Raw genomic sequence first — 57,671 nt, 5'->3', positions numbered from 1 at the left:
AGGAAAAGCCTTCATACGCTCTTTTTCAGCTCTGTCAGTTATAGTTGTTTTTTTCTCCTATCGGTGTACTTCGGAAGTGCTCCTGCTGATACCGTTTGGGTGTCATGCCTGTCTTCTTTCGGAAAACATCTGTAAAATAACTCTGATTTGGAAAGCAGAGGATCGTGGCAATTTCTGCCGGGGAGTATTCCGAATATATCAGCATGTTGCAGGCAGTTTCCACCTTCTTGTCTGAGATATAGGCACTGATCGTCTGTCCGGTTTCCGCTTTGAAAAGACGTGACAGATAGGAAGGGTTTAAACCGACATGATCTGCCAGTGTATCCAGTGTAATACGTGTATGCAGACTTTCGCAGATATAATCAATGCATTTTGCCACAGGCTGTGAACAGATCTTCTTTTTTCGCAGATTTTTCATTCTGATCGTATAATCCACACACATTAAAAAATGCAGATCCGAAATATCCTGCCTGCTCTTGCTGGCGTCCACTTTCTGGATATAAAAATCACTGATGCTGTATGCTTTGGAAAGGGACATACCGCCTTCAATGCAGTAACGGGCTGCCAGTGCTGCTGTAATGGCAAAGTGGTATTTAAAATGCTGTAACTCATTTTCGGATAACTTTCCAAGCCCTTTTTTTTCTGTCAACGGCTCGGCACATAGCTGTTTGATCTTTTCTACATTGCCTTCCTTGATACAGGAATAAAATTCCAGCTCCGGGTTGTAAGGAGCATGGATCAGATTTTCTTCCCGCTGGACAAATTCCCGGTAAAGCTGTTCTTTTTGTAAACTATCTTTGGATTTCATAATGTCTCCCTGATATAATCGGTGCTGCCACATGTATTTGATCCTAGTATAGCATATATCATAGAAACATAAAACAGGTAAATAAAACGATATATATTGTCTCGTATACTTGCTATAAATACAGAAAAGACATTGATCTATGCGCTCACAATGTCTCGAAACAGCAAAAATACAAATGGGAGGAAGTTATGAAGCAATTAAAACGGGGACTTGCATTTTTACTTGTTTTAGTCATGATCATGGGTTCTATGGGAACAGGTGTTATGGCTGCGCCGACGGCGAAGACAGGTAAAAAAGCGACAGTAAAAACAGTAGCAATCACAAAACCGGATACCAAAACGCTGGTGATGAAGAAAGGGCAGAGTTTTACGCTGAAAACGAAAGTCACAACGAGTGGAAAGAAAGTATCCAAAGCAGTCAGCTACAAATCTTCAAATAAAAAGGTTGTAACGGTAACAAAAAAGGGTAAGCTGAAAGCACTGAAAAACGGCAAAGCAACCATTACAGTGACAAGCAAGGCTGACAAAAAGAAAAAAGTGGCGATCAAGGTTGTCGTAAAAACACCGGTAACAAAGGTAAAGCTTAACCAAAAGGAAATCAGCCTGACAGAAGGGGAAACAGCAGTATTAACGGCAACAGTTTCTCCGAAGAAAGCAACAATCAAGAAGGTTTCCTACAAGAGCAGTAATAAAGCAGTAGCAAAGGTAAACAGTAAGGGAAAAGTCACAGCGGTATCAGAAGGAACAGCAGTGATCACAGTTACTTCCAAAGATGGCAATGCAAAGAAAGCAACCTGTAAGGTGACAGTGAAGAAGGCTGAGCAGGCGCCAAGTGCAGCACCATCCGCAGCGCCGAGCCAGGCACCTGCACCAAGCGAAAAACCTTCAGAAACACCAAAGCCGGAACCAGGTGAGGACCCGAAACCATCTGAAGACCCGGATCCATATGATCCAAACCAGAAACTGAATCTGCAATTAGATAATTCAGATTCCGATTCCGAGACATATGCAAAGCCATCTATTCCAACAGTATCAGACAATGAATATACATTGATGTGGTCAGATAATTTTGAAGGTACAGAGCTTAACCGTAATGACTGGAATGTAGAAACACACGATGCAGGCTGGGTAAATGCAGAGTCACAGGCTTATGTTGATGATGAGAAGAATATTTATGTAGAAGACGGAAATCTGATCTTAAGACCGATCCGTCAGAAAAATGCAGATGGCACCGAAACGATCACATCCGGTCGTGTCAATACACAGGGCAAGCATGATTTTACATATGGTTTATTTGAAGTAAGAGCAAAGGTTCCGACAGGCAAAGGCTTCCTGCCGGCGTTCTGGATGATGCCAACAGACGAAAACTTATATGGACAGTGGCCAAGATGCGGTGAAATTGATGCCATGGAAGTCATGGGACAGGAAAATAATAAACTATACGGAACAATCCACTATGGTAATCCACATAGCGAAAAACAGGGCACTTACACACTGGAAAACGGAAACTTTACAGATGAATATCATACATTTGCATGTGACTGGGAACCGGGTAAGATTACCTGGTATGTGGACGGTGTGAAATATCATGAGGCAGATGACTGGTATTCTACAACAGAAGGACAGGGAACTGTTGCATATCCGGCTCCGTTTGATCAGCCGTTCTATGCAATTTTAAATCTGGCAGTTGGTGGCTCATGGGTTGGATATCCTGATGAAGATACGAAGATCAACTCTTCCGCATATATGATAGATTATGTAAAGATATTCCAGAAAGACAGTTATGATGAAGATGTACAGGCACCTGAAAAAGAGCCGGTTGTATTCAAAGAACCTGATGCAAACGGAAATTATATCACAAATGGTGATTTTGCAAAGGACGAAGCACTGGACGGAACGGAAAACTGGCAGTTTTTAACAGCACTTGGCGGAGATGCAACAGCTGCGATCAAAAATGGTGAAATGGTGATCACAACAAAGGATCAGGGAACAGTTGACTATTCAGTACAGCTGGTACAGCCGAAGCTTCCGGCAAAACAGGGATACACCTATGAGGTAACATTTGATGCATATGCATCTGCCGACAGATCGGTTGGTATTGCAGTAAAAGCACCTGACCGCAGTTATAAGGCTTATCTGGAAGATAGTGTAAATATCACAACAGAAAAACAGACATATACGCTTACCTACAAAATGGATGACGCAGATGATGCAAACAGTCGTCTGGAATTCAATATGGGTGCGAAGAACTCAACTGCAACGCTGTATCTGAGCAATGTAAAAGTAAAAGTGAAAAAAGCACCGACACAGGAAGAACTGGATCAGTATGCTGCAAAGAAGGTGCTGACAGACGGTAACTGTATTTATAACGGCAAATTCCAGGAAGGTACAGATCGTCTTGCATATTGGGAAGTTAAAAAGTCAGATGGTGCACAGGTTTCTGTTACAAAGCTGGCAGATGGAAGACGTTTAAAGGTGGTTGGCGCAGAAGGCGGACAGCCTGAAGATGTTACGATCAGTCAGAATGCACTTCCGATTGCAGAAGGAACAGATTACATTCTCAGTTTTGAGGCGCAGGCTGATAAAGCAACCACAATTCAGTATACGATCGGTGGTATGACAAAGTCTGTTGATGTTACAGCAGAAAAGGTAAAATATACACAGAAATTCAGCAAAGAGGAAGTAAGCAGTTTTGCAGATAAGGATTTTGCTTTCCTCTTAGGAAACGCCGGAGAAATTTACATTGACAATGTACGCTTTGAAGAAGATGCTCTCATCATGAATGGTAAATTTAATGCGGGAACATCAGGCTTTGAGGTCTATGTAGACGGTTCCGCTTTCGCATCTTATGTAGTAGACAGTCAGTCGGAAGATAATGCCCTTGACCTGGATATTAAAAATACAGGTGATGCAGAGTGGAAGATCCAGGTCAAACAGGGAAGTGTTACTCTGGAAGAAGATCAGTGGTACACCTTATCCTTTGATATCCGTTCCAGCATGGCACGTTCTATCCAGTATGCTATCCAGAGAGACGGCTCTGTACATAAAGATGTCAATGGCAATGAAGACTGGACACCATATGTACAGGAAACTGTTAAGCTGGATGCATCTGCAAAGGATTATACAACGGTAACAAAGACATTCCGGATGATGCAGGGAACAGATACAGGCAGTATTTTCAATATTGCACTCGGCGGAAATAATATTACAACACAGCACAGAGTATGTATTGACAATATCTCTCTTGTAAAAACAGAAGCTCCAAAGGAAGAGGAAGAACCGGAAGGAACAAACCTGTTAAAGAACGGTGATTTTTCGGATGGAGAGGAAGGCTGGTCAGGTGAGGTTATCAGTCCTGCAGAGGGAAAATGGGATTTTACAGAGAAAAATGCAACGGTGACAACTACAAATGCAGGAACCGCAGCGTGGAATGTAAACCTGAAACAGAAAAATGTAACCTTGAAAAAAGGTGCTGTATATGAAGTGAAGGCAACGATCACTTCTGATGTTGACAGAACTGCAGAGTTTGCGTGTATGGACAGTAGCAGCTTAAACTGGTATGTACAGGATGAGGTTAATAAAATTACTTTAAAGGCAGATGAGCCAACAGAAGTTACTTTTAAGGTTGGTGTTGGTGATAGAAAAACGGATAATGGCGCATATATTGGGTTTAACTTAGGTAAGATTTCTGAAGATACACCGGATGCATCGGTTATTACGATTGATGATGTCAGCATGATTAAGATCAGCGGGGATGCTTCCGGAGATGTTGAAGAACCGGAAGAACCGGGAAAACCAAGTGTTTCAGGCAATAATATCCTTAGAGATTCCGAATTTGAAAATGGAAACTGGAATGGTGATTGGGGATTATATGCTACGGATGATGAGGAAGTGAAGATCGAAAACGGTTCCGCAGTCGCAGACCTCAAGAGTGTAGGAACAGATCCGTGGTCAGCACAGCTGAAACAGGAGAACATTGCATTTGAAGCAGGCGCAAAATATATTTTAAAGATGACTGTAAATGCAGAAGTATCAAGAATCATTAATGTGCAGTTCAATACAAGCACAGATGGTTATATTGCAGGTACAGATATTGAACTGGCTGAAGGCGATAATGTAATTGAACAAGAGATTACAGTAGAAGTTGATAAAGAGACTGTCGAAAACGGCATTTTCAAGATCAACCTTGGAAAAATAAATAATCAGGATACTCCTGTAGGAAAACTTGTGTTTCATAATGTGACTTTAGTGAAAGTAAATAATGAAGAAAATTAAATAAGGCTACTTCCATTTCACTTATACATTACATAGAATAAGCCTCCGGCAATTGCCGGGGGCTTATTCCGCGTAATATCACAGGATTCCGATGTTAAAATTGTGAAATATGGCATTTTATGAAAAATGACCAAAAAATATCATAAAAAACCAGATAATTAACCAAAGAAAATACTGTTTCAAACCTTTATTTTTCGGGTGAAAATATGATAATATATAAGATACGAAAAAAGTTATGTAAAGCAGCCAACGGCTGACATGGAAATAAAGGAGTAAGGGAAGATGGGAAAGAAAAAGAGAGGATTTTCATTATTTATGGCGCTTGTGCTTTCTGCAAGCATGTTCATGAGCGATCTGCCCGGCATGATAGTAAACGCTACAGGAACTGTCAGCCAGAATGCAACAGTGCAGGAGCAGGGCGACGTGACGGAGATTGATGTTGATCAGGCACAATCCTTAGAGATGGGGGAAAATGAAGATATAGATGCGGATCAGAGTAATTCCGATTTGAATGTTTCTTCCATGAAAATTCAATATAAGGATAAAAACGGAAACTGGCAGAATCTGACAACAGGAACTTTGTTGGAAGAAGATACACAGCTGCAGATGGAGGTAAGCTGGAACCTGAAAAACGGCTCTTCCGATAATCAATATATAGTTGACTTAAAAGATATTACGGAAAATATTAATTTCCCCAATGTAGGTATACAGGATTATATTCTTGACGGAAAAAAGGTAGCTGAATACCGGATTGAAGGGAATAAGTTTATCTTGGACATTACGGATCCAGATTACCGCAATCAGTCATCAGGCAGATATGGTACATTTGGTTTAAATGGTACGGTTTCTTTAGGCGGCAAAACATATAAATACAATGAGCCATATGAGATTGGATTAAAGAATAATACAATTCAGGTAAAGTATGATGATGGCTCAGAGGCAGGTGCCCTTTCTGCTACAAAGACTTTGGATGGAGCCATGGCGGATGATGGAACGCAAAAATATAAAGTCACCATCAAAGCAACTAAGGGAGATATCACAGGCATTACAATAGCGGATACGCCCGGAAACGGATTGTCAAATGCGTCTGCTATCACGGTTATTAATAATGGCGGGACAGGTCTTGGGGCGTCATATAGCAGTATATCGGATTTAAATAACGCTCTTAGTGGGAAAAAACTGGAAAAAGATCAGACAATAGAACTGACTTATACCATGAAAGCAGATATTTCTGATATATATAAGCAGAACAATGCGCTTAACTATGAAAATAAAATGGAGATAAGTGGTAAGGACAGCCATGGCGGAACCCAGAAACAGTGGCCGACAGCTGAGATAAGTGTCAATAAACCATCTGTCGGTAAAAACGGAAAAGTAAGTGAAGACGGAACAAAGATTACATGGGAAATAGAAATCAGTCTGGGAAAATTTGATCAGCATGATGCTGCAAATACGACAAGCGATCAGCTCAGAAATGAGTTAAGTGGTTTGATCACTCATTTTAAGGATCAGATCCCGGCGGGCTGTACGCAGACAGATCTCACATTAGATGATGCTGAAATTACATATAATGGTGGTAAATATAAGCTGACTTATACAACTGATATTACATCAGATTATCAGAATAAGACAGATAAAACAGATATTGAAAATAATGTTTCTTTCGATGTACAGGGAAATACTTATAAAACAACAGGAAAAGCACAGACGCTTGGAAAAAGCTGGTTAAAAAAGGAACTGATTGCAGACTCATATGATCCGAAAACACAGACAGTTCAGTGGAAGGTTACTTTAACAGATATTCCGCAAAATATTACGAATGTAAAATTGCAGGATTACAGAATTTATAATGGCGGACCGTCCGGATACACAAATAAGGGTCATGCGGTAAAGGATATTTCTGTTGAAGGAGTAAAGGTAGTAGAAAACGGAAATCTGGTGCCGAAAAACGGTATTGTTTCCGGATTTACAGGCTGGAATGGAGAAATATCATTTATAGATGATTATATTACGGCTAAAAAGGGACAGGATATTGTAGTAGAGGTTACTTCTGCATTAACAGATGCACCGGCAGGAAAAAGTGTATATGTAAATGAGGCAAAACTGACTTATACGCCGGCTTCGGGCAGTAATGTAAGTTATACATCAGATGCGTATTTTTTATATGATACATTGTTGACTAAAAAAGGAGAAGCGATTGATAATTCTAAGATTGCGTACACGGTGAAAGCAGATCTGCAATCTTTTTGCTCAGCTGCCGGAGGAGACGGACTTACTGTAGGCAAGTCATTCACGGTGACGGATACATATGATAGTGGCTTAAAGATTGATCCATCAACATCAGAAATCAAAGCTGTGTTAAAGGTGGATTCAACCATTATCACAGCAACAGGTATCAATTATGCCCTTGACAGTGCCAAGCATACAATTACTTTCACTTATACAGTAACAGATGCGGATAATACAAAGATCAAAAATGCAATCCAGTATCATTATGGGGCTATTGGGGTAGAATTCACTTATACGGCAGAGCCGGCAGACAAAACAGCATTTATCAGGGATGGTGTGGAAAAAACCTATACCAATACAGTAAGCGGAAAATATGATACAACGAGTCTGGGAACGGCGACTGTCAATACGAAATTACAGCCCAAGAAAATCCTGACAAAGAGTGCATCTCATGATAATGTTACAGAGGATGAAAATGTAAGAAAGACAGTTGAATATACGATTGTAGCAAATCCTGACAAAATAGATCTGGTGGATGGATCGGATACAGTAGAAATTGTTGATAAATTGATAACAGATAAGTTGTATTATGATCTGGATTCTATCTCTATCAAAAAAGATGGAATTGTATTGCCGAGGGATGCATATACGGTAAAATACGGAGAAAATGATCATGAGATTGTTTTTACGGTTCCGGATGAAGCAAAAATAGAAATTACATATAAAGCGATGCTGACACATCAGGCATACCTGAAAAATGAATCTGTTTCTGTAGAAAATGAGGTTTCAATCCGTCAGATTGGTACATTATCAGGTGGTGCTTCCAACAAATATGATTTAAGCAATTATAAGCTTTTGAATTCAATTGGTAAGTCAAACTATTCTTTGAATTTATACAAATGTTCGGCAGATAATATTTTGCGGGGCTTGCAGGGAGCGGAATTTGAACTGGTACGTATGAGTTATATCGGTGGTAAAATAGTCGAAAACACCGTAAATCCATACAAAAAAACGGATATTAAAATCACAAATGCAGACGGTACTTATTTAGTTAACAATTTAACGGCAGATGAGATTTACATGTTGCGTGAGACAAAAGCGCCGGATGGATTTGCAAAAGAAGAGGAGCCATATTACTTTATCTATTATAGTGCTTCTATACCGCAGAGTTATGGATCTTATACTGTGCATGAGTTTGAAGCGGATGGAAAAATGACCTATGCAGATGAAGATGCTGCTTCATTAAAGATTACGAAAATTGTAAAGGGTGGTTCTGCATTTCAGGATGTGAAAGACTATCTGACATTCCATGTGAAGGATAAGAATGGTACTATAGTCAGAACAGTGGCCGGAAACGAATTGGTGGCAGATGGTAGTGGTTACAGCTATACGATTGCTGATCTGAAGGCTGGTACATATACGGTAGAGGAGATAATTAATACAGGAGCACCAACAAATGCACAGCCGGAGAAGGTCATTTATCAGGTAAATACAGAAACTGCGGTAGACGGTCAGACAGTATCTAACCTGACATTGGAGGAAAAAAAGACCACAACGGTTACTTACACAAATAAGTATCCGGGAGAGGCAAAGTTTCCACTCACCATCAGCAAAAAAGCAGTTGGTGCACCAGCAGAACTTGCAGGGGCAAACTTAGCAGTATATGCAGCAGATACAGATGGAAATCCAACGGGAACTGCAATCGACAGCTGGACGACAACAAATACTGCAAAAGCGTTAGAACTGACACCGGGAAGCTATGTTCTGGTAGAGGAGTCAGTACCGGAAGGTTATGTGAAGGCTGCTAATATAAGATTCACAGTGGCAGCAGATGGAACGATAACGAAAACATCAGCTACCGGAGAACTGGATGCAGCAAATAAGACGATCACCATGCGCGATGAACCGCAGACGGGATCTATAGCGATCACCAAGAAATTTGCAGGTGTATTTCCTGTGGGTGTGACAAACGAAGAATTTGCTCTTTCAAAGCTGAGCTTTACTATAACCAGAAAAGGAGACAGCACACCATATCAGACAGTTACGCTTGGAACTGCTGATCTGCAAAGTGGAGTTTATACCAAAACCATTACAGGAATTCCTGTGGGAACATATATTGTAGAAGAAGAAATTACAGATATTGCGGGTGTAGTGACGACAGCATCTTATCAGGTAAATGCTGAGACTGAAAAAACAGGCAATAAAACAGGAGATATTGCGGTTACGAAAGACAGCACAAATAAAGTTACTTTTACGAATCGTTACAGTAGTGGTGCATCCATTCGAATCAGCAAAAAAGCAGTTAATGAAACGGCTGAACTTGCCGGGGCAACACTGACTCTTTATAAGGGAAGCATAGCACCGGGCAACACAAAGCCCGAATGGACCTGGACAACAGGAACAGAAAAGAGTCTGGATTTGGAAGCCGGAGATTATATTCTGGAAGAAACGAATGCACCGGCAGGCTATGAAAAGTCCAATGATATCTATTTCACAGTGGCAGCAGATGGAACGATAACGAAAACATCAGCTACCGGAGAACTGGATGCAGCAAATAAGACGATCACCATGCGCGATGAACCGCAGACGGGATCTATAGCGATCACCAAGAAATTTGCAGGTGTATTTCCTGTGGGTGTGACAAACGAAGAATTTGCTCTTTCAAAGCTGAGCTTTACTATAACCAGAAAAGGAGACAGCACACCATATCAGACAGTTACGCTTGGAACTGCTGATCTGCAGAGTGGAGCTTATACAAAAACCATTACAGGAATTCCTGTGGGAACGTATATTGTAGAGGAGAAAATTACAACCATTACAGACGTAGTAACGACAGCATCTTATCAGATAAATGCCGAGGCTGAAAAAACAGGCAATCAAACGGGAGATGTGAATGTTACGCAGGGAACGGTCAGTACAGTTACCTTCACAAACAAATATAGTGGCGGAACAAATATCAACATCAGCAAAAAAGCAGTTGGTGGAACAGCTGAACTGCAAGGAGCTGTTCTGAAACTTTCTGAAAAGACAGCAACCGGTTGGACAGATAAGGAAACATGGGAATCGGGAGCAGCACCAAAACAGATCACTGTATCCGATGGCACATACATGCTGGAAGAGGTCAGTGCACCAAATGGGTATGCGCTCTCAGACAGTATTACCTTTGAAGTGAGCGGAGGCGTTTTAAGTGGAACAAATGCAGGGATTGACCCGACTGCTAATACAGTTACTATGCAGGATAAACCGTTTACGTTGAAGGTCACAAAAACAGATCTGGATGGAACAGATCTTGCGGGAGCAACCATTGATCTGTACAGAGAAGAACAGCTGGATACAGATGGAAAGCCGAAAGCCGGCGAGATTGCAATTAACAGCTGGACATCTTCGGAGATTAGTAAGCAGTATAACTTTGGAAGCAATTTACAGGCAGGACAGACATATGTGCTGATAGAGACAAGTGCACCGGAAGGGTATACCTGTGCGAAAAATATTACATTTACTGTAAACAAGAATGGTACAATCAGTGCAGTGACAGGTAAGGCGGATGCGAATGCGGTTATAACACCTGGGTCTGTAACGGAAAACACGATTGCAAATGCAATTACGGTTAAGGATGATAAGGTACCACCAACACCGACCCCAACACCGACCCCAACACCGACCCCAACACCGACCCCAACACCGACTCCGACTCCAACACCGACACCGAGTGCAACGCCAAGTCCGACACCGAGTGTAACACCAAGTCCGACACCGAGCGTAACACCAAGTCCGGTTCCGAGTGAAACACCGACGCCGAGCGTTACACCAAAGCCAAGCAAAACGCCAAAGCCGAGTAAAACGCCGAAGCCAGGCAAGACACCGACGCCAAGCGTGACACCAACACCGGGCATAACACCAAGCCCGGCACCAAGTCCGACACCGACGCCTGGTAAGACACCGGGAAATACACCAAAAACCGGAGATAATACACCAATTGGCATGTTACTGATTCTGATGTTTGCATCACTTGCCGGTCTGATCGGAATTGTAAGATACAAAAAGAAACATCAGTAATATAAGAATAGAAATGTAAAGTGAAAAATAGAAAAGCCTCAGAACTGTCAATGGTTCTGAGGCTTTTTCCGTATTAGTCTAATTTTCGCTTTGTTTTTTATGCAGGGCAGCTTCCACAAATCCCTTAAAGAGTGGATGTGGTCTGTTTGGTCTTGACTTAAATTCCGGATGTGCCTGCGTTGCAATGTAGAATGGATGAGATGGCAGTTCGCACATTTCCACAATACGTCCGTCGGGTGAAAGACCGGAAAGCTTCAACCCCTTTTCTGTCAGGGCTGCGCGGTAGTCATTGTTGACTTCGTAGCGGTGTCTGTGTCTTTCATGGATCGTTTCCTTGCCGTATAAGCGGTAAGCCAGAGAATCCGGATTGAGAACACATGGATAAGAACCAAGTCTTAAGGTACCGCCAATGTCTTCAACACCGTTCTGGTCAGGCATCAGGGCAATGACCGGATGCGTTGTGGCAGGATCCATTTCAATGCTGTGTGCGTCGCGGTATCCGACTACATTTCTGGCAAATTCCACGATCGTAAGCTGCATACCAAGGCAGAGACCGAGGAATGGGACCTTGTTTTCACGGGCAAATTCGATCGAGGTGATCATGCCTTCGATACCGCGGTCACCAAAACCGCCCGGAACAATAATGCCGTCTGTATCACCGAGTGTTTCTTTTACATTGGCGGGTGTTACCAGCTCGGAATCCACCCACTTGATATCTACGGTTGTGTTAATGAAAATACCGCCGTGCTTTAATGCTTCCACAACACTGAGGTAAGCATCATGCAGCTGGATGTATTTGCCGACAAGTGCGATCTTCACTTCGTGCTTCGGACTGCGGAGCTGCGCTACCATATGTTCCCAGTCGGAAAGATCCGGCTCCGGGCAGTCAAGCTTTAAGCAGTCACATGCAACCTGTGCAAGACGTTCTTTTTCCATGGCAAGCGGTGCTTCGTACAGATATTCCACATCCAGATTCTGCAGTACATGACTGTTCGGTACATTACAGAATAAAGCGATCTTGTCCTTGATCTGCTGGTCGAGCGGATGCTCGCTTCTGCAGACAATAATATCAGGCTGGATTCCCATGCCCTGCAGCTCCTTGACACTTGCCTGTGTCGGCTTTGTTTTCATTTCCTGGGAAGCGGAGAGCCATGGGATCAGTGTGACATGGATCAAAATGGCATTTTCGTGTCCGACTTCATGCTGGAACTGACGGATGGATTCTAAGAATGGCTGGCTTTCGATATCACCGACCGTACCACCGACCTCGATAATGGCGATCCGTGTTTCCTCATCGGTGAAGTTGCGGTAAAAACGGCTCTTGATCTCATTGGTGATATGCGGAATGACCTGTACGGTACCGCCGCCGTAATCACCGCGGCGTTCCTTCTGCAAAACGCTCCAGTATACCTTTCCGGTCGTGACATTGGAGTTTTTGTCCAGACTTTCATCGATAAAACGCTCATAGTGTCCAAGGTCAAGGTCTGTTTCCACACCATCATCCGTTACAAAAACCTCACCGTGCTGGATCGGATTCATTGTGCCCGGATCGATATTGATATAAGGATCAAATTTCTGCATCGTTACTTTGTAGCCGCGTGCTTTCAAAAGACGGCCGAGGGATGCAGCGGTAATGCCTTTTCCGAGACCGGAAACAACACCGCCTGTTACAAATACGTATTTTACTGCCATTTCTTTTTCCTCCTGTAATAAATAAAAAGAGCGAAACTGCCCCCAAGGGGAGCACCTTCGCTCAAAATGTTACGATATCTACTCGTTGATGGTGCCATATTTTCTGCACACGTCTCATCATAGCATATATTTACCGATGATACAACTTCTGTGATTCATAATTTGGTTCGCAGGTTACATTAATGCCGAGTTTTCTGAGAACATTCATATCTACCTGTGAAAGGATCACGCTGGAATGGAACTCTGTCCCGGCGAGATTCTGCAGCTGGTCGATCGCTTCCTTTGCTGTTTCATCCGTTGCTGCGCAGATGGAAAGGGCGATCAGCACTTCGTCTGTATGGAGGCGTGGGTTTTTACTGTGCAGATGTCCTGTTTTCAGATTCTGGATCGGTTCGATGATCGTCGGAGAGATCAGCTGCACATCGTCCGCAATACCGGCAAGTGATTTTAATGCGTTTAACAGCATGGCACTTGTGGCGCCTAAAAGCTCACTTGTCTTTCCTGTAATGATGCGGCCGTCCGCAAGCTGGATCGCTGCTGCCGGATCACCCGTTGTCTCTGCTTTGATCTTGGCTGCGCTGACAACCGGTCTGTCTTCTATGGAAGTGCCGGCCTGCTTCATCAGAAGCTCCAGCTTCAGCTTCTGCTCGTTATCTGCCGTTCCCTGACGGATCTGGCAGAGCGTGTTGTAATATCTGCGGATGATCTCCTGTTTGGAGGCCTCTTTTGTCACTTCATCGTCGATGATGCCATAGCCTGCCATATTGACGCCCATATCTGTCGGGGATTTATACGGACAGCTTCCCATGATCTTTTCAAACATGGCTTCCAGAACCGGGAAGATCTCAACGTCACGGTTGTAGTTGATCGTTGTCTCACCATATGCTTCCAGATGGAACGGGTCGATCATGTTGACGTCGTTCAGATCTGCTGTTGCTGCTTCGTATGCGAGATTGACAGGGTGCTTTAATGGCAGATTCCAGATTGGGAATGTTTCATATTTGGCATAGCCTGCCTTGATGCCTCTCTTGTATTCGTGATACAGCTGGGAAAGACAGGTTGCCATTTTTCCGCTGCCCGGTCCCGGTGCTGTGATAACAACAAGAGAGCGGCTTGTTTCAATATATTCATTTTTTCCGTAGCCTTCATCACTTACGATATAAGGAATATCGGACGGATATCCGGCGATCGGATAATGCCTGAACACTTTTAAACCGAGCGATTCAAGCTTTTTCTGATAGGCGACTGCACTGGGCTGACCGTTAAAACGAGTCAGGCAGACACTGCCGACATAAAGGCCGTATCCGCGGAATGCGTCGATCAGTCTTAATACGTCCAGATCATAGGTGATACCGAGGTCACCTCTTACCTTGTTTTTTTCAATATCCTCTGCGTTGATAACGATAACGATCTCTGCCTGATCCTTAAGCTGTACGAGCATATTGATCTTGCTGTCCGGCTTGAAGCCCGGCAGAACCCGGGAGGCATGATAATCGTCAAAAAGCTTGCCGCCGAATTCGAGGTAAAGCTTACCGCCGAACGCTGCAATACGTTCCTTGATCTTTTCGGACTGCAGACGAAGATATTTTTCATTATCAAATCCGATTTTTGCCATAAAAACCTGTTTCCCTTCTTATTTGAAATATACCGTTTCTATATACATACATTGTGCGTTTTATAACACGAACAATACTTTTCTATGATACAAAAAAAGCTTTTCAAAATCAATATGAAAATCAGGTAAAAAATGGGGGATTTTATAAATCTTTCATAACTGGTCACAAGTATTTCACAGAAAGCGTATTGATTTTGGCATTTTTAATCTATATAATGATAGAAGGCTTTTAATAAGCCGGACGAGGAGAACATTATGGATAATCAGAATTACCAGGGACCGCAGAACAATGGTGGGAATGGAAATAATAACGGAAACGGTGGAAATGATCAGAAAGGACCGCAGAAAAGACAGAGCTTTATGCTTCTTCTGGTCGCAGCACTGATCACACTGCTTTCCATGAGCTTTTTGATGAATTCTGTATCAAACAGCTCCAGCAAGGAAATCACATATGATGAATTTCTGCAGATGGTAGAGGATGGCAAGGTAGACAGTGTCCTCATCAAGAGTGATAAGCTTGTGATCACGCCAAAGCAGGACAAGGCACAGGAAAAGACGGAAAGCAGCAGAAATCCGTTTGCACTTTACGGTGGATATGACAGTCAGCCGGAGATCAAATATTATACGGGTATTGTGGAGGATGATACCCTGCCTGCATTTTTAAATAAGTATGATGTCACCTACAGTAAGGAGATCCCGGACAATTCAAGCTGGATCTTATCGATCCTGCTGACCTATGTCCTGCCGATCGTGATCGTATGGGTACTGCTCAGCTTCCTGTTCCGCAAGATGTCAGGCGGCGGAATGATGGGCGGTGCCGGCAAATCAAATGCAAAGGTATACGTCCAGAAAGAAACGGGCGTTACATTTAAAGATGTCGCCGGTGAAGATGAAGCCAAGGAATCCCTGCAGGAGGTGGTAGACTTTCTGCACAATCCGGGCAAATATACGAAGATCGGTGCAAAGCTCCCGAAGGGTGCACTTCTGGTAGGCCCTCCCGGAACCGGTAAAACACTGCTGGCTAAGGCAGTTGCGGGAGAAGCACATGTACCGTTTTTCTCACTGGCAGGCTCCGATTTTATCGAGCTGTATGTCGGTGTCGGTGCTTCCCGTGTCAGAGACTTATTTAAGGAAGCAACAAAGAATGCGCCATGCATTATTTTTATCGATGAAATAGATGCGATCGGCCGGAGCCGTGACAGCAAGTACGGCGGCGGTAATGAAGAGCGTGAGCAGACACTGAACCAGCTGCTTTCCGAAATGGACGGTTTCGACAGCTCCAAGGGTATTCTGATCCTGGGTGCAACAAACAGACCGGAAATTCTGGATAAGGCGTTGCTCAGACCGGGCCGGTTTGACAGACGTATCATTGTAGATAAGCCGGATCTGAAAGGTCGTGTTGATATTTTAAAGGTACATTCCAAGGATGTCAGCATGGACGAATCCGTGGATCTGCAGGAGATCGCGCTCGCAACGTCAGGAGCAGTCGGTTCCGATCTTGCCAATATGATCAACGAAGCAGCCATCAATGCAGTTAAGAACGGTCGTAAGGCTGTCTGCCAGAAGGATCTGTTTGACGCAGTCGAGGTTGTACTGGTCGGAAAAGAAAAGAAAGACCGCATCATGAGCAAGGAAGAAAGACGGATCGTATCTTACCACGAAGTGGGTCATGCACTGATCGCAGCCCTGCAGAAAAACGCAGAGCCGGTACAGAAGATCACGATCGTTCCGCGTACCATGGGTGCGCTTGGTTATGTGATGCAGGTTCCGGAAGAAGAAAAGTATCTGAATTCCAAAGCAGAGCTGCGTGATATGATCGTCGGGTTTCTTGGTGGACGCGCGGCAGAAGAAATCGTATTCGACACCGTTACAACAGGTGCTTCCAATGATATTGAGCGGGCAACCAACATTGCAAGAGCCATGGTAACCCAGTATGGTATGAGCAAGCGTTTCGGTCTGATGGGACTGGCAACGACAGAAAGCCAGTATCTGGATCAAACAACAGCTATGAACTGTTCCGATGTGACGGCTGCGGCTGTGGATGAAGAAGTGATGAAGATTCTGAAAAACTGCTACAAGGAAGCAAAAAAGATGTTGACGGAAAACAGAGCAGTTATGGATAAGATCGCTGCACATCTGATCGAGCAGGAGACGATCACCGGTAAGGAATTTATGAAGATCTACCGGAAGGAAAAGGGACTTCCTGAACCGGAAGAGAAGAAAGATAAAAAAGACGATACGGAAAAAACAGGATTTGCCGCAAAACTGGAGGCAGAAGCTGAAGCCGAAAAGAAAACAGTTGAAAAGCATGTCACAGTGATCAAAGCACCGGATACAGACCCTGCATCTGAGATGAAAAATGATACAGAGCCTGCCCCTGAGGCAGAGAAGGCTGCACCTGAAGCCGGAGACGCAGTGAAAGAGCCGGAACAGAAACAGGAGCGGACAGAAGATACAAATTCCGAACCATAAAAATAGGGACGAAGAGAGAAATCCGCTTTGCGGATTCCTCTCTTGTTTTATAATGTCATGCATCATGCATCGAAGATGCATGATGCAGCTCCGGCTCATCACCGCAGGTGATTAAAATATTGGATAGGACAGAAAACGGAGAAAGGAGACAGATCATGTTTTGTATCGAGGAGGAACTGAAAAAACTTCCCCATTCGCCCGGCGTTTATATCATGCATGATAAGGCAGACACCATTATATATGTAGGAAAAGCGATCGATCTGAACCGACGTGTGCACTCTTATTTTCGGACGAGTACGAAAAAAACGGCAAAGATCCGGAAAATGGTCAGTCTCATCGACCATTTTGAATATATCCTGACCGATTCGGAGCTGGAGGCTCTGGTACTGGAAAATAACCTGATCAAGGAACACCGTCCCAAATACAATACGATGCTGAAGGATGACAAGACGTATCCTTATATTAAGGTAACGCTTGGAGAGGAATATCCGAGGGTTCTTTTTTCGCGTCTGATGAAGAAGGACAAGTCCAGATATTTTGGGCCTTTCACAAGTGCGTCCAGCGTCAAGGACACGATCGAACTGATCTGTAAGCTGTACAAGATCCGTACCTGTAACCGCCAGATCCGACAGCCGGAAGAAATTACCGGACAGAATGAGACAAATTCAAATATAGAAAAAAAAGCCGTGCAGGACAGGGCGTGCTTGAATTATCACATGAAGCAGTGTGATGCACCGTGTATGGGTTATATCAGCAAGGAAGAATATGCGCAGAATGTGAAAAAAGCAGTGGATTTCCTGAACGGGGATTATCATGGCGTTTTAAAAGAACTGGAGCAGAAGATGGAAGAAGCTTCCGAGCAGATGGAGTTTGAGGAGGCGATCCGTTACCGGGATCTGCGAAACAGCGTACTGGCTGTGGCGCAGAAGCAGAAGATCACGGACAGCAACGGAGAAGACAAAGATGTGATCGCCCTGGCAAAAGACGAGAAGGATGCGGTTGTACAGGTGTTCTTTGTCAGAGACGGCCGCCTGATCGGGCGCGAGCATTATTACATGATGCATGTGGCAGATCAGACAGAGGAAGAAATCACGGGCAGTTTTGTAAAACAGTTTTATGCGGGAACGCCTTATCTGCCGAAAACGATCATGCTGCAGTGCGAAATATCCGATATGCCGCTTCTTGAAGAATGGCTGAGCGGACGGAAAGGCTCTAAGGTGCGTTTTGTGGTACCGAAGATCGGAACAAAGGAGAAGCTGGTCGAGCTTGCGGCAAGAAATGCCGCGCTTGTCCTTTCGCAGGACAAAGAACGGATCCGCCGTGAGGAAGAACGGACGACGGGCGCAGTTGCGGAGATCGCGAAGCTGATCGGCCTTACGCAGGTCAACAGGATCGAGGCATTCGATATTTCCAACATCAGTGGCTTTGAATCGGTCGGATCCATGATCGTGTTTGAGGGCGGAAAGCCGAGAAGAAGCGATTATCGTAAATTTAAGATCAAAACAGTGGAAGGACCGAACGATTATGCCAGCATGCATGAGGTGCTGACCAGGCGTTTCACACATGGACTTACCGAAAAGGCGGAAAATAAGGAAAAAGAAAAGGATGATGTTTACGGCAGTTTTACCAAGTTCCCGGATCTTCTTCTGATGGACGGCGGACGTGGTCAGGTCAATATCGCAAAGGAAGTGCTTGAGGAGCTGCATCTGTCCATTCCGGTCTGTGGTATGGTAAAGGACGATCATCACCGGACCAGGGGATTGTATTACGAAGGGGTGGAACAGCCGATCGATCCGCATTCCGAGGGCTTTAAGCTGATCACAAGAGTGCAGGATGAAGCGCACCGGTTTGCGATCGAATATCACAGATCATTGCGCCGCAAGACAAATGTCCGATCCGTTCTGGATGAGATCAAGGGTGTCGGTCCTGCCCGCAGAAAAGCGCTCATGCGTCATTTTGACTCTCTTTCCGAGATCAAAAACGCTTCCGTGGAGCAGCTTTTGGAGATCCCGGAGATCAATGAATCCTGCGCGCAGGAGATTTATGGATTTTTTCATAAGGAAAACGGATAAAAAGTTGTAGACCTATTTTATTTATGTTACACTAGTAAAGATGTAGCGTTATATTGGGAAACGCGATATTTGTACGGAAAAGTGCATAAATATAATAGTGAGATAAGGAGCGGGGTTATGGCAAGTGTAAGTTTAAGCAGAATTATTGAAAAATTTAAGCTGGAGAATCTGACACCTGAGATCGAAACAAAGGGGATCAAGATTACTCAGCCGGATATCAACAGACCGGCGCTGCAGCTTGCAGGTTATTTTGAGCATTACGAGGCAACACGTCTGCAGATCATCGGATTTGTGGAATATACCTATATGAACAGCCTGACGGAAGAGCGGAAGGAAGAGATTTTTGAAAAACTGTTATCCAATCCGATCCCGGTTATCGTGTTCTGCAGAGAACTGCAGCCGGATCCGCTGTTTCTGAAAAAAGCGGTTGAACACAAGATCCCGCTGTTAATGACAAAGAAAGCAACCTCTGCTTTTACGGCAGAAGTGATCCGCTGGCTGAATGTAAAGCTGGCACCGTGTATTTCCGTACACGGCGTACTGGTGGATGTCTACGGTGAAGGCGTTCTCATCACAGGTGAGAGCGGAATCGGTAAATCAGAGGCGGCACTGGAGCTGATCAAGCGTGGACATCGTCTTGTTACGGATGACGTGGTAGAGCTCCGCAAGGTAAGTGATGATACACTGATCGGATCCGCTCCGGATATTACAAAGCATTTCATCGAGCTGCGCGGTATCGGTATTATCGATGTCAAGACACTGTTCGGTGTTTCCAGCGTAAAGGATACAGGAAATATCGATCTGGTCATCCGTCTGGAAGACTGGAGCAAGGATAAAGAATATGACCGTCTTGGTCTGGAAGAGGAATATGTGGATTATCTCGGCAATAAGATCGCAAGCCATACCATTCCGATCCGTCCGGGACGTAATCTGGCACTGATCTGCGAGTCTGCAGCAGTCAACCACAGACAGAAAAAGATGGGCTATAATGCAGCACAGGAGCTTTATAAGCGTGTACAGGAATCGCTTTCAAAGCGCCGTGATGAAGATGAAGAATAGGAAAGTGTAAAAATAAAAGGAGTATACAGAAGAATGAAAAAATATTGTTTTGGAGTAGATGTCGGCGGTACAACGATCAAAATGGGATTCTTTGATACAGAGGGCAATGTCCTTGATAAATGGGAGATCCCGACACGTACGGAAAACGGCGGAGAAAATGTTCTGCCGGATATTGCAAAGGCAGTTAAAGATAAGCTGGCTGAGAAACAGATCGATAAAGAAGAAGTTTCGGGAATCGGTGTTGGTGTACCGGGCCCGGTAGACAGCAAGGGTGTCGTATATAAATGTGTCAACCTCGGCTGGGGTATTTTCAATGTAAATGAAAAACTGGAAGACCTGACAGGCATTTCCGTAAAAGCCGGAAATGATGCCAATGTAGCAGCGCTCGGAGAAATGTGGAAGGGTGGCGGCCAGGGCTTTCATACACTGGTTGTTGTCACACTCGGTACCGGCGTTGGCGGTGGTATCATCTTAGACGGCCAGATGCTGACAGGTGCAAAAGGTGCAGGCGGTGAGATCGGTCATATCCATATGAATGACGCGGAGCCGGATGAATGTGGCTGTGGCAATCATGGCTGCTTAGAGCAGTACGCATCCGCAACAGGTGTGGTACGTCTGGCAAAGCGTGCGCTTGCAAAAGCAACGGAAAAGACTGTTTTAAACGCAGATACCGTAACAGCAAAGGATGTCTGGGACGCAGTAAAAGAGGGCGATCCTGTTGCATTGCAGGTAGCAGAGCAGTTTGGTAAATATCTTGGTGAAGGACTTGCGATCGTAGCAGATGTTATCAATCCGGAAGCATTCGTTATCGGTGGCGGCGTATCCAAAGCAGGAGAGGTACTCCTTTCCTATATCGAGAAAAACTATACAAAGACCGTATTCCATGCAAGCAGAGACGTGAAGTTCACACTTGCAACACTCGGCAATGATGCAGGTATCTACGGCGCAGCGAAGTTAGTAATATAAATATAATGATGTCAGGGTCAAAAGGTCTAACCCCATGTGGGAGTGCAAAGCACGGAACAATCCGTATGACATCTTTCGACAATCATATAATTAATTTAGTAGGTGAATAATTTGAATCAGGCTTTACTGGAGTTTATCAGGGAAACGGTAACCCCGGAAAATATGAAGCTGCAGGAGCCCATGGCAGCCCATACAACATTTCGTACGGGCGGTGAGGCAGCAGTGTTTGTGGAAGTGCCCGGAAAGCAGCAGCTTACGCAGCTTGTACAGTATATGGCAAAAATCTCACAGGAGTTTTTTGTACTTGGAAAAGGCAGCAATCTGCTTGTAGGAGATAAAGGGTATCCGGGGATTGTGCTGAACCTTGGAAAACAATTTGCCCGGATCGAGGTAGAGGGCAATATCATCCGTGCGGAGGCGGGGGCTTCGCTGCCACAGGTAGCAGTTACGGCCATGCAGCACGGACTCAGCGGTCTGGAATTTGCAGCAGGCATTCCGGGCAGTATCGGCGGTGCGATCGTTATGAATGCGGGCGCATATGACGGAGAAATGAAGCAGGTAACGAAATGTGTTACCGTTTTGAATCAGATGGGAGAAGAAATGGTTCTGGACTGCGATACGATGGAATTCGGATACCGCACCAGTATCATCAAAAACCGCCCGTTTGTTGTAGAAGAAGTGGAATTGCAGCTTACAAAAGGTGATCCTGCCGAGATCAAGGCAAAAATGGACGACTTTAACGGCCGCAGAAAAGAAAAACAGCCGCTGGAATATCCGAGCGCGGGAAGCACCTTTAAAAGACCGGAAGGCTATTTTGCCGGAAAACTGATCATGGATGCGGGTCTGCGAGGATTCCGGATTGGTGGTGCACAAGTATCGGAAAAACATTGCGGCTTCGTGATCAATGTCGGAAATGCATCTTCCGCAGATGTCAGGGAAGTGATTGATGAAGTGAGAGAACGTGTGAAACAGCAGTTTGGCGTTACATTAGAGCCTGAAGTTGTATTTTTGGGAGATTTTTAACTGCTGTAAGGAGGTAATATGCGGCTTGTAATCGTAACAGGTATGAGCGGAAGCGGAAAGCAGACAGCGATGAAGCTTTTGGAAGACGCCGGATACTACTGCGTGGATAATCTGCCGGTACCGCTTGTACCAACGTTTGCAGAGCTGATTGTACAGCCGGGCAGTGAGATCGAAAAGGCTGCGGTCGGACTTGATATCCGATCCGATCAGGCATTCGGGGATATCATGAGGGCATTGTCCCAGCTGACAGAGCGAGGTATCGCATATGAAGTTCTGTTCATGGATGCAGATGATTCCACCCTTTTAAAACGCTATAAAGAGAGCCGCCGGATGCATCCGATCGATGGAAACGGTGCGATCGAAGAAAGCATTTTAAAGGAACGCAGTATATTAAAGGAAATACGGGACAAGGCAGATTATGTGATCGACACCTCTTCCCTTCTGACAAGAGAACTGAAGGAAGAACTGGATCGCATATTTGTCCGGAATGAGGCATATAATAGCCTCATGATCACGATCATGTCCTTCGGTTTTAAGAATGGGATCCCTCTGGATGCAGATCTGGTGTTTGATGTCCGTTTTTTACCGAATCCATTCTATATTGATGAACTAAAGAAGAAAACAGGAAACGATAAAGAAGTATATGACTATGTCATGTCTTTTGCGGAGGCAGGTCTTTTCTTGGATAAGCTCACGGATATGCTTGCATTTCTGATTCCGAATTATGTGAAAGAGGGGAAATACCGTCTGGTGATCGGGATTGGCTGTACAGGCGGCAAGCATCGGAGTGTGACCCTTGCAAATGCGTTGTATAAACGCATGAAGGATCATGGAAATTACGGGCTTACACTTGTGCATAAGGACGTTGACAGATTGAAATGATAAAGAGGTGCGGTATGTCATTTTCCGGACAGATCAAGGAAGAACTGGCACAGGTTATCAGTTCTCCAAGACATTGTCAGCTGGCGGAGCTGGCAGCACTGGTACAGTTTTGCGGGCATATAGAAGAGGATGGGTCACTGCTCGTGCAGTCGGAAAATCCGCTTGTGATCAGAAAATGCTTTACATTACTGAAAAAAACATTTAAGATAAAAGCTGTTGCGAAAAGTCAGATGCAGACACAAAATTACAGGCTTTTCGTGACAGGAGAGGATGCGTTCAGGGTATTGGAGGCATTGAAGATCTGCGATACGGCAGGGAATTTGATGATGAGACATTTGACAGATCCTGTTCTGATCAAAAACAGCTGCTGCAAAAGAGCTTATCTGCGAGGCTGCTATATGGCAGTGGGATCCATGAGCGATCCGTACAAGTCCTATCATCTGGAGCTCGTCTGCGGCTTACAGGCGCAGGCAGAGCAGCTTTTAAAAATATTGCATGATTTTTCATTAGATGCTAAAATGATAGTTCGTAAGAAATATCATGTAGTATACATGAAGGAAGGAGAAAATATTGCGGATTTTCTAAATATCACGGAAGCGCACAAAGCATTGATGGAATTTGAGAATACGCGTATTTATAAAGGTATGCGCAACATGGTGAACCGTAAGGTGAACTGTGAGGCCGCCAACATCACAAAGACGGTGAATGCTGCGACAAGGCAGGTAGAAGATATCAGACTGATCCGGGAAAAAATGGGGCTGGAAGGTCTGCCGGAGCCGCTGCGCCAGATGGCATATGTCCGCCTTGAAAATCCACAGGCGTCTTTGGGGGAGCTTGGGAAGCTGCTGGATCCACCGGTGGGCAAATCGGGAGTAAATCACAGATTGAGAAAATTGGGGGAGCTTGCAAAGGAACTGAAAGTTAAGTAGGAGGAATCTCAAAATGATTGAAAGAACAATGAAGATCGAGCTTGAAAACGGGCTTGAGGCAAGACCTGTTGCAGTGCTTGTACAGAAGGCAAGCATGCATGACAGCACTATTTACATTCATGCAGAAGGTAAAAAAGTCAATGCAAAAAGTATTATGGGAATGATGAGTCTGGGGCTCGACATGGGCGAAGAGGTTACAGTCGTTGCAGATGGCACAGATGAGCAGGATGCAGTCGACAGCATTGAAAAGTATCTGAGTGGACAGGAATAATCTTTCAGACATTGCAGGCAAGGGACACGGATACGTGTCCCTTTTGTGTAATAGGAACTTTGTTCCTATTACACAAAAACGCTCCGCGGGGATGCGCACTGCGGCGTACAATGTAGATGTCGCTAGCGACCGCCGCAGGCGCAAGAATGTGCCAGGGCACATTCTTTGTTCTAGCGAGGTAAGGAAATCAAGCATTGTCACATATTTGCGCAGCAAATGTGCGACTAAATAACCTGCGCAGCAGGTTATAGAATATTTCAACCGAGCGTACAATGTCATGCATCAAAGATGCATGATGTAGCCCCAGCCCATCACCGCAGGTGATTATGCATGGGCTGGGGTTCACGGAGAGAAAAACAGAAGCAGCATAGCTGCGCCGCTACGAAGTAGCGGATTTTTCGAGTAAAAACACACTTTGTAACTGATTTTGATGCCAGGGCACATTACAAAGGAGACAGTATATGGACAAGAAAATGCTTTTTATTTATAATCCACACGCTGGAAAAGCTGCGATCCGCAGCAATTTACTGGATATCATTGATATTTTTGCAAAAGCAGAATACGAGGTGACAGCATATCCGACCCGGCAAAGAGGTGATGCAGTCCGTGCCACACTTGAAAAAGCCGGAAAATATGATCTTGTTGTATGCAGCGGCGGAGACGGAACGCTGGATGAAGTGGTGGAAGGCATGATGAAGCGGACTGACCGCGTCCCTATCGGTTATGTACCGGCGGGAACGACAAACGACTTTGCACGCAGCTTGCATATTCCGAGCAATATGATCCGGGCAGCGGAAATGATCGTGCAGGAAAAGGAATACGCCTGTGACATCGGTTCGTTTAATGAGGACAGCTTTGTATATATTGCAGCGTTTGGTCTCTTTACAGATGTTTCTTATGAAACAGACCAACAGGTGAAAAACGTGCTGGGACATCTGGCCTATGTGCTGGAGGGAGCAAGAAGACTGAATAAATACCCATCCTACCACCTGAGGGTAACGAGCAACGGAACGACGATCGAGGAGGATTTCATGTATGGCATGGTCACAAACTCCGTTTCGGTCGGCGGTTTTAAAAACATTACCGGAAAACACATCCATCTGGATGATGGGGTGTTTGAGGTAACACTGATCAAAAAACCGAAAAATGTCGTGGAACTGAATCAGATCATGGCAGCTCTCATCGGCAGAAATATTGACAGCGACTGTATGTATTGCTTTAAAACATCCGAGATCATCTTTGAAAGTGAAGAGGAGATTGCATGGACGAGAGACGGCGAGTATGGCGGAAGCCATAAAAAGGTCGTTATCACAAATGAAAAGCAGGCACTTCGTATTCTTGTACCATAATAAGTATGATGCCAGGGTCAAAAGGTCTAAAACCACATGAGCCTGCTCATAAGTGTAAAAGTTTACACTAAATTATAAAAATGTATTCCCTTTAAAAAAAAGATGGGGTATAATAAGGGCGAAAGCGCAGAGAAAAGAATTTCAATGCGTAATAAAGAATAAATGGAGGTAATTTAAAATGGCATTAGTTTCAGCAACAGAAATGCTTCAGAAAGCAAAAGCTGGTCACTACGCTGTTGGTCAGTTCAACATCAACAACTTAGAGTGGACAAAAGCAATCTTATTAACAGCTCAGGAGTGCAACTCACCTGTAATCCTTGGTGTATCTGAGGGTGCTGGTAAGTACATGGGCGGATATGATGTAATTATGGGTATGGTAAACGGAATGATCAAAGATCAGAACATCACAGTTCCTGTAGCAGTACATCTTGATCATGGTTCATATGATCACTGCTTAAAGTGCATCAGAGCAGGCTTCCCAAGCATCATGTTTGATGGTTCTCATTACTCAATCGAAGAGAACATCGAAAAGACAAAGATCTTAGTAAACGCAGCTCATGTAAACGGCGTATCTATCGAAGCAGAAGTTGGTTCTATCGGTGGTGAAGAAGACGGCGTTATCGGAATGGGCGAATGTGCAGATCCAGCACAGTGCAAGCAGGTAGCTGACCTTGGTGTTGACTTCCTTGCAGCAGGTATCGGTAACATCCATGGTAAATATCCTGCAAACTGGAAAGGACTTCAGTTCGACGTTCTGGATGCTATCCAGCAGAAGACAGGAGACCTTCCATTAGTACTTCACGGTGGTACAGGTATTCCGGATGACATGATCAAGAAAGCAATCTCTTTAGGAGTAGCTAAGATCAACGTTAACACAGAGTGCCAGTTAGTATTCGCTGATGCTACACGTAAGTATGTAGAAGCTGGTAAGGATCTTGAAGGTAAGGGATTTGACCCTCGTAAACTTCTTGCTCCTGGTTTTGATGCTATCAAAGCTAAAGTAAAAGAAAAAATGGAATTATTCGGATCAGTTGGACAGGCTTAATTGTTCTTTCCGGGCGATTTGGAATAAAGAGGAAATTTTTAAGAGGCAGCTATTGGCTGCCTCTTTTTTGCGCGATGGGAAATATCTGTTATTCATTTTATGAGGAAAATTATCCATAAAAAGGGAGGATGCCAGGTAGAGGGGCTACCTGGCACTGATTATGAAAAAGTTTTTATTTATTTCAAACATACGTTGTATCCGTTGTTTATGATATTAGTATATGTGGGAGAAATGGATAAACAATGTTATGTAAATGAAAATTCCTTAAATGAAAAATGAACAATTTGTAAACGTACAAATTGTTCATCTTTACTAAAAAATATTACATTTTTTCCGGTTCCGGATAATCAACACCAAAACAGTCCACTGTCATGGATTTGATCTTCTGTTCTTCTAACGGTCTGTCGTTGTAATCGGTCGGTGTTTCGGCAATTTTGTTCACAACTGCCATGCTGTCGCCTGTGACTTTACCAAACGCTGCATAAGAGCCGTCAAGATGCGGGCTTGTTTTGTGCATGATAAAGAACTGGCTGCCTGCGGAGTTGGGCATCATGGATCTTGCCATGGAAAGAACACCATCCGTATGCTTTAAATCATTCTGAAAACCGTTTGCGGCGAATTCACCCTTAATGCTGTAGCCGGGGCCTCCCATACCTGTTCCGTCCGGACAACCGCCCTGGATCATAAAGCCCTTGATCACACGGTGAAAGATCAGACCATCATAAAAGCCTTTTTTGATCAGACTGATAAAATTGTTGACAGAGACCGGTGCCACATCCGGATATAATTCCGCTGTGATCACATCTCCGTTTTCCATTGTAATCGTAACAACTGGATTCTGTGCCATAATATTTGTTCCTTTCCTTTCGATTTATAAATTGATGCCAGGGTCAAAAGCCCCAAAGTCTGAATTTGTATGGCATCTTTTGACACCTATACGCTTTTATTCTAAAATAAAAGAAGAAAATCGTAAAGAAAAATATAACAAAGGCAGATAATTGGGACATACGGATGGATGAATCTGTAAAATGAAAAGGTGAGGATGGGACAACGGAAATACCATGGAAAAACGTTATAAGGAAATATTGCTTACAAATGAATACGGGAAACTGCTGGAAGCAAAGAAAAAAGGAATTCCGGCGGTTCCATGTCTGCCTGTCATATATGCAGAGAATCCGATCACTGCAGGAAATGAAAAAATAATGGCAAAAGAAATGGATCTATCAGGCTATCCTTATGTGCTGGAGCAGGCAGAAGAGGTAGAGAAAGCCTATCTGGAAAAGATCCGGTGCAGGCTGTTAGGGCTGCCATGTGAAATACTGCAGACAAGACGGTGTATTGTGCGGGAAATCTGCCTTGCGGATGTGGATAACCTGTATGAAATTTATGCGGACCCATCGATCACATTATATATGGAAGGTTTGTATGCAAAAAAGGAAGAAGAAATTGCCTACACCCGCGATTATATCAGGTATCAGTACGGTATTTATGATTTTGGAATGTGGATCATAGAAGATGGGCAGTCCGGGGAAGTGATCGGACGTGCAGGGCTGGATCTTAGACCGGATAGGGAAGATGCGGAGCTTGGCTATATGATCCGCAAAAACAGGCAGGGGCAGGGGCTTGCCTACGAAGTCTGCACTGCCATTTTAGCCTACGCAAAAGAAGAACTTGGTTTTGAAAAGCTTTTTGCCAGAACACGGAAAGAAAACCTGGCATCTGTAATGCTTTTGAAAAAACTGGGATTTCATCCGGTTTGTGCGCAATCGGAGACAAAAGAAGCAGATAACGCACAGATAGAATACTATATTGCGTTATCATAACAAAAAATGGCATAATTCTAAAAAAGTATAAAAACCAGCCTTGACATTCCGGGGAGGCGGGAATATACTCACACTTGTAAAGCAAAGGTGCTTCGAGATGATCGAGGCACCTTTTTTTAATGTCATATATCCGAAGGATATATGATGTAGCTCTTGTCACATATTTGCGTAGCAAATGTGCGACTAAATAACCTGCGAAGCAGGTTATAGCGAACTCGCCTTCATGGGCGGTGGTTCAAATAAGGGATGCGCAATCCGGATAAGTGGGGACAGACCCCAACACAGAATACAATGCAGTCCACAAAGTCGTGGAAGAGGAGTGCATTGTATTTTTTATTTAGAAGAGGAGGAGATTATTATGACAGAGGAGATTTTAAATGCCATAAACGGTGAAGTGTATGGCGTCTGGTTTTTGATCGGCGCTGCACTGGTGTTTTGGATGCAGGCAGGATTTGCAATGGTGGAGACAGGTTTTACCAGAGCAAAAAATGCAGGTAACATCCTGATGAAAAATTTGATGGACTTTTGTATTGGAACAGTAGTATTTATCCTAATCGGTTTTGGTTTATTTCTGGGCGAGGATATGGTAGGACTGATCGGTAAACCGGGATTTGACATTTTTACGGATTATGCAAATTTTGACTGGTCTAACTTCGTATTCAACCTTGTGTTCTGTGCAACGACCGCAACGATCGTATCCGGAGCCATGGCAGAAAGAACGAAATTCCTTTCCTACTGTGTATATTCCGCAATTATTTCAGCAGTGATCTATCCGATCGAAGCACATTGGACATGGGGCGGCGGCTGGCTCGCACAGATCGGTTTTCATGATTTTGCAGGTTCCAACTGTATTCATATGGTAGGCGGTATTTCAGCCCTGATCGGTGCTGCAATGCTTGGTCCACGTATCGGTAAATTTGTAAAAGACAAGGACGGAAAAGTAACGAAAGTCAATGCTTTTCCGGGACATAACCTTCCGATCGGCTGTCTGGGTGTGTTCATCCTCTGGCTCGGCTGGTATGGATTCAACGGCGCAGCAGCAACCTCTATTGATGAGCTTGGTTCCATCTTTGTTACAACAACGATCGCACCGGCAGTTGCAACAGTTGTGACAATGATCCTGACGTGGGTAAAATACGGAAAACCTGATGTTTCCATGTGCCTGAATGCATCTCTTGCAGGTCTTGTTGCTATCACAGCACCATGTGATGTCTGTGATGCCTTTGGTGCTATCATCATTGGTGCAGTATCCGGCGTACTGGTTGTATTCGGTGTATGGCTTCTGGATTACAAGTTACATATAGATGATCCGGTTGGTGCAGTTGCAGTTCACTGTATGAACGGTATCTGGGGTACGATCGCAGTTGGTTTATTCGCAACAGATACAGCTCCTGCATTTGCAAGAGGTATCGGCGACGGCATTACATATGGTGCAAACCAGATCGCAGGCAAAGGTCTTTTCTACGGCGGTGGCTTTTCACAGCTTGGTATCCAGCTCCTTGGCATGGTATGTACAGCAGCATGGACGGCAGTGACGATCACGATCGCATTTTTGATCATCAAAGCAACAATCGGTCTTCGCGTCAGTGAAGAGGAAGAAATCGTAGGACTTGATTCTTGTGAGCATGGTCTTGCAAGTGCTTATGCAGGCTTCAGTATCATGGATATCAGCAACACAATGACAATGGATGTGAATGAAAATACAGATCTTGGCGTAAATGATTATGATGCAGCATCAGAGGCACAGAAGGATGCAGCAGTCAAGGTGGTGGCATCCCCATTACCGCCAACAGGCATCTACAAGGTAGTTGTGATCGCAAAACTGGCAAGATACGATGGTCTGAAGAAAGCAATGAACGACCTTGGTGTAACCGGTATGACGGTAACACAGGTTATGGGTTGTGGTGTCCAGAAAGGCGCCGGCGAGATGTATCGTGGTGTTGAAATGGATGCAACACTTCTGCCGAAGGTTAAGGTAGAAGTGGTAGTCAGCAAGATTCCGGTAGAAAAGGTGATCGAGGCAGCCAAGAAGGCACTTTATACAGGTCATATCGGTGATGGTAAGATCTTTGTATACAATGTAGATAAGGTTGTTAAGGTCCGTACCGGCGAAGAGGACTTTGCAGCCCTGCAGGATGTAGAGTAGCTTTTACCTAAATCCCTTAGTTGATATATACATGAACAGCCCCCGGCGTGCTTCCACCACGCCGGGGGCTGTTCGTGTAAAAAGTAGCAAAATTGACATAAAAAAGACTGAAACTTTGTTTATTCTTCCAAGAAGATATCAGTGCGTCAATTCTCTATAGATGATATAATGAACATACGAGAGTTTCAAATCAAATTTCTGTGATAATTGCACAAAAACAGCAGAGGTCAGTGTGAAAAATATCTGAAATGAAAAGCCGGATAGGATGCAGGAAAGAAAGGCTGCAAGGCAGAAATGGATTTGAAAAAACAAAGTCGACCAAGGGGGACGAAAACTATGTCAAAAATGGTGTATTTATTTGAAGAGGGTAACGCAGATATGCGGAATCTTCTTGGTGGAAAGGGTGCCAATCTTGCAGAAATGACAAATCTGGGGCTTCCGATCCCACAGGGTTTCACGGTTACAACAGAGGCTTGTACGGACTATTACAACAATGGCCGTACAATTTCAGAGGACATTCAGCAGCAGATCTTTACAGCACTTGCTGATCTGGAAAAGAAGCAGGGCAAAAAATTCGGTGATACCGAAAATCCACTTCTTGTATCTGTCCGTTCCGGCGCGAGAGCTTCCATGCCGGGTATGATGGACACGATCCTGAACCTCGGACTGAATGACGTTGCAGTGGAAGGATTCGCAAAGAAGACAGGCAATCCGAGATTCGCTTACGATTCCTATCGTCGTTTTATCCAGATGTTTTCCGATGTTGTTATGGAAGTGCCAAAGTCATTGTTTGAGCGCGTTCTGGATGAGATCAAAGCAGCAAAACAGGTCAAATTTGATATGGAACTGACTGCAGAAGATCTGCAGGAAGTGATCGCGCGTTTTAAAGCGATCTATAAGGACAAGATGGGAGAGGACTTCCCACAGGATCCGAAGGTACAGCTGATGGAAGCTGTCAAAGCCGTATTCCGTTCCTGGGATAATGAGCGTGCTATCGTTTACAGAAGAATGAATGATATTCCGGGTGACTGGGGAACAGCTGTTAACGTACAGGCAATGGTATTCGGTAACATGGGTGAGACAAGTGGTACAGGCGTAGCCTTCACAAGAAACCCATCTACCGGCGCAAAGGGTATTTATGGCGAATATCTGATCAATGCACAGGGCGAGGATGTTGTGGCAGGTATCCGTACACCACAGCCGATCATAAAGCTGGAGCAGGATCTGCCGGAGTGCTACAAGCAGTTCATGGAAATTGCCATGAAGCTGGAAGCACATTACCGCGATATGCAGGATATGGAGTTTACGATCGAGAACGGTAAGCTGTTTTTCCTGCAGACAAGAAACGGAAAGAGAACAGCACAGGCAGCACTTCAGATCGCCTGTGATCTTGTAGATGAAGGCATGATCACACCACAGGAGGCAGTGACAAGAATCGAAGCAAAATCACTTGATCAGCTTCTGCATCCGACCTTTGATCCGGAAGCCTTGAAGGCAGGCGAAGTGATCGGACAGGCACTTCCTGCATCACCGGGCGCAGCAGCAGGTAAGGTTTACTTCACAGCAGAAGAAGCAAAACAGGCACACGAGCAGGGCGAGAGAGTTGTTCTGGTACGTCTGGAAACTTCTCCGGAGGATATCGAAGGTATGCATGCATCCGAAGGTATCCTGACAGTCCGCGGCGGTATGACAAGCCATGCAGCAGTTGTGGCACGTGGTATGGGAACGTGCTGTGTATCAGGCTGCGGCGATATTGCGATCAATGAGGATGACAAAGTATTTGAACTTGGCGGACATACCTTCCATGAAGGAGATTATATTTCACTGGATGGTTCCACCGGTAAGATCTATAAAGGCGACATCAAGACAATGGAAGCTTCCGTATCCGGAAACTTCGGCCGTATCATGGACTGGGCAGATCAGTACAGAAAGCTGCAGGTCCGTACCAATGCAGATACACCACAAGACGCTGCAAATGCAGTGAAGTTCGGTGCAGAAGGTATCGGTCTTTGCCGTACAGAGCATATGTTCTTCGATCCGGACCGTATCCCGAAGATCCGCCAGATGATCCTTGCCCGTACACTGGAACAGAGAGAGAAAGCATTAAATGCACTGATCCCATTCCAGAAGGGTGATTTCAAGGCTTTATACGAAGTAATGGAAGGAAGACCGGTTACGATCCGTTTCCTGGATCCGCCGCTTCATGAATTTGTACCGACAGAGCAGGGCGATATCGATGATCTGGCTGTACAGATGCTGATGACAGCAGAAGAAGTACAGGAAATTTGTGATTCCCTGCATGAATTTAACCCGATGATGGGTCACAGAGGCTGTCGTCTTGCCGTTACATATCCGGAAATCGCAAAGATGCAGACAAGAGCCGTCATGGAAGCTGCGATCGAGGTCAAAGCAGAAAAAGGCTATGACATTGTTCCGGAGATCATGATCCCACTCGTAGGCGAAAAGAAAGAGCTGAAATTTGTAAAAGATGTTGTTGTAGAAGTGGCAGAACAGGTTAAGAAAGAAAAGAATTCCGATATCCAGTACCACATCGGTACGATGATCGAAATTCCGAGAGCTGCACTTTTAGCTGATGAGATTGCAGAAGAAGCAGAGTTCTTCTCCTTCGGTACAAACGATCTGACACAGATGACCTTCGGCTTTTCCAGAGATGACGCAGGCAAGTTCCTCGGTGACTACTACAAGAACAAGATCTACGAATCAGATCCGTTTGCAAGACTTGACCAGAAGGGTGTCGGTCAGCTTATAAAGATGGCAGCGGAAAAAGGACGCAAGACACGCCCGGATATCAAGCTTGGCATCTGCGGTGAGCATGGCGGTGATCCATCTTCCGTTGAGTTCTGCCATAAAGTAGGTCTGACCTATGTATCCTGCTCACCTTACCGTGTTCCGATCGCCAGACTTGCCGCTGCGCAGGCCGCGATCAATAATCCGGAGACGTAAGGGAAAGATGATATGCTCTGCTTGATTGCAGGAGCAGTAAAATGAGCGCAAATCAATAAATATATAACAATTCTTGCAAAATCTGAATTTTTTGATTATGTATTCTTAAAAAACTGAATTTCCGTCCTGCATGATATGCAGGACGGAAATTTCTTGAAAATCTAAAATCCACTATCCCAATCCACATCAGATTAATTCAAAAAGGAGAACACATCTATGAAACAAATCATATATTCTAATCAGGAAGAAAAATTTTCAAAACAGGTAGAAGGGCTGATTGAAGAACAGGAACGTATACTTGCGCAGGCACAAAAAGCGGCTCAAAATTGTCCGGAGGGTCTTTGAAGGTACAGAAAAAAGAAAGTGGAAGATATTATTATAAGAGGTCTGCCGAGCAGGATGGGAAGGTAATACTTCAGTATTTGCCGAAGAAAAATCTAAAACAGATACAAGCTTTGGCGCATAAAAAGTATTTTGCAAAGATTCTTCCTACGCTGGAAAAGAATGTGCAAATTCTGAGAAAAATGCAACAGACATATCAATATGATATTATCAATGCTGTTTCTATGCATCTGCGGGATACGATACAAGATATAGAGTCGCCGTTCATAAAAGAAGCAGATTTATTATTGCTTGATTGGGAGAAAGAAGCGTATGAAGTGAATCAAAGATATCCGGAATCACTGCGTTTTGAAACCGACCATGGGGAAATGGTCAGATCAAAGTCAGAGCTGATCATAGCGAATGCACTGGCGCGGGAAGAAATGTTTCTATATAAGTATGAACGACCTTTGCAGGTGAATCATCAGGGAAGAAGAATCACGATACATCCTGATTTTACTGTATTTCATAAGAAAACAGGAAAAATCACATATTGGGAGCATGCGGGAATTATGGATGATCCTGATTATGGAGCAGACTTTGTATGGAAAAGCAATCTATATCTGGAGAATGGTCTGTACCAGGGGAGAGATGTGATATTTACCTATGAATCAGCGGAGCATCCGTTGCAGTTGAGGATAGTGCGTAAAAATATAGATTGGATCAAGGAAATGTAGATCAGTTTCGCCCAAAAGAGGGAAGATAAATCCAAAATGGTGAAGATATTTTACTGCTATATGAAAAACTTCGTCTAAAAAAGCAGGACGCGGCGAAAAGATATGAAAAATATGGAGCGTAGAGCCGCGAACTAGTCAAAAAATCAGGGTATAGAGGAAGAGAAGTACTAAAATTTCGTCCAAAGAGAGAAAAAGAGATATAAAAGTATGAATGGTATTAGGACGCTAAGCTGGCAGTTCGTCCTAAAATAAGAAAACAGTCTTAAAAAGACGAAAACAGTCAGAAAGAGTCAGAAATGCTTCTCCCCAAAACCAGCAATATAGTAAAAATGTACGAAAAAAACTCAAACCGGTAAAGAAAAATTAACTTGCCACTGGCAAATATTGTGTTATAATAAGGGCTTGGTAAAAGAAATACATATATTACGGGCTCTAAAGAGCGAAAGGAGATAAAAATGGCACAGGCATTTGCTATCATCATTTTCTTAGCCATGTTTATTCTGATCATCATGGATAAATGGCCGAAACAGTATGTCACACTTGGCTGCGCGCTCCTGACACTGATCCTTGTGTTTGGTGTGGGTATGCACAGTATGGATGCGGTTATTGAGACATTAAATGTGAAAAGTATTTTTACACAGGGGTTCTGGTACACAGGCGGTCAGGCTTCCGAGACTTCAAGCGGTATCAACTGGGAGACAATCGTATTCCTTGCAGGCATGATGATCATGGTAGAAGGAATGGCTCATGTTGGATTTTTCAGATGGCTTTGCATGAGAATTGCAAAACTGGTTAAATATAAGGTAATTTCCATTTTCCTTACTTTTATGGTTCTGTCTTTCGTGCTTGCAATGTTCATTGATAGCATTACAGTTATCCTGTTCCTTGCAGCCGTTACAGTTGAATTGTCACAGCTTTTGAAATTCAATCCGGTACCTATGATCCTGTCAGAAGTATTCTGTGCTAACCTTGGTGGTAGTGCTACAATGTGCGGAGATCCGCCAAACATCATCATCGGTACATCACTCGGATATTCGTTCTCAGATTTCCTGGGACATACAGGTGTGATCGCTATTGTTTGTCTGTTTGTGATCCTTTTATACTTCTATCTGATCTTCAAGAAAGAACTTTCGGATAATGGTGCAGACAGCATTGATACGGCTTCTCTGCCATCACCGGAGTCAGCAATCGTCAGCAAGAAAGGCTTCATCGTAAGTACAGTGATCTTCCTGCTTGCAGTAGTACTTCTTGTATCGCATGCCAGCACAGGACTTACCGTATCCTGCATCGGTACCTTTATTGCGATCATCACACTGATCACATCCGGTAAGAATGCACTGACACTGATCAAGAAAATTGATTATCATACATTATTATTCTTTATTGGATTATTTGTTGTTGTCGGTGGTCTGGAGCAGACGGGCGTTCTGGTACTGCTTGCTAATCTGATCGGTAAGATCTGCGGCGGTAACTTATATCTGATGATCGCTATCATCATCTGGGTATCTGCTGTAGCAAGTGCGTTTATTGATAATATCCCGTTTGCAGCAACAATGATCCCTGTTATCAACAGCCTTGCAGCAACACAGGGCGTAGATCTTTCTATCCTTGCATGGTCTCTTGCAATGGGTACAGATATCGGAGGCAGCGCAACACCAATCGGTGCTTCTGCAAACGTAGTTGGTGTAGCAACAGCAGCGAAATCCGGTCATATCATCAAATGGGGCAGATACTGCAAAGCAATGGTTCCTGCAACAGTTATCGTTATGATCATTGCAACCATTATGATCTGCGTACGTTACGTACATTAATAAACATTTTATAAATCTTTACTAAAGGAGCCTAGTAAAAAGGCTCCTTTTGTGGTAAAATGTAACAAATACATAGAAAAACAAGCGACAGCGAAGCTGGCATTTGTTTTTCTGTATTTGTTAACGAGCAAATGCTTCTGCGAAGCAGAAGGTAACATGTGCGAAGCACATGATTTGCGAGTCTGTAAAAATGGACATCGAAGCAAATGTGCGGTCAAATAACTTGCGAAGCAGAATACTTGTTCAATATAGAAAAGGGAGGAATCATGTATGGGACAGTTAATTATTTCAATCGGACGTGAATTTGGTAGTGGTGGTCATGAGATCGCTGAAAAACTTGCAAAGCATTATGACCTGCCCCTCTACGATCACAATCTTTTGGACAAAATCGCTGAGGAGAGAAACCTGAACAGCGAGGAATTAAAGTCATATGATGAAGTACAGGATGGTGTATTTCACAGACGTGTTCGTGGCATGAGCAGCTCGATGACAGAGCATGTTGCACAGCTTCAGTTTGACTATTTAAAGGAAAAAGCAAATGCAGGCGAATCATTTGTTGTAGTCGGCAGATGCTCCGAAACAGTGCTGAAAGACAACAAAGGTCTGATCGCTATTTTCGTAAACGGTGACAAGGAGCAGAAGGTTGCCCGTGTTTCCAAGAAGTACGAGCTGTCAGAAAGCCAGGCAGCGGATCTGATGAAGAAGAAGGACAGAGCACGTAAGATGTATCACAACATCAACTGCGACAGCAAATGGGGCGATTCCCGCAACTACGAGCTTGTGGTTAACAGTAGCAAGCTTGGTGTAGACAAGAGTGTGCAGATGCTGATCCAGTACATTGATGCAAGAGTGGCAAATCGGTAAAATATTATATAAATGAAAGCATATCCCACAATGTAGATGAATCAATTAACATTGTGGGATATTCTATTTTTAAAGAAGATAATATAAATATATTGACAAAAAAATGGGGAGAATATATGATGCAACTATAATCTAGTTGCAAAAGAGGGATGCTATAGATAAATGAGTAAATTTGAAAAGGCGAAAGCCAGAATATTGCAAAAACCGAAGGATTATACATATACAGAAGCAAGAAATCTATTGAAAAAACTGGGGTTTGAGGAATACAATAAAGGAAAAACTTCGGGATCACGTGTCTGTTTCTATAGAGCAAGTGATAAAGCTGTTATTTTGCTTCATAAGCCACATCCCGGAGATGAAATGACTCCGGGAGCAGTTAATGATTTGATGATGTATTTAAAAGAATTGGGGGATCTATAATGAAGAAAAATATTATGGAATATAAAGGGTATCATACCTGCGTAGAGTTTGATGCGGAAACATGTGTACTGAGAGGAAAAATAGAAGGTATCAGTGATTTTGTGGATTTTGAGAGTTCTGATCCGCAGAAGATAGAGGAGGAATTTCATTCTGCGGTAGATGACTATCTGACATTCTGCAAAGCAGTGGACAAAGATCCCGATAAAGAATATAAAGGAACATTTAATGTTAGGATTGCTCCTGCATTGCATAAAAAATTGGCAATTACGGCATTAAGAGAAGGAGAGTCGTTAAATACAACAGTAGAACGAGCAATTCACGCGTATGTGGAAAATGATTCGACAACGACTGCCAGTTTGCAACAACAGGTTAGAATTCTGACATATGCATTAGCGATTTCGGAAAAGGATAAGATGGTTACGGTTGAAAACTTTGTCCCGGAGACTAAAATTATTCCGTTTCATTCACCTAAAATTAAAATGCAATATAACGAAGTGAGGTCAAATTAAATGATTACAAATTTATCAACATACTTTTTGCCTGAACAGAACATATTTTTACATGAAATAAATTACAGTAGAATAGAAGAAGTACAACAGTATGTAAGAAAAGAAAGGTTTTTGAATTGTTCTGATCATATTGAAGTAAGAATCTCGGGGGACGAAATGGTAAGAATTATTGTGACCAGAGAGTTATTCTTTGATCCACAGGAATTATTTCGCCTGTCGGTCTCTTTTGGAGCAGATTTAAAGATAGATCCCCAAAAAAACGGAGAGTATAAATGGGACGAAATAAATTTGGCTGAAGAGTTTAAAGAAAATGGAGATTTTGTAACGGGAAATCTAATGGCAAGGATTACACTTATGATAGCGGAGATTACATCCGCTTATGGACAACAGCCTATTATATTGCAACCGGAGATTGCAGGACGTTCAGATATACAATAATGATATTACTTAAAAATAGACAAAAATCAGAATAGATGATATGATAAAATGATGTAAAAATTAGTAAGGGTTTAGAAATAGGGGAAAAATATGCAGACCATCAACAGAAAAGGCAGACTTGTTGAGACGTATAGTTTAATATTGATAGATCTTGTCGCTGTATTTGGAGCTTACATGACAGCGTTGCTACTCCGGTTTGGCAATGTGCATCAGGCAATCAGCGTACAGCTGAATTATACTGTAGGTATTTACATGATGCTGTTTTGCGTGCTTTATGGTGTTATGTCTGACTGGAACAGAGGTTTCTTCCGGAGAGGATTTTTTGTAGAAGGAATTGCCGTCCTGAAATACGATATTGTCATGATGATTGCAATCGTGGTTATCTTGTATCTGACACATATTGCAGGGGACTATTCCCGCCTGATATTTGGTTATTTTGCGGTGGCAAATGCGGTTTATACCTTTGCGCTGCATTGTATTTTTAAGGTGTTTATGCTGGATTACTATTCCAAGAGTAATAACAGTGATAAGCTCATGATCGTGACAGAAGCAGAATATGCGGAGGAGATCATCAGGAAGATTAAGGATGCCAAGGCATGGGATTATGAGGTGACTTCCGTTGCCGTTATGAACAGTGATATGGTCGGGGAAGAGATCGCAGGGATTCCGGTTGTGGCGAATCAGTACAACCTGTTTGACGTATCCCGCCAGATGCCACTTGATCAGGTGTTCATGTATCTGCCCGGTATTCCGGCGAAGCAGATCCGTTCCTACATCACCGACTTTGAAACAATGGGTGTGACAACCCATTATAATGTAGAAGTAAAGGAACTGGATCTGGAAGGAAAGACTGCGGGAAGATTCGCAGGATTCGCAGTTATGACATTCTCTTTGCAGTATCTTGATTACCGCAGGATTTTCGTGAAGCGCGCGATCGACATACTCGGCGGTCTTATGGGCAGTCTGATCACGCTTGTGCTGACACCTTTTGTGGCACTTGCTATTAAATTAGAATCCAAGGGTCCGGTCTTCTTTGAACAGACCAGAATTGGTAAAAACGGAAGACGTTTTAAAATATATAAATTCCGCTCCATGTATATCGACGCGGAAGAACGGAAAAAAGAACTGCAGGCACAAAATGAGATGGGGGACAACCTTATGTTTAAAATGGAGCATGATCCCCGGATTACGAAGGTAGGTAAATTCCTTCGTAAAACAAGCATTGACGAATTTCCGCAGTTCTTTAACGTCCTGAAGGGTGATATGAGCCTGGTGGGTACCAGACCACCAACAGAGGACGAATTTGAGCAATACAACAATTACTACCGCAGACGAATGAGCATTACCCCCGGTCTGACCGGTATGTGGCAGGTCAAAGGACGTGGTGTGGTCACGGAGTTTGAAGATGTAGTGAAGCTGGATCTGGAGTATATTGATAAGTGGTCACTGTCGCTTGATTTTAAGATTATGCTGCAGACGGTAGGCGTTGTGTTGTTTGGAAAAGGTGCGAAATAGAGAACTATATAAAAATATCATAAATAAGGAGCGAATGATGGAAACAAATAGCGGAAAAAATGAGGGAATGGAAATGTCAATCAGTATCAAGGATATGTTGATGCGTGTTTGCTTAAAATGGAGAGCAATGATCGTATGGGCAATTGTATTTGCAATACTTTTCAATGGATTAGCAGTAATGAAGGAATATCGCGCGATTCAAGTAGAGAATGATTTGATACAAATGACTGAGACAGAAAAAAAAGAGTCCAAAATAAAAGCGGCAGAGGCTAATGCAGAATCGTATAAGTCTGCGCTTAGTGAACGTGAAATAGTTGAAGTTGAAAAAGCAGCAAATGCCTATTTGGATTTAATGGAGTATTATAATAATGCTTTAGATTATAGTTATAAATCTATAAAGATGCAAATTGATCCTAATTGTATACCTACTGTGGAACTACAGTACAGTGTGGATACTCATTATAAGGTGGAATATCCAGAAATAAATGTTAAAGATTATACAGCTTCTATATTAGATTCATTTGACCAAGGAATAAGAACAGATGCCGTGTACAAGCAGATTGCGGAGACTATGGGAGATGATGTTGATGCAGCGTATATAGCTGAACTATTAACAACAAATATTACAGATAATAATATTACCTTTAAGATTATTGCTAGAGATAGGCAAGAATGTGAAGGGGCTGCTGAGATATTAAAAAGTGAAGTGAATAAATGTGATGCCAGCCTTAAAAAAATGTATGGTAATTATGATTTGTTATTAATTACGGAAAATTATACAGAAAATGCAGATGCAACTGTATTAACTAGCCAAACAGCACAGGCAACTACAATTACAAATTCCAAAAATGCCGTGGTCTATCTGACGAATGGGATGACAGAAAAACAAAAAAATTATTATTATGCGTATGCTGATTGGAAGAAATTGCTGGCTGGAGATGAGGAGATAAGTGATGAGGTCATGGATGAGATAGATCATACCAATATTTCTATGTCTCCGTCCCTTGTTCATAATAAAATGATATTGTTAGGTTTTCTTGCTGGTATTTTCTTATGTTTTATTTGGTATATTATTTTATATTTATTAAGTGGAAAATTGAGAATGGCAGATGGAGTAGAAGGCTATTTTAATGGGAATATATTGGGATTTATACCTAAGAAGACAAAAAGCAGGATTGACAGTTGTATAAAGAGGTTATTTAATTCAAAATATGAAATATCTCAAAAAGATAGTGTCGAAATGATTAGCTCTACAATAAAGATATTGGCGCAAAAGAATCATATTAACAATATATTTATAACAACGACATCCCATGATAATAGAGTTAACCAGATAATAAATGAAATACAAGAAAAGCTAAAGACGAATATTGAAGTAGTTAATGTAGGAAATTCAATTATCTATTCTGTGGATTCATACGAGAAAATGGCAATTTCGCAAGGCGTTGTATTGATTGAGGTAGAGGGAGTATCAACATATGATGATATTAAAAATGTTGTATACAAAATACGAGGGAACGGCGTTTCAATTTTAGGTGGAGTTGTGATTGAATAAGAAAATAAAATGTGCGTGTCGGATAGTAATCTGGCACGCATGAAATTATATAAAGAAGGGGGTTTAAGAATGAAAGTATGCTTAGTAGGATCATCAGGGGGGCATTTGACGCATTTGTATATGTTGAAGCCTTTTTGGAAAGATAAAGAAAGATTTTGGGTTACTTTTGACAAAGAGGATGCGAGAAGCCTGCTGGATGAAGAAAGAATGATTCCATGTTATTATCCAACTAATAGAAGTCTTAAGGCACTTTTGATTAATACGCATTTAGCATGGAAAGTGCTTAGAAAAGAAAAACCGGATTTGATAATATCTTCTGGCGCAGCTGTTGCGGTTCCTTTTTTTTATATAGGAAAGTTATTGGGAGCAAAGTGTATATATATTGAGGTATTTGATCGGATAGATCATTCAACTATTACGGGAAAGCTGGTATATCCTGTAGCGGACAGATTTATTGTTCAATGGGAAGAAATGAAAAAAGTTTATCCTAAGGCTATAAATTTAGGAAGTATTTTTTAAAATAGGTGGATACTATGATATTTGTAACAGTAGGTACACATGAACAACAATTTAATAGACTTGTTGAAAAAATAGATGAATTAAAGGGGAAGGGTGTAATTAAGGAAGATGTTATTATGCAAACAGGCTTTTGCACGTATAAGCCGGTGAATTGTCAATGGGACAGTATTATATCATATTCTAAAATGAATAAATTAATTTCAGATGCACGAATTGTGATTACACATGGAGGACCGTCTAGTTTTTTGGCTCCATTACAAATAAAAAAAATACCAATTGTTGTGCCACGTCAAAAAATGTATAACGAGCATGTTAACAATCATCAATTGGAATTTTGTAAAGAAGTGGCTAGACGTTTGAATAATATCATTGTAGTTGAAGAAATTGATAAGATAGAGGAAACATTAACAAATTATGATGAAATTATAGAGAAGATGCCTAGAGATGTTTTAATTAATAATAATAGCTTTTGTACAAAATTTGAAAATATAGTAGGAAAATTATTCAATGAGTAAAAATAGAAATATATTATATAGAATAAAGAGACAAATAAATACAGGGGTTATAGATCAAACTCATATACTCAAAATGATTAATCAATATTCAATTATATCGTTTGATGTATTTGATACATTATTAAAGAGATTGGTTGATAGCCCTACAGATGTATTTAGATATATTGAACAGAAGTATCAAATCCAGAGTTTTGCTGAAAAGAGGATAAATGCGGAAAAGAAAGCAAGAGATACATGGAAAACAGAGGTATCGCTAGAACAAATATATAGCTTTTATTCAAGAGAAAGTTATCTGAATAAAAAATTAATGGAAATTGAACTGGCTGTAGAGAGTGAAATGCTGATAGTAAATGAAGATATAAAGTCGATATATGATTATTGTATAAAACAAAAAAAGACAATACTACTAATATCAGATATGTATTTGCCAGTAAATGTTATTGAGAAAATATTGCAGAGGGAAGGCATTTGCGGTTATTCAAAGTTATACGTTTCTTGTGGTGTGATGAAAACAAAACTGTCAGGAGATTTATTTCGTTGGGTTCTTGATGAAAATAACATTGCTGCAAAGGATATGTTGCATATTGGTGATTCATGGAAGGGAGATTATAAAATACCAAGAAAATTGGGGATTTCTGTGTTGCACATACCAAATCGAATAAAAAAGACAAAGGCTTCAGTTCGAGAAGATGATACTATAGATTGTAATATGCTTAAGTCATTTATTAATAATACATTACCCTGGGGTGAAGATGAATATTACAAATTTGGATATGAAAAATTTGGAATGTTTTTATGGGGATATGCAAAATGGATAAAGTCGAATTTATTGAGTGAGAATATAAAAAAGGTATATTTTTTCTCAAGAGATGGTTTAATCATGAAAAAAGCTTTTGATTTACTTGAACATGATAATATTGAGTCATATTATTTAGAAGTTTCTCGAAGGAGTTTACGTATTCCTATTTTATGGATGGATTGCGAATTTGAAACTATATTAGATATGATATCACCATCACAGATGTTGCCTATAGAAACAATATTTGATGGAGTGGGGCTTGATATCGATGAATATGATCAATTATTATTTCAATATGGATTTGATAAACAAACTAGTTTTGAACGGAAATCTATAGGAAAGAGAAATGATCTAAGGGCGTTATATGATGAACTTAAGCCTGACATAATACGTAAATCTAAACAGGAATATGTGGCTTTGGAAAAATATATAAAACAGAATAGTTTGAAAGGGAAGTTCGCTATTGTAGATATTGGATGGTCCGGCGGAATGCAACGTTATTTGACGGAGACTCTTGATAGATTAGAAATAGATAATGAAATAAAGGGATATTATATAGGAGTAGCGGATTATTATAAAAGAAATGTGGCAGTTATTCCACAACTAAGTTTGAAGGGATACTTGTTTGATTTTAAAAATGACTTACATGCACAGGATAAAAGAAAAGGATTTGTAGGACTTTTTGAAACCCTGTTTTTGGAGCAAAATGGTTCTGTGAAGAGCTATAAGATGGAAAATGGAATTGTTAAAGCTTGTAGATATCCATATGAATATTTAGAGAATGGAAAGCCTTCTTATGAGTTTGAATGTGTGATGAAAATACAAAAGGGAGCGCTGGATTTTATTAAAAAGATTGAGAAATGTCAAATCTTTGAAAATACTCAGTATAATGCTGAAGATTTATTTGAATACTTGAACCAGGTGGGTAATAAACCAACTTTATATGATATAAAAATGTTTGGAAAATTTCGCTTCTACGATGAGGGACAAACCCAGTATTTGGCAGATCCCAATAACTTGATTTATTATTTATTTCATTTGTCTGAATTAAAAAGGGAATTTATGTTAAGCAGATGGAAGATAGGGTATATGAAAAAAATGTTTAGAATACCATTACCATATGAAATGCTGTACAAGATATGTCTAAAAATTGGAAAGAGGGGAGACAACAAATGATAAAAGAACCTCCGAAAAGAATACTTGTTATTGGTTTAACAGAGAGAATGGGGGGAGTTGAAACTTTTATATATAATAGTACAATATTCTCGGATCGGGAGAAATACGAATATGACTTTTTAGTGCATGGGACAGATCATTGTGTATTTGAAAATGAGATTTTGCAATTTTACAACAATGAAAGACATATTTATTTTGTTGAAAAAATCAAAAAGAATCCTATTAAATGGTTAAAGGATATGTTGACTTTTTATCAAACAAATGGCTCGAAATATGATTATATTCATATACAAACGGGAGCTGCTTCTGAAATTGTATATGTATTTCCATTTTGTTTCTTCTATGGCATAAAGGTTATTGTGCATAGCCATAATGGAAATGGCTACTCGCCTTTTATAAATGCTGTTTTTAGACCTATTGTAAATTGGGTGGCATATGAAAAAATTGCATGCTCTGTAGAAGCGGCGAAGTGGCTTTTTGGTTTGGACATAAAAAAAGTTAAAATATTAAATAATGGAATAGATACAAAGAAATTTTCTTATAATGAGCAAAGTCGAAAAAAAATCCGAAGGGAATATCATATTTTGGATGAATTGGTTATAGGGCATATAGGACGCTTTTCTGAACAAAAGAACCATGAAAAAATCATAGCAATTTTTAGAGAGATAAAGAAGCGTATAGAAAATGCTAAATTGATTTTAGTTGGTACGGGTGAAAAGATTGATGAAATTAAGGAATTGGTAAAAAAGATAGGATATGAAAAGAGTATTATATTTGCGGGAAAGCAGATGAATACAGAGGAATATTATAGTGCATTTGATGTATTTCTTATGCCGTCGTTATATGAAGGATTACCTATTGTTGGAATAGAGGCGCAATCCATGGGACTCCAATGTTATTTTTCAAATACAATAGATAAGCAAATTTTGATAACGGATAGAGCTAAAATAGTGTCATTAGATGCAACAGATAAAGAATGGGCTGATATAATTTGTAATAATCTTATTTCTTTAAATGATAGGGAAAAGTATCCTGCAATTGTTGATCAACGAGGGTACTCTATTAGGAATACAATAAAAGAACTAGAAAATGTGTATGAGGTGTAAAGTGGAGTTAATAAGTATTATAGTACCTGTGTATAACGTGGAAAAGTATTTGGCTAGATGTATAGATTCTATATTAAAACAGAGTTATTCAAATTTAGAAATCATCTTAATTGATGATGGATCAACAGATACAAGCGGGACTATTTGTGATCAATATACCATGAAAGATCAGAGAATCAGGGTTGTTCATAAAAAAAATGAGGGCTTAGGATATGCACGAAATTCGGGCATAGAATTAGCAAATGGTAAGTATATTACATTTATAGATAGTGATGATTATATAGGCGAGAAACATATAGAAAAAATGTATAATCTCATTATTAATACAAATACAGACACTTGTTTGGCAGGTCATACAAAAGTATATGCAACACATGAAGAGAAAAACACTAATACTTGTAGTGGCAAAGTATTTTACGGAAATGTTGCTGAGGAAATTTTGCCAAGGATGTGTGGGGCAGATAGTAGTGGAAAAGATTATATCGAAATGTCAGTATGTATGGTATTACTATCAAATGATATTATTCAGAAAAATAAACTCCGCTTTAAATCAGAAAGAGAATTAATTAGTGAAGATTTGGATTTTGATTTTGATTATTATCCATTGTCTCAGGGAGTATGTGTATCTGAAATAGCAGACTATTACTATTGCGATAATGAGGGGTCGCTGACAACTAAATACCGAAAAAACAGATTTGATAGTCAAGTGGTATTATATGATGTTATTTTGTCCAAAGCAAAAAAACTAGAAATTGAGAAGCAATGCGTATCTAGATTAAATACAACTTTAATTGCAATTGCACGATATAGTATAAAATTAGAATATAAATTTGCAAGTGAAAACGGAATACACAATGCACGAAAAAATGTAAAAAACATATGCGAAAATGTGAAATTACAACAAATAATGAAAGAATACAATGATAAAGGATTGAGAAAAGCATCAAAAATAGTAAATCTGTTTATTAAAAAAAAGTGGTATTTTATGATTGAAATAACAATGAAGTTTAAAAATAGATTTTCTGTATGAAAGGATTAAAATGATTGATAAAATAAGAAAAATAATTGCACTCATAGGTATTTTAATTACATGGATTCCTTGTTTGGCAATGTTATCTGATTCTGATTTTAGGCGACTTGTAAATGGTGATTTAAAAGCATGTGGATATAAAAATACATACAGAAAGAAAAATACAATCATAGCTTTAAGCTATATGCTACTTTTTGATACAACTTTCAGAGCGCAATATTATTATCGTCTAAAGTATTATAAGCATGATGTTCTTTTTTATGTGTCCAAGATGATTTTGAAGAATAAAAAAGATATTGACTTATGGGGAGATATAGGATCAGGATTGTCCATATTTCATGGACAAGGATGTGTAATTGTATTAAATAAAGCAGGCAAAAATTTAAATATTTATCAAGGAGTAACTGTGGGTAAAAATCCTAAAACAGAAATAAATGGTATAGCAACACCTAGTTTTGGCGATAATGTATGTATTTATGCTAATGCTGTAGTTATTGGAAATATTAAAATTGGTTCAAATGTTAAAATAGGAGCGGGAGCGGTAGTAAATAAAGATGTGCCAGATAATTGTACTGTTGTAGGGAATCCAATGAGAATTATTATGCATTAATTGGGGGGGAGATATTATGAGAGTGACAAAAGATAATATTCATGTATGGACATATTTAGCGGTATTCCTTCCTCTGCTGTATAGATTTTTTACTGAGAATTTTGGAATGTCATATATTTTTATGCCGTTATTTGATGTATTTGTATGGGGAATAATTTTTTTGGCTATAAGATTAAGGAGGGGAAGGCTAAATAAAAGCGATATAGATATTTGGATTTGGTTTATCTTATTTCTACTAGTTATGTTTATGTCTATTTTTATAAATGAAGGAACAAGTGTCGCAAATTTCTTTTACGAATTCAGACCATATTTAAGAATGATTTTGGGCGTATTGCTGGGAACGCTTACTTTATCAATTGTATATATAGATATATTCTATTACATTGTAACGTGGTTAATGCGTATTAATTTTTTGGTAATGCTATATCAATTTGCGGTTATGGGATTGAGAAAGGATTATGTGGGAGGAACCTTTGGTAATACTCAGGGATGTAATTCTATACAGAATATATTGTGCGTATTTGTTTTTTCCATTTCATTAGTAAGGTTTTTATATCACAAGTTGTCAATTAGTGATTTAATGATTAACTTTTTGACTACAATGGGAATAAGCGTACTAGCTGAAATAAACATGTTTTTCTTTGAAATGATTATTATCATGGTAATGGCAATTTTATTGAATGTTCATATTAGCAAAAAAATAATGAAGCGGAAAACTTTGTTAATATTTGGTGGCGGATTAGCAGTTTTAGGTGGCTTGAGTTTGTTTTTGATGCTTAATCCAGACCGATTATTTTTGTTGTCAATAAATAACATTTTAGATTACTTAGGAGCTGGTAGTGGCTCTGGAGTATATAGAATTAGCAGAGTGAAGGTATTTCCTCAATTAGGAAATCTGTTTTTTGATAGTATAAAAGACTGGTTATTTGGATTTGGTGTAGGAAATTGCTCTACGCATAGTGAATTCTATAAATTGAATTCTGTGCTTCAATATGACTATTTTTCCAGCTCGATGGTATTTTTACAGACAGGTATATTTGGAGTTATGGTTAATCTTGGAGTAATATTATATTCGGCGCTCCAAAGCGTTTGTATGAAGAAAGTTATACATGATGTGAGAAGACTTATATGGATTGATTCATCTGCTATTTTGGCAGTAATCATGTTGATTATGTTCTTTTATAATTCGACGTTACGAGACACATTTACTGGCTTTTTAAGTGGTGTAATGCTTTCTATAATATATATTATAAAAAAGGATAAAAATGGAGAAAAAAATAATGAAGGTATGTATCTTATCCATGCAAAGAGTATCTAATTTTGGCTCAGTTCTACAGAGTTATTCGTTAAAAAAGCTCATAGAAGAAAATGGAGATTCAGTCTCTTTTATAGATATTGAGCCTAATAGGGAAGACGATTTATTAATGAATAATAATAAATCAGACTATCGTTCTGAGACAGATGTTGCAAATAATTTTGTTGAAAAATTAAAGCATGTAGATAAATATTTTTTTAATAGAATATGGAATAAAATCAGAGCTGCAAAGCAGGAAAAAGAATTTCAACGCTTTATGAACGACGAACTAAAACTTAATAAAGAATTAATAAAGGAAGATTATGATTGGGCAGTAATAGGTAGCGATGAAGTTTTTAATTGCATGACAAGTTCTCCATGGGGGTTTACAAGTCAACTTTTTGGGAATATAAAGCAGGCTGAAAATATTATGACATATGCTGCGTCTTGTGGAACGACAACTTATGAAGAACTTCCACATCCAGTAAAGAATAAAATTAAGACATCATTTGAACATATACAGCATTTTTCAGTCCGAGATAAAAACACTTATAGCTTTGTAAAAAAGTTAACTTCAAAAAATATTCAATATAATCTGGATCCTGTATTGGTGGGCGACTTCACAAAGGAAATGCTGGCATGTAATTTTGAACCGCCCAATAGGAGAAAGTATTGCATAGTTTATTCATATTTTAACAGAATAAAGGATAAAAATGAAATTAATGCTATAAAAAAATTTTGCAAAGAAAAAAGACTTGAAATGGTAGCTATTGGTGCACCACAAATGTGGATTAGTAAATTTTGGGTTCTTACTCCTTTTGAGGTCCTGGAAGCATTTAGAATGGCTGAATTTGTTATCACAGATACATTTCATGGGACAATCTTTGCTGCTAAATATTCAGCTAGATATGCTGTTATGGTAAGGGAAAGTAATAAAAACAAATTGTTAGATTTGATTGATAGATTGGATATAAGAGATCATCTAATTTCCGCAGATAATGATTTAGATCAAATTTATGAATTAAAAAAGACGCAGAAGTTAGAGGAAATATTAAAAGAAGAAAGAAAGAAAACTAAAACATATTTAAGCTACATTGTATAGGCGGTATGATAGATATAGGAGAGTAGGTACTATGACTGGAAATCCCTTAATAACAATAATTATTGCAATATATAACGGTGAAACCTTTTTGGAAAAGTGTTTAAATTCGGTAAAGAGACAAGATTACCGGAATATAGAAGTTTTATTAATAGACGACGGTTCTACAGATGGATCTGGTAGAATTGCGGACAAATACGCTGCTGCTGATGAACGATTCACAGTAATTCATAAAGAAAATGAAGGTGTAAGTAAAACGAGAAATTGTGGACTTGATAGAGCTAAGGGTGATTATATATGTATAGTAGATCAGGATGATATTTTAGCTATGGATTATATATCATACCACTTAAATCTGATTAAGCGGATGGGAGCTAATATGTCACTGGTACCACAAGTAGTTATGTATACAGAAAAAAATAGTACTTACAGTGAGAAAAAAAAAGAAGATGAAGTAGAACTTTGGAGTGGAGAAAAGGCAGCTGCTCAAATGTTGTATGCAAATATTGAAATAGGACCATGGAATAAGCTGGTAAGTAGAGAACTTATATATAAAAATAATATCAGATTTCATCAAGAATTATTTGGAGGAGAGGGTTATGCTTTTTCAGTAGAGTGTTTTCAACATTCAGATAAGGTGGCAGTAGGTTATAAAGGTGTGTATTATTATCGACTGGATAATAATACAAGTGGTATGTCAATTTATAGACCTAATATTGCTACAAGTAGTATAAAGGCAATAAACATTATGAGAGATGAATTATACCTTGATACTAGAACTATGAGAAGAGCCTTAGAATATGCTAATTGGAATGTCTACTATGTAATGCTTTTAATTATGCATAGATCTGGAGCGGAGAAAAAGAATAGGGAACAGTATAGAAATTTTATAAGAGAATGTCATAAATATCCCTTTTCGGCAAATTTTGGACCAATATCGTTAAAGCGAAAACTAAAGGGAATGATGTGTTGGTTGAGTCCTCAAATAGCCATTGGTATTTCAACAAGAAAAAAAACCCCTCGAAAATATGGAAGGATGTAGAAGAGAATGGGCGTAAGAAATATAATAAAAAATATAATAATGATGACAAAAGAGGAAAAGAAAGTCGAGATTCCCTATTATGTTGACAAGGATAACCTTCTGTCTGGTAAGGTTGCATTAGTGTGTGGTGGAAGTGGAGGAATTGGGCAGGCAATAGTAAAGGGCTTTCTGCAGAGTGGATGTAAAGTTATTATATCAGGGACGAATGAGAAGAAATTGCAAAAGATGCAGACTGAGTTAAATAGTAATAATATATCTATTTTGAAATTTGATTATAGAGAAGTAGATAAAATGAATGAATTTGTTGAAAAAGCTGTGAGTATTTATAATAAAATTGACATATTAGTAAGTTCAACAGGTGTACATACAGAAAATGCTAGTTTTTGGAATATCACTCCAGAGGAATATTCTAGAGTAATGGATATAAACCTAAAGGGAACATTTTTTGCATGTCAAGCATTTGGAGAATATATGAAGGAAAATGGAATTCAAGGACATATATTAATTATTTCGTCCTCTAGGGGTGATGAACCGGCATGGTCTCCGTATGGAATTTCTAAGTGGGGGTTAAAAGGACTGGTCGAAGGAATGGCTAAGATATTTGCCCCTTGTGGAATCATTGTCAATTCAATTGCTCCTGGAGCTACAGCAACAGAACTGATAGGATATGAAACTGGTAACAGTATATATTGTTTGGATAATATTGTTAACAGATATGTTATGCCAGAGGAAGTGGCTAATTTAGCAAAGTTTATGGTTTCTGATATGGGGAATATGATAATCGGAGATACCGTTAGGATTTCTGGGGGCAGAGGATGTTTTGATATTAGATAGATGAAAAAGGACTTATATATGGATAATAAAGATTTGATAAGTATAATTATTCCAGTTTATAATAGTGAAAAATATTTAACAGAATGTCTAAATTCCATAAGAGAGCAAACCTACACTAATCTACAGGTTATCTTAATAGATGATGGAAGTAAAGATTCTAGTGGAAAAATTTGTGATGATTTTTGTAGAAAAGATTCTAGATTTTTAGTCGTACACGGAGCTAATTCAGGGCAAGCAGCAGCAAGAAATAAGGCTCTTGAAATGGCAAGAGGAGAATGGATTGGGTTTGTGGATAATGATGATATTATAGACAAAGATATGTATGCTATTTTGCATCAAAATGCTATTATAAATAGTGTCTTAATCAGTGGGTGTGCTACATTAAGTTGTTATGAAGATGGAAGTACAAGAAATAAGTATGATGATATAGAAAGTGGTATCAAAGATACTAAGAGAATAATTGAAGATATTTTTCTGCAAACTGAACATGCATGGGGGGCTATGTGGAATAAAATTTACCATAGATCATTAAAGAGTAACTTGTTTTTTCCAGAGGGTTGTCAATTAGAAGATTATGATGTTATTTTAAAATTGTATTATAACGTCAAGAAGGTATATTTTGACAATCGACCGTTGTATCACTGGTTTGTTCGTGAAGGTTCTCAATCTCATAGGGCATTTTATGATGGAAAACTATCTATAATAGATGTTGCAAACGGTTTAAAAGTTTGGTTTGAAGAGAATTGTAGTGATGATGAATTAATTGAAGAAGCACATTATTTTGCTTTTATATCAAGAATGAGTGTCTTGTCTTTAATGTGGATGAGTCACGATAGAGATATTCGTAGAAGAATGAAACAATATTTACCAAGTATAAAGGAAGTAATGCATATTATTAATAAAAACCAAGGGGATACTTATAGAAATTTAAAGTTTTTAATAAAGTGTATTATATGGCATTTATGGGTTGTATAGTGTAAAGGAATACAGGTTTTATGAAGAAGATAAAGTACGTTATTGTATCACCACGTCAGAAATATGGTGGAGCAGTTGTTTTGCACTTGTTATGTAAAACATTACAGGATTTAGGTTATAATTCATCCATATACTATTCAGGAGCTTCCTATTATAAAAAGGGCCATAGAATTAAATTTTGGATTAAACATATTATTTTTTTAATAAAAGATCTGTCAAAAATCATAGCTATAAAAACATTTGGAGAAGAGCATTTTGCACATAATGAGAAATATGCGGGATATGTGAATTTAAGTGTAAAAGGATGTAAAAGAAAATTGTTTCCTATTGTAGATGAAAATACAGTAGTAGTATATCCAGATGTTGTGTATGGAAATTATTTTAGAGCTAAAAATGTTGTGAGGTGGTTTCTCTATTATAATCGTTATTCAAGTGATGCCTATGGGAAAAACGACTTATTCTTTTGTTATAGAGATGTATTCAACGACGAGAAATTGAATCCTTTAAAACGTAAATTATATTTGGAATATTTTGATTTGAATTTATATAAAAATGTGAATACAGGGAAAAGACAAGGCACTTGTTATATTGTGCGAAAGGGGGCTCTTAGGAAGGATTTGCCTTCAAAATATGAAGGAATTGTTATAGATAACTTGTCAGAAATGGATAAAGTTAGAACGTTTAATGAGTCACAATATTGTATATCATATGATTTGCAAACGGCTTACTCACATATAGCTGCATTATGCGGCTGCATATCTATTGTAATACCTGAAGAGGGGAAAACATGGAAAGACTATTATCCGGGTGAGAAAAGACCTTTGGGAGTTGCTTTTGGCTTTTCAGAAGATGAAATTGCATATGCCAAGAATACCATGCATTTAGTGAAAAAAAACTTTGAAGAGAAAAACAATAAATGTAAATATAGTGTTCAAGAGTTTGCTAAAGTTTGTAAAGAATATTTTAAAATAGAGTAATACTAAGTAGAATAGGTAAAAAGATGGAGAATAATTCACTTAAATCAAAGGTACTATATGGGCTGATTTGGAAGTTTGGAGAAAGAATTTCTGCACAAGTAATTAGTCTGGTGGTTTCAATTGTATTAGCAAGATTGCTATCACCAGCAGATTATGGTGCAGTGACAATGGTTTTGGTATTTATTACTATTGCAAATGTTTTTGTATCTAGTGGCTTTGGGAATGCGTTAATTCAAAAAAAAGATGCGGATGATTTGGATTTTTCGTCTGTGTTTTATTTTAATATATTATTGGGCATTATTTTATATATTATATTATTTTTAGCAGCTCCATATATTGCAGTTTTTTATCATATGCCAATTTTAACTAAAGTACTGAGAGTGCTGGGAATTCGAATTATTGTTGCTTCAATAAATTCTGTGCAACAAGCATATGTTTCAAGAAATATGCTATTTAAAAGATTTTTTTGGTCTACCTTATTTGGCACAGTGGTGTCGGGAATTGTCGGCATTATATTGGCGTATAGAGGATATGGAGTTTGGGCTTTAGTGGTTCAGTATTTAACTAATACGTGTACAGATACTTTGGTATTGTGGTTTACTGTATGTTGGCGTCCTAAATTAATGTGCTCGTGGAAAAGAGCAAAATTATTATTAGCATATGGATGGAAATTGCTTGCCTCAGCTTTACTTGACACAGGTTATAGACAGCTTAGAAGTTTGATTATAGGTAGAAAATATACATCTGAAGATTTGGCTTATTATAATCAGGGGGATAAATATCCTAATTTGGTTGTAGCAAATGTCGATTCTTCAATTAGTAGTGTACTTTTTCCTGCATTAGCAATTTATCAGGATGATAGAAAAAAAATAAAAGAGATGACTAAAAGGGCAATACAGATATGTTCATATATATTGTGGCCGTTGCTGATTGGATTTGGTGTAGTTGCAGACTCGTTTGTTAAGATCATATTGACAGATAAATGGATGCCTTGTGTACCATATATTCGTATTTTTTGCTTTACGTATGGATTATGGCCGATTCATACATCAAATTTGCAAGCGTTAAAGGCTCTTGGCAGAAGTGATCTTTTTTTGAAACTGGAATCAATAAAAAAAATTATTGGAATAGTATCAATTGTAATAGCAATGAAATATGGGCCTTTGGTTATGGCATATAGTCTGGTAGTAACAGATTTATTGAGTATGTATGTTAATGCGGCTCCGAATAAAAAGATGATAAATTATCCATTCGGTGAACAGATTAAAGATATGATGCCAGGGTTCGTGTTATCTTTAATTATGGCCCTGATAATTTATCCGTTAAAGTTCATTCATATCCCCAGTATTTGTATATTAGTCATTCAGATTTTATTAGGCGGGGGTATTTATATTGGTTTATCATATATAACAAAACAACAAGCTCTGTTATATATTTGGAAAATTATAAGAAAAAAATAGCAAGATATAATAAGTGCTGGTGGAGGAAATGATATGGAAAATAAAATTTTGGTCACAAGATCATCTATGCCTGATTTGGACGAATATATAGAAGAAATTAAATCTATATGGGACACGCATTGGCTTACTAATATGGGGGAGAAACACCAGAAGTTTCAGAAAGAATTAATAGATTATATGCAGGTAGATAATGTCGAATTGCTGACTAATGGGCATATGGCTTTAGAATTATCTATGCAGGCATTAAATCTTCAAGGTGAAGTTATAACAACACCTTTCACATTTGCCTCGACAACGCATGCAATTGTTCGAAATGGTTTGAAGCCTGTGTTTTGCGATGTTGATCCAATGACATTTACAATTGATTCAGATAAAATAGAGTCATTAATTACAGATAAAACATGTGCAATTGTTCCTGTACATGTTTATGGAAATATTTGCAATATAGAGGCAATAGATAAAATTGCAAAGAAATATGGACTAAAAGTGATATATGATGCTGCACATACATTTGGAGAAACGTATAAAGGAAAAGGAATTGGTTCTTATGGTGATGTTTCTTGTTTTAGTTTTCATGCAACGAAAGTATTTAATAGTATAGAAGGAGGATGTGTTTGCTATAGTGACCGGGAGTTTGGGCATGCACTTAGCAGATTAAAAAATTTTGGTATCAGAAATGAAGAAGTTGTTGATGGAGTAGGCGCGAATGCAAAAATGAATGAATTTTGTGCTGCGATGGGTTTATGTAATTTGAGACATTTGCAAACTGAAATAGAAAAAAGAAAAACGGTTGTTGAAAGGTATCGTGAGCGACTGTCAGGAATAGATGGAATTCAATTAAATCCTATACAGGAAAATGTGGAGAGTAATTATGCATATTTTCCAGTTGTATTTGATGAAAAGAAATTTGGTGCAAGTCGTAATGAAGTACAGGATAAACTTGCAGAGCATGGGATAGGGGCTAGAAAGTATTTTTATCCATTAACAAATACATTTGATTGTTTTCATAATGAATTTGATGTTAATGAGACGCCGGTGGCTTTGCATCTGAGTCTTCGGGTATTGACATTACCATTGTTTGCAGACTTGAATCTTGAGGATGTAGATAAGATATGTGATTTAGTAATAGCATGTAAACGTAATTATATATAGCTAAATAATGGAGAGTGTAATGCAGAAGAAATGCTTAACGGTAGGAGCCAGAAATAGCAATCTGGAATTGTTGCGAATATTTATGATTATATCAATTATAGCACATCATTATGTGGTAAATTCGGGTGTTACTCTTGAATTTGATTACAATAGGCTTAATTTTAATATGATTTTTCTACAAATAGTGGGAATGTGGGGACGAACAGCAATTAATACATTTACAATTATTACAGGTTATTTTTCTGTAAAAAAAGGAACGAGCGTAAGGAAAATATTAAAGTTATATTTTACCATTAAATTTTGGAGCTTTTTATCTGCAATATTGTTTCATTGTACAGGTTACTATTGCTTGGATGCGCAAGGGCTATATAAATTAATATTAAATGTGGTTTATGATGTCAATGTGGGTTACATAGGAACCATGATGATATTAATGTTAGCTATTCCTATATTAAATGTTTTGGCAAATAATATGACAAAGAAGCAATATCAATATCTTATATTATTAATTTTAGGATATTTTATGGTTATGGCAACCTTTTTAGAACATGACACATTTAATTTTACTGGATGGCTTATTAGTGCATATATGATAGGAGGCTATTTGCGTTTATATCCGTTAAAATATGATAATATTAAAATGGGATTGTTAGGAATTTGTGTATCTGTTTTATTAATGTGTGTGAGTATATTATATGTAGATTTTATTGCGAGCAAACACGGTTTTGATAGTGCGTACTATATGGTAAGTAATTGTAATAAGTTATTGCCAATATTGGCATCTGTATCTTTATTCTTTTTGTTCAAGAACTTAAAAATTAAAAACAGTAAAATCATAAATACAATTGCAAGTGCTACGTTTGGGGTATTGATAATACATGCAAATAGTGACACAATGAGGAAGTTTCTTTGGGTAACTGTGTTTAATTGTGTAGAACATTATTATACAAAATGGATGCCAATTTATGTATGTTTGGTAGTTTTGGGAATTTATGTGGTTTGTGTTATATTAGAGCTTTTAAGAATGAAATATATTGAAAAGCCATTTTTTGTGTTACTTGATAAAATAACGTCTGTAAATAAGAGGTAATGGAATTTTAAATGAATAGATGAGGTTTGACTGAATATTCTTGTGCGGTAACACCGCCAGTCCGGTAGACGGGAAACCGTCTGTCCGGGCTGGTGGGAACCGCTTATGCGAGTTTACTCGCGTAATGTCTTGGCTAATCCATAAACCT

At 40.0% G+C, this 57,671-nt stretch carries 43 protein-coding genes; 39 read left to right on the top strand and 4 right to left on the bottom strand.

Annotated features, from left to right (window positions below; translation table 11 throughout):
* Nucleotides 1–34: 34 nt before the first annotated feature.
* On the bottom strand, nt 35–808 hold the full coding sequence (locus KQI22_RS01895) for an AraC family transcriptional regulator (protein ID WP_216550392.1): 774 nt from the start codon (nt 806–808) through the stop codon (nt 35–37).
* Nucleotides 809–996: 188 nt separating this feature from the next.
* Between KQI22_RS01895 and KQI22_RS01890 the strand changes: the two genes are divergently transcribed.
* Both KQI22_RS01890 and KQI22_RS13975 read left to right on the top strand, forming a co-directional pair.
* Nucleotides 997–5,082 (top strand): carbohydrate binding domain-containing protein, encoded by a 4,086-nt coding sequence (locus KQI22_RS01890; protein ID WP_216550391.1) that lies wholly within the window; start codon nt 997–999, stop codon nt 5,080–5,082.
* 282 nt (nt 5,083–5,364) lie between these two features.
* On the top strand, nt 5,365–11,367 hold the full coding sequence (locus KQI22_RS13975) for a SpaA isopeptide-forming pilin-related protein (protein ID WP_216550390.1): 6,003 nt from the start codon (nt 5,365–5,367) through the stop codon (nt 11,365–11,367).
* A gap of 78 nt (nt 11,368–11,445) precedes the next feature.
* Here the strand turns inward: KQI22_RS13975 and KQI22_RS01880 are convergent, their stop codons facing one another.
* Together KQI22_RS01880 and KQI22_RS01875 are read right to left on the bottom strand one after the other, a co-directional pair.
* Nucleotides 11,446–13,059 (bottom strand): CTP synthase, encoded by a 1,614-nt coding sequence (locus tag KQI22_RS01880; protein ID WP_216550389.1) that lies wholly within the window; start codon nt 13,057–13,059, stop codon nt 11,446–11,448.
* 130 nt (nt 13,060–13,189) lie between these two features.
* Nucleotides 13,190–14,674: a DUF1846 domain-containing protein gene (locus tag KQI22_RS01875; protein WP_022004270.1), complete on the bottom strand. Its 1,485-nt coding sequence runs from the start codon at nt 14,672–14,674 to the stop codon at nt 13,190–13,192.
* A gap of 255 nt (nt 14,675–14,929) precedes the next feature.
* On the opposite strand from KQI22_RS01875, the gene ftsH reads away from it, so the two are divergent.
* The 10 genes from ftsH (at nt 14,930) to fba (ending at nt 26,742) form a co-directional block, all read left to right on the top strand.
* Nucleotides 14,930–17,146 carry an ATP-dependent zinc metalloprotease FtsH gene (gene ftsH, locus KQI22_RS01870; protein ID WP_216550388.1) on the top strand — a complete coding sequence of 739 codons (2,217 nt, stop codon included), beginning with the start codon at nt 14,930–14,932 and terminating at the stop codon, nt 17,144–17,146.
* Nucleotides 17,147–17,301: 155 nt separating this feature from the next.
* Entirely contained in the window at nt 17,302–19,218 is a 1,917-nt protein-coding gene (gene uvrC / locus KQI22_RS01865; RefSeq protein ID WP_216550387.1) for an excinuclease ABC subunit UvrC, read from the top strand.
* 117 nt (nt 19,219–19,335) lie between these two features.
* A complete protein-coding gene (gene hprK / locus KQI22_RS01860) occupies nt 19,336–20,277 on the top strand; it encodes an HPr(Ser) kinase/phosphatase (RefSeq protein ID WP_022004266.1) in 942 nt (313 codons plus the stop codon).
* Nucleotides 20,278–20,310: 33 nt separating this feature from the next.
* Nucleotides 20,311–21,243 carry an ROK family glucokinase gene (locus KQI22_RS01855; RefSeq protein WP_216550386.1) on the top strand — a complete coding sequence of 311 codons (933 nt, stop codon included), beginning with the start codon at nt 20,311–20,313 and terminating at the stop codon, nt 21,241–21,243.
* Nucleotides 21,244–21,345: 102 nt separating this feature from the next.
* Entirely contained in the window at nt 21,346–22,266 is a 921-nt protein-coding gene (gene murB, locus KQI22_RS01850) for a UDP-N-acetylmuramate dehydrogenase (protein WP_442905250.1), read from the top strand.
* 18 nt (nt 22,267–22,284) lie between these two features.
* Entirely contained in the window at nt 22,285–23,148 is an 864-nt protein-coding gene (rapZ, locus tag KQI22_RS01845; RefSeq protein WP_216550385.1) for an RNase adapter RapZ, read from the top strand.
* A 14-nt stretch (nt 23,149–23,162) separates the two neighbouring features.
* On the top strand, nt 23,163–24,077 hold the full coding sequence (whiA, locus tag KQI22_RS01840; protein WP_216550384.1) for a DNA-binding protein WhiA: 915 nt from the start codon (nt 23,163–23,165) through the stop codon (nt 24,075–24,077).
* Between the two features lie 13 nt (nt 24,078–24,090).
* Nucleotides 24,091–24,348 (top strand): HPr family phosphocarrier protein, encoded by a 258-nt coding sequence (locus tag KQI22_RS01835; RefSeq protein WP_022004261.1) that lies wholly within the window; start codon nt 24,091–24,093, stop codon nt 24,346–24,348.
* Between the two features lie 461 nt (nt 24,349–24,809).
* Nucleotides 24,810–25,697: a diacylglycerol/lipid kinase family protein gene (locus KQI22_RS01830; RefSeq protein ID WP_216550383.1), complete on the top strand. Its 888-nt coding sequence runs from the start codon at nt 24,810–24,812 to the stop codon at nt 25,695–25,697.
* 178 nt (nt 25,698–25,875) lie between these two features.
* A complete protein-coding gene (gene fba, locus KQI22_RS01825) occupies nt 25,876–26,742 on the top strand; it encodes a class II fructose-1,6-bisphosphate aldolase (protein WP_022004259.1) in 867 nt (288 codons plus the stop codon).
* A 322-nt stretch (nt 26,743–27,064) separates the two neighbouring features.
* Here the strand turns inward: fba and KQI22_RS01820 are convergent, their stop codons facing one another.
* Nucleotides 27,065–27,589, bottom strand: a complete 525-nt coding sequence (locus KQI22_RS01820; RefSeq protein WP_216550382.1) for a peptidylprolyl isomerase — start codon at nt 27,587–27,589, stop codon at nt 27,065–27,067.
* Nucleotides 27,590–27,803: 214 nt separating this feature from the next.
* Here KQI22_RS01820 and KQI22_RS01815 point away from each other — a divergent pair, with 214 nt between their 5' ends.
* The 27 genes from KQI22_RS01815 (at nt 27,804) to KQI22_RS01690 (ending at nt 57,523) form a co-directional block, all read left to right on the top strand.
* Entirely contained in the window at nt 27,804–28,565 is a 762-nt protein-coding gene (locus tag KQI22_RS01815) for a GNAT family N-acetyltransferase (protein WP_216550381.1), read from the top strand.
* A 358-nt stretch (nt 28,566–28,923) separates the two neighbouring features.
* Complete coding sequence (locus KQI22_RS01810; protein ID WP_216550380.1) at nt 28,924–30,711, top strand: ammonium transporter; 1,788 nt, start codon at nt 28,924–28,926, stop codon at nt 30,709–30,711.
* Nucleotides 30,712–31,047: 336 nt separating this feature from the next.
* Nucleotides 31,048–33,675, top strand: a complete 2,628-nt coding sequence (gene ppdK, locus KQI22_RS01805) for a pyruvate, phosphate dikinase (RefSeq protein ID WP_216550379.1) — start codon at nt 31,048–31,050, stop codon at nt 33,673–33,675.
* A 216-nt stretch (nt 33,676–33,891) separates the two neighbouring features.
* Nucleotides 33,892–34,020 carry a hypothetical protein gene (locus KQI22_RS13935; RefSeq protein ID WP_256447398.1) on the top strand — a complete coding sequence of 43 codons (129 nt, stop codon included), beginning with the start codon at nt 33,892–33,894 and terminating at the stop codon, nt 34,018–34,020.
* A 77-nt stretch (nt 34,021–34,097) separates the two neighbouring features.
* Nucleotides 34,098–34,733, top strand: a complete 636-nt coding sequence (locus tag KQI22_RS01800; protein WP_216550378.1) for a hypothetical protein — start codon at nt 34,098–34,100, stop codon at nt 34,731–34,733.
* A gap of 455 nt (nt 34,734–35,188) precedes the next feature.
* Nucleotides 35,189–36,544, top strand: coding sequence for an SLC13 family permease (locus KQI22_RS01795; RefSeq protein ID WP_253293464.1), 1,356 nt, complete (start codon nt 35,189–35,191; stop codon nt 36,542–36,544).
* A 270-nt stretch (nt 36,545–36,814) separates the two neighbouring features.
* Nucleotides 36,815–37,408, top strand: coding sequence for a cytidylate kinase-like family protein (locus tag KQI22_RS01790; RefSeq protein ID WP_216550377.1), 594 nt, complete (start codon nt 36,815–36,817; stop codon nt 37,406–37,408).
* Between the two features lie 162 nt (nt 37,409–37,570).
* Nucleotides 37,571–37,828 carry a type II toxin-antitoxin system HicA family toxin gene (locus KQI22_RS01785; protein ID WP_216550376.1) on the top strand — a complete coding sequence of 86 codons (258 nt, stop codon included), beginning with the start codon at nt 37,571–37,573 and terminating at the stop codon, nt 37,826–37,828.
* On the top strand, nt 37,828–38,337 hold the full coding sequence (locus KQI22_RS01780) for a type II toxin-antitoxin system HicB family antitoxin (protein ID WP_216550375.1): 510 nt from the start codon (nt 37,828–37,830) through the stop codon (nt 38,335–38,337). Before KQI22_RS01785 ends, KQI22_RS01780 begins: the two co-directional genes overlap by 1 nt.
* On the top strand, nt 38,338–38,775 hold the full coding sequence (locus KQI22_RS01775) for a hypothetical protein (RefSeq protein ID WP_216550374.1): 438 nt from the start codon (nt 38,338–38,340) through the stop codon (nt 38,773–38,775).
* Between the two features lie 141 nt (nt 38,776–38,916).
* A complete protein-coding gene (locus KQI22_RS01770; protein WP_253293463.1) occupies nt 38,917–40,290 on the top strand; it encodes a sugar transferase in 1,374 nt (457 codons plus the stop codon).
* Between the two features lie 37 nt (nt 40,291–40,327).
* The gene (locus KQI22_RS01765; RefSeq protein WP_216550372.1) at nt 40,328–41,845 is read left to right on the top strand and encodes a hypothetical protein; all 1,518 of its coding nucleotides are present in this window, start codon (nt 40,328–40,330) and stop codon (nt 41,843–41,845) included.
* Between the two features lie 69 nt (nt 41,846–41,914).
* The gene (gene pssD, locus KQI22_RS01760; protein ID WP_216550608.1) at nt 41,915–42,364 is read left to right on the top strand and encodes a PssD/Cps14F family polysaccharide biosynthesis glycosyltransferase; all 450 of its coding nucleotides are present in this window, start codon (nt 41,915–41,917) and stop codon (nt 42,362–42,364) included.
* Between the two features lie 14 nt (nt 42,365–42,378).
* Nucleotides 42,379–42,879 (top strand): glycosyltransferase, encoded by a 501-nt coding sequence (locus KQI22_RS01755; RefSeq protein ID WP_216550371.1) that lies wholly within the window; start codon nt 42,379–42,381, stop codon nt 42,877–42,879.
* Complete coding sequence (locus KQI22_RS01750; RefSeq protein WP_216550370.1) at nt 42,872–44,854, top strand: HAD family hydrolase; 1,983 nt, start codon at nt 42,872–42,874, stop codon at nt 44,852–44,854. Before KQI22_RS01755 ends, KQI22_RS01750 begins: the two co-directional genes overlap by 8 nt.
* The gene (locus KQI22_RS01745; protein WP_216550369.1) at nt 44,851–45,960 is read left to right on the top strand and encodes a glycosyltransferase; all 1,110 of its coding nucleotides are present in this window, start codon (nt 44,851–44,853) and stop codon (nt 45,958–45,960) included. Before KQI22_RS01750 ends, KQI22_RS01745 begins: the two co-directional genes overlap by 4 nt.
* A gap of 1 nt (nt 45,961) precedes the next feature.
* Nucleotides 45,962–46,990 (top strand): glycosyltransferase family 2 protein, encoded by a 1,029-nt coding sequence (locus KQI22_RS01740; protein ID WP_330623213.1) that lies wholly within the window; start codon nt 45,962–45,964, stop codon nt 46,988–46,990.
* Between the two features lie 10 nt (nt 46,991–47,000).
* Entirely contained in the window at nt 47,001–47,600 is a 600-nt protein-coding gene (locus tag KQI22_RS13970) for a serine O-acetyltransferase (protein WP_305854753.1), read from the top strand.
* A 16-nt stretch (nt 47,601–47,616) separates the two neighbouring features.
* On the top strand, nt 47,617–48,918 hold the full coding sequence (locus KQI22_RS01730; protein WP_216550367.1) for a hypothetical protein: 1,302 nt from the start codon (nt 47,617–47,619) through the stop codon (nt 48,916–48,918).
* The gene (locus KQI22_RS01725) at nt 48,881–49,996 is read left to right on the top strand and encodes a polysaccharide pyruvyl transferase family protein (RefSeq protein ID WP_216550366.1); all 1,116 of its coding nucleotides are present in this window, start codon (nt 48,881–48,883) and stop codon (nt 49,994–49,996) included. The genes KQI22_RS01730 and KQI22_RS01725 overlap by 38 nt, the downstream gene beginning before the upstream one ends.
* A 31-nt stretch (nt 49,997–50,027) precedes the next feature.
* Nucleotides 50,028–51,035 (top strand): glycosyltransferase family 2 protein, encoded by a 1,008-nt coding sequence (locus KQI22_RS01720; protein WP_216550365.1) that lies wholly within the window; start codon nt 50,028–50,030, stop codon nt 51,033–51,035.
* Nucleotides 51,036–51,041: 6 nt separating this feature from the next.
* Nucleotides 51,042–51,869, top strand: coding sequence for an SDR family NAD(P)-dependent oxidoreductase (locus KQI22_RS01715; protein WP_216550364.1), 828 nt, complete (start codon nt 51,042–51,044; stop codon nt 51,867–51,869).
* An 18-nt stretch (nt 51,870–51,887) separates the two neighbouring features.
* Nucleotides 51,888–52,844 carry a glycosyltransferase family 2 protein gene (locus KQI22_RS01710; RefSeq protein ID WP_216550363.1) on the top strand — a complete coding sequence of 319 codons (957 nt, stop codon included), beginning with the start codon at nt 51,888–51,890 and terminating at the stop codon, nt 52,842–52,844.
* 20 nt (nt 52,845–52,864) lie between these two features.
* A complete protein-coding gene (locus tag KQI22_RS01705) occupies nt 52,865–53,821 on the top strand; it encodes a hypothetical protein (protein WP_216550362.1) in 957 nt (318 codons plus the stop codon).
* Between the two features lie 23 nt (nt 53,822–53,844).
* Entirely contained in the window at nt 53,845–55,281 is a 1,437-nt protein-coding gene (locus KQI22_RS01700) for a lipopolysaccharide biosynthesis protein (protein ID WP_216550361.1), read from the top strand.
* A gap of 33 nt (nt 55,282–55,314) precedes the next feature.
* Complete coding sequence (locus tag KQI22_RS01695) at nt 55,315–56,433, top strand: DegT/DnrJ/EryC1/StrS family aminotransferase (RefSeq protein WP_216550360.1); 1,119 nt, start codon at nt 55,315–55,317, stop codon at nt 56,431–56,433.
* Between the two features lie 19 nt (nt 56,434–56,452).
* Nucleotides 56,453–57,523 (top strand): acyltransferase family protein, encoded by a 1,071-nt coding sequence (locus KQI22_RS01690; protein WP_216550359.1) that lies wholly within the window; start codon nt 56,453–56,455, stop codon nt 57,521–57,523.
* Nucleotides 57,524–57,671: the final 148 nt, after the last annotated feature.

The organism is Kineothrix sp. MSJ-39 (assembly GCF_018917935.1).
Lineage (GTDB): Bacteria > Bacillota > Clostridia > Lachnospirales > Lachnospiraceae > CAG-194.
The sequence above is the reverse complement of the archived record's forward strand: the minus strand, read 5'-3'. Positions and strand labels throughout refer to the sequence as shown.

Coding starts and splice junctions, on each gene's coding strand:
- KQI22_RS01755 (WP_216550371.1), top strand. CDS start 42,379: ATGATATTTGTAACAGTAGGTACACATGAACAACAATTTAATAGACTT.
- KQI22_RS01750 (WP_216550370.1), top strand. CDS start 42,872: ATGAGTAAAAATAGAAATATATTATATAGAATAAAGAGACAAATAAAT.
- KQI22_RS01835 (WP_022004261.1), top strand. CDS start 24,091: ATGATTGAAAGAACAATGAAGATCGAGCTTGAAAACGGGCTTGAGGCA.
- KQI22_RS01765 (WP_216550372.1), top strand. CDS start 40,328: ATGGAAACAAATAGCGGAAAAAATGAGGGAATGGAAATGTCAATCAGT.
- rapZ (WP_216550385.1), top strand. CDS start 22,285: ATGCGGCTTGTAATCGTAACAGGTATGAGCGGAAGCGGAAAGCAGACA.
- KQI22_RS01795 (WP_253293464.1), top strand. CDS start 35,189: ATGGCACAGGCATTTGCTATCATCATTTTCTTAGCCATGTTTATTCTG.
- whiA (WP_216550384.1), top strand. CDS start 23,163: ATGTCATTTTCCGGACAGATCAAGGAAGAACTGGCACAGGTTATCAGT.
- KQI22_RS01695 (WP_216550360.1), top strand. CDS start 55,315: ATGGAAAATAAAATTTTGGTCACAAGATCATCTATGCCTGATTTGGAC.
- KQI22_RS01745 (WP_216550369.1), top strand. CDS start 44,851: ATGATAAAAGAACCTCCGAAAAGAATACTTGTTATTGGTTTAACAGAG.
- KQI22_RS01890 (WP_216550391.1), top strand. CDS start 997: ATGAAGCAATTAAAACGGGGACTTGCATTTTTACTTGTTTTAGTCATG.
- KQI22_RS01690 (WP_216550359.1), top strand. CDS start 56,453: ATGCAGAAGAAATGCTTAACGGTAGGAGCCAGAAATAGCAATCTGGAA.
- KQI22_RS01830 (WP_216550383.1), top strand. CDS start 24,810: ATGGACAAGAAAATGCTTTTTATTTATAATCCACACGCTGGAAAAGCT.
- uvrC (WP_216550387.1), top strand. CDS start 17,302: ATGTTTTGTATCGAGGAGGAACTGAAAAAACTTCCCCATTCGCCCGGC.
- KQI22_RS01710 (WP_216550363.1), top strand. CDS start 51,888: ATGGATAATAAAGATTTGATAAGTATAATTATTCCAGTTTATAATAGT.
- KQI22_RS13970 (WP_305854753.1), top strand. CDS start 47,001: ATGATTGATAAAATAAGAAAAATAATTGCACTCATAGGTATTTTAATT.
- KQI22_RS01790 (WP_216550377.1), top strand. CDS start 36,815: ATGGGACAGTTAATTATTTCAATCGGACGTGAATTTGGTAGTGGTGGT.
- KQI22_RS01875 (WP_022004270.1), bottom strand. CDS start 14,674: ATGGCAAAAATCGGATTTGATAATGAAAAATATCTTCGTCTGCAGTCC.
- KQI22_RS01715 (WP_216550364.1), top strand. CDS start 51,042: ATGGGCGTAAGAAATATAATAAAAAATATAATAATGATGACAAAAGAG.
- KQI22_RS01730 (WP_216550367.1), top strand. CDS start 47,617: ATGAGAGTGACAAAAGATAATATTCATGTATGGACATATTTAGCGGTA.
- KQI22_RS01855 (WP_216550386.1), top strand. CDS start 20,311: ATGAAAAAATATTGTTTTGGAGTAGATGTCGGCGGTACAACGATCAAA.
- fba (WP_022004259.1), top strand. CDS start 25,876: ATGGCATTAGTTTCAGCAACAGAAATGCTTCAGAAAGCAAAAGCTGGT.
- KQI22_RS01700 (WP_216550361.1), top strand. CDS start 53,845: ATGGAGAATAATTCACTTAAATCAAAGGTACTATATGGGCTGATTTGG.
- KQI22_RS01720 (WP_216550365.1), top strand. CDS start 50,028: ATGACTGGAAATCCCTTAATAACAATAATTATTGCAATATATAACGGT.
- KQI22_RS01785 (WP_216550376.1), top strand. CDS start 37,571: ATGAGTAAATTTGAAAAGGCGAAAGCCAGAATATTGCAAAAACCGAAG.
- KQI22_RS01775 (WP_216550374.1), top strand. CDS start 38,338: ATGATTACAAATTTATCAACATACTTTTTGCCTGAACAGAACATATTT.
- pssD (WP_216550608.1), top strand. CDS start 41,915: ATGAAAGTATGCTTAGTAGGATCATCAGGGGGGCATTTGACGCATTTG.
- KQI22_RS01705 (WP_216550362.1), top strand. CDS start 52,865: ATGAAGAAGATAAAGTACGTTATTGTATCACCACGTCAGAAATATGGT.
- KQI22_RS01725 (WP_216550366.1), top strand. CDS start 48,881: ATGAAGGTATGTATCTTATCCATGCAAAGAGTATCTAATTTTGGCTCA.
- KQI22_RS13935 (WP_256447398.1), top strand. CDS start 33,892: ATGAAACAAATCATATATTCTAATCAGGAAGAAAAATTTTCAAAACAG.
- hprK (WP_022004266.1), top strand. CDS start 19,336: ATGGCAAGTGTAAGTTTAAGCAGAATTATTGAAAAATTTAAGCTGGAG.
- KQI22_RS01895 (WP_216550392.1), bottom strand. CDS start 808: ATGAAATCCAAAGATAGTTTACAAAAAGAACAGCTTTACCGGGAATTT.
- KQI22_RS01815 (WP_216550381.1), top strand. CDS start 27,804: ATGGAAAAACGTTATAAGGAAATATTGCTTACAAATGAATACGGGAAA.
- ftsH (WP_216550388.1), top strand. CDS start 14,930: ATGGATAATCAGAATTACCAGGGACCGCAGAACAATGGTGGGAATGGA.
- KQI22_RS01780 (WP_216550375.1), top strand. CDS start 37,828: ATGAAGAAAAATATTATGGAATATAAAGGGTATCATACCTGCGTAGAG.
- KQI22_RS01810 (WP_216550380.1), top strand. CDS start 28,924: ATGACAGAGGAGATTTTAAATGCCATAAACGGTGAAGTGTATGGCGTC.
- KQI22_RS13975 (WP_216550390.1), top strand. CDS start 5,365: ATGGGAAAGAAAAAGAGAGGATTTTCATTATTTATGGCGCTTGTGCTT.
- ppdK (WP_216550379.1), top strand. CDS start 31,048: ATGTCAAAAATGGTGTATTTATTTGAAGAGGGTAACGCAGATATGCGG.
- KQI22_RS01820 (WP_216550382.1), bottom strand. CDS start 27,589: ATGGCACAGAATCCAGTTGTTACGATTACAATGGAAAACGGAGATGTG.
- KQI22_RS01880 (WP_216550389.1), bottom strand. CDS start 13,059: ATGGCAGTAAAATACGTATTTGTAACAGGCGGTGTTGTTTCCGGTCTC.